At 42.0% G+C, this 57,671-nt stretch carries 52 protein-coding genes, 4 tRNA genes, 2 pseudogenes and 1 other annotated feature (2 of these 59 only partly in view); of the genes and pseudogenes, 14 read left to right on the top strand and 44 right to left on the bottom strand.

Annotated elements, in window-relative coordinates; genetic code table 11:
* On the top strand, window positions 1–282 hold the 3' portion of the coding sequence (locus AC1TO8_RS06440) for a transglycosylase domain-containing protein (protein WP_482054771.1). 2,829 nt of this gene lie to the left of the window's left edge; 282 of the gene's 3,111 nt are visible here — the last part of the coding sequence; its start codon lies off the left edge, out of view; the stop codon is at window positions 280–282.
* A 91-nt stretch (window positions 283–373) separates the two neighbouring features.
* Here the strand turns inward: AC1TO8_RS06440 and AC1TO8_RS06435 are convergent, their stop codons facing one another.
* Both AC1TO8_RS06435 and acsA read right to left on the bottom strand, forming a co-directional pair.
* Window positions 374–1,282, bottom strand: a complete 909-nt coding sequence (locus AC1TO8_RS06435; RefSeq protein WP_482054770.1) for a hypothetical protein — start codon at window positions 1,280–1,282, stop codon at window positions 374–376.
* A gap of 583 nt (window positions 1,283–1,865) precedes the next feature.
* Window positions 1,866–3,590 carry an acetate--CoA ligase gene (gene acsA / locus AC1TO8_RS06430; RefSeq protein WP_482054769.1) on the bottom strand — a complete coding sequence of 575 codons (1,725 nt, stop codon included), beginning with the start codon at window positions 3,588–3,590 and terminating at the stop codon, window positions 1,866–1,868.
* 244 nt (window positions 3,591–3,834) lie between these two features.
* On the opposite strand from acsA, the gene AC1TO8_RS06425 reads away from it, so the two are divergent.
* On the top strand, window positions 3,835–4,467 hold the full coding sequence (locus tag AC1TO8_RS06425) for a GNAT family N-acetyltransferase (RefSeq protein WP_482054768.1): 633 nt from the start codon (window positions 3,835–3,837) through the stop codon (window positions 4,465–4,467).
* A gap of 21 nt (window positions 4,468–4,488) precedes the next feature.
* Here the strand turns inward: AC1TO8_RS06425 and AC1TO8_RS06420 are convergent, their stop codons facing one another.
* From AC1TO8_RS06420 to AC1TO8_RS06410, 3 genes are all read right to left on the bottom strand, one after another.
* Complete coding sequence (locus AC1TO8_RS06420) at window positions 4,489–5,187, bottom strand: 5'-methylthioadenosine/adenosylhomocysteine nucleosidase (RefSeq protein WP_482055237.1); 699 nt, start codon at window positions 5,185–5,187, stop codon at window positions 4,489–4,491.
* A 97-nt stretch (window positions 5,188–5,284) separates the two neighbouring features.
* The gene (gene ccpA, locus AC1TO8_RS06415) at window positions 5,285–6,298 is read right to left on the bottom strand and encodes a catabolite control protein A (protein ID WP_482054767.1); all 1,014 of its coding nucleotides are present in this window, start codon (window positions 6,296–6,298) and stop codon (window positions 5,285–5,287) included.
* A gap of 195 nt (window positions 6,299–6,493) precedes the next feature.
* On the bottom strand, window positions 6,494–6,958 hold the full coding sequence (locus AC1TO8_RS06410; protein ID WP_482054766.1) for a hypothetical protein: 465 nt from the start codon (window positions 6,956–6,958) through the stop codon (window positions 6,494–6,496).
* A gap of 217 nt (window positions 6,959–7,175) precedes the next feature.
* Here AC1TO8_RS06410 and AC1TO8_RS06405 point away from each other — a divergent pair, with 217 nt between their 5' ends.
* A complete protein-coding gene (locus AC1TO8_RS06405) occupies window positions 7,176–7,697 on the top strand; it encodes a type 1 glutamine amidotransferase domain-containing protein (RefSeq protein WP_482054765.1) in 522 nt (173 codons plus the stop codon).
* Window positions 7,698–7,917: 220 nt separating this feature from the next.
* Here AC1TO8_RS06405 and ptsP read toward each other — a convergent pair whose 3' ends face one another.
* From ptsP to AC1TO8_RS06380, 5 genes are all read right to left on the bottom strand, one after another.
* Window positions 7,918–9,666 carry a phosphoenolpyruvate--protein phosphotransferase gene (gene ptsP / locus AC1TO8_RS06400; protein WP_482054764.1) on the bottom strand — a complete coding sequence of 583 codons (1,749 nt, stop codon included), beginning with the start codon at window positions 9,664–9,666 and terminating at the stop codon, window positions 7,918–7,920.
* Window positions 9,663–11,549, bottom strand: coding sequence for a glucose PTS transporter subunit IIA (locus AC1TO8_RS06395; RefSeq protein ID WP_482054763.1), 1,887 nt, complete (start codon window positions 11,547–11,549; stop codon window positions 9,663–9,665). The genes ptsP and AC1TO8_RS06395 overlap by 4 nt, the downstream gene beginning before the upstream one ends.
* A gap of 156 nt (window positions 11,550–11,705) precedes the next feature.
* Complete coding sequence (locus tag AC1TO8_RS06390) at window positions 11,706–12,119, bottom strand: CoA-binding protein (protein WP_482054762.1); 414 nt, start codon at window positions 12,117–12,119, stop codon at window positions 11,706–11,708.
* Between the two features lie 33 nt (window positions 12,120–12,152).
* Window positions 12,153–13,442: a 3-phosphoshikimate 1-carboxyvinyltransferase gene (gene aroA / locus AC1TO8_RS06385; protein WP_482054761.1), complete on the bottom strand. Its 1,290-nt coding sequence runs from the start codon at window positions 13,440–13,442 to the stop codon at window positions 12,153–12,155.
* 57 nt (window positions 13,443–13,499) lie between these two features.
* Window positions 13,500–14,012, bottom strand: a complete 513-nt coding sequence (locus tag AC1TO8_RS06380) for a shikimate kinase (protein WP_482054760.1) — start codon at window positions 14,010–14,012, stop codon at window positions 13,500–13,502.
* Window positions 14,013–14,200: 188 nt separating this feature from the next.
* On the opposite strand from AC1TO8_RS06380, the gene AC1TO8_RS06375 reads away from it, so the two are divergent.
* Window positions 14,201–14,524, top strand: coding sequence for a hypothetical protein (locus tag AC1TO8_RS06375; RefSeq protein ID WP_482054759.1), 324 nt, complete (start codon window positions 14,201–14,203; stop codon window positions 14,522–14,524).
* Here the strand turns inward: AC1TO8_RS06375 and gndA are convergent.
* Together gndA and AC1TO8_RS06365 are read right to left on the bottom strand one after the other, a co-directional pair.
* Window positions 14,505–15,917 (bottom strand): NADP-dependent phosphogluconate dehydrogenase, encoded by a 1,413-nt coding sequence (gene gndA, locus AC1TO8_RS06370; RefSeq protein ID WP_482054758.1) that lies wholly within the window; start codon window positions 15,915–15,917, stop codon window positions 14,505–14,507. The two genes, AC1TO8_RS06375 and gndA, sit on opposite strands and share 20 nt — an antisense overlap.
* A 174-nt stretch (window positions 15,918–16,091) precedes the next feature.
* Window positions 16,092–16,688 carry a hypothetical protein gene (locus tag AC1TO8_RS06365; RefSeq protein ID WP_482054757.1) on the bottom strand — a complete coding sequence of 199 codons (597 nt, stop codon included), beginning with the start codon at window positions 16,686–16,688 and terminating at the stop codon, window positions 16,092–16,094.
* Between the two features lie 228 nt (window positions 16,689–16,916).
* Between AC1TO8_RS06365 and AC1TO8_RS06360 the strand changes: the two genes are divergently transcribed.
* Window positions 16,917–17,540 (top strand): YktB family protein, encoded by a 624-nt coding sequence (locus tag AC1TO8_RS06360; protein WP_482054756.1) that lies wholly within the window; start codon window positions 16,917–16,919, stop codon window positions 17,538–17,540.
* A gap of 29 nt (window positions 17,541–17,569) precedes the next feature.
* Here AC1TO8_RS06360 and AC1TO8_RS06355 read toward each other — a convergent pair whose 3' ends face one another.
* Window positions 17,570–18,868, bottom strand: coding sequence for an MFS transporter (locus AC1TO8_RS06355; protein WP_482054755.1), 1,299 nt, complete (start codon window positions 18,866–18,868; stop codon window positions 17,570–17,572).
* A 129-nt stretch (window positions 18,869–18,997) separates the two neighbouring features.
* Between AC1TO8_RS06355 and AC1TO8_RS06350 the strand changes: the two genes are divergently transcribed.
* Window positions 18,998–20,473, top strand: coding sequence for an aminotransferase class I/II-fold pyridoxal phosphate-dependent enzyme (locus tag AC1TO8_RS06350; RefSeq protein WP_482054754.1), 1,476 nt, complete (start codon window positions 18,998–19,000; stop codon window positions 20,471–20,473).
* 96 nt (window positions 20,474–20,569) lie between these two features.
* Here AC1TO8_RS06350 and AC1TO8_RS06345 read toward each other — a convergent pair whose 3' ends face one another.
* Both AC1TO8_RS06345 and AC1TO8_RS06340 read right to left on the bottom strand, forming a co-directional pair.
* On the bottom strand, window positions 20,570–20,875 hold the full coding sequence (locus AC1TO8_RS06345) for a DUF1292 domain-containing protein (protein WP_482054753.1): 306 nt from the start codon (window positions 20,873–20,875) through the stop codon (window positions 20,570–20,572).
* Window positions 20,876–20,975: 100 nt separating this feature from the next.
* Complete coding sequence (locus AC1TO8_RS06340) at window positions 20,976–21,530, bottom strand: copper amine oxidase (protein ID WP_482054752.1); 555 nt, start codon at window positions 21,528–21,530, stop codon at window positions 20,976–20,978.
* A 521-nt stretch (window positions 21,531–22,051) separates the two neighbouring features.
* Here AC1TO8_RS06340 and AC1TO8_RS06335 point away from each other — a divergent pair.
* A complete protein-coding gene (locus AC1TO8_RS06335) occupies window positions 22,052–22,789 on the top strand; it encodes an MBL fold metallo-hydrolase (protein ID WP_482054751.1) in 738 nt (245 codons plus the stop codon).
* Between the two features lie 62 nt (window positions 22,790–22,851).
* Here the strand turns inward: AC1TO8_RS06335 and AC1TO8_RS06330 are convergent, their stop codons facing one another.
* Both AC1TO8_RS06330 and AC1TO8_RS06325 read right to left on the bottom strand, forming a co-directional pair.
* Window positions 22,852–23,091: a DUF3892 domain-containing protein gene (locus tag AC1TO8_RS06330; RefSeq protein WP_482054750.1), complete on the bottom strand. Its 240-nt coding sequence runs from the start codon at window positions 23,089–23,091 to the stop codon at window positions 22,852–22,854.
* Between the two features lie 89 nt (window positions 23,092–23,180).
* Window positions 23,181–23,624: a GNAT family N-acetyltransferase gene (locus tag AC1TO8_RS06325; RefSeq protein WP_482055236.1), complete on the bottom strand. Its 444-nt coding sequence runs from the start codon at window positions 23,622–23,624 to the stop codon at window positions 23,181–23,183.
* A 385-nt stretch (window positions 23,625–24,009) separates the two neighbouring features.
* Between AC1TO8_RS06325 and AC1TO8_RS06320 the strand changes: the two genes are divergently transcribed.
* Window positions 24,010–24,081 (top strand) — tRNA-Val (locus tag AC1TO8_RS06320).
* A 345-nt stretch (window positions 24,082–24,426) separates the two neighbouring features.
* Here the strand turns inward: AC1TO8_RS06320 and AC1TO8_RS06315 are convergent.
* Window positions 24,427–24,618 (bottom strand): hypothetical protein, encoded by a 192-nt coding sequence (locus AC1TO8_RS06315; protein ID WP_482054749.1) that lies wholly within the window; start codon window positions 24,616–24,618, stop codon window positions 24,427–24,429.
* A gap of 181 nt (window positions 24,619–24,799) precedes the next feature.
* Between AC1TO8_RS06315 and AC1TO8_RS06310 the strand changes: the two genes are divergently transcribed.
* Window positions 24,800–25,327 (top strand): PH domain-containing protein, encoded by a 528-nt coding sequence (locus tag AC1TO8_RS06310; RefSeq protein WP_482054748.1) that lies wholly within the window; start codon window positions 24,800–24,802, stop codon window positions 25,325–25,327.
* An 886-nt stretch (window positions 25,328–26,213) separates the two neighbouring features.
* Here the strand turns inward: AC1TO8_RS06310 and AC1TO8_RS06305 are convergent.
* The gene (locus AC1TO8_RS06305; RefSeq protein ID WP_482054747.1) at window positions 26,214–26,831 is read right to left on the bottom strand and encodes a MerR family transcriptional regulator; all 618 of its coding nucleotides are present in this window, start codon (window positions 26,829–26,831) and stop codon (window positions 26,214–26,216) included.
* A gap of 230 nt (window positions 26,832–27,061) precedes the next feature.
* A pseudogene (locus tag AC1TO8_RS06300) lies at window positions 27,062–27,208 on the bottom strand (IS66 family transposase); the annotation flags it as partial.
* Between the two features lie 101 nt (window positions 27,209–27,309).
* Here AC1TO8_RS06300 and AC1TO8_RS06295 point away from each other — a divergent pair.
* On the top strand, window positions 27,310–27,546 hold the full coding sequence (locus AC1TO8_RS06295; protein WP_482054746.1) for a glycine zipper domain-containing protein: 237 nt from the start codon (window positions 27,310–27,312) through the stop codon (window positions 27,544–27,546).
* A 179-nt stretch (window positions 27,547–27,725) separates the two neighbouring features.
* Window positions 27,726–27,977, top strand: a complete 252-nt coding sequence (locus AC1TO8_RS06290; protein ID WP_482054745.1) for a hypothetical protein — start codon at window positions 27,726–27,728, stop codon at window positions 27,975–27,977.
* A gap of 207 nt (window positions 27,978–28,184) precedes the next feature.
* On the opposite strand, the gene AC1TO8_RS06285 is transcribed toward AC1TO8_RS06290, so the two are convergent.
* The 3 genes from AC1TO8_RS06285 to AC1TO8_RS06275 all read right to left on the bottom strand — a co-directional run bounded on the left by AC1TO8_RS06285 (window position 28,185) and on the right by AC1TO8_RS06275 (window position 35,575).
* A complete protein-coding gene (locus tag AC1TO8_RS06285) occupies window positions 28,185–28,418 on the bottom strand; it encodes a hypothetical protein (RefSeq protein WP_482054744.1) in 234 nt (77 codons plus the stop codon).
* A gap of 238 nt (window positions 28,419–28,656) precedes the next feature.
* A complete protein-coding gene (locus tag AC1TO8_RS06280; protein WP_482054743.1) occupies window positions 28,657–35,046 on the bottom strand; it encodes an S-layer homology domain-containing protein in 6,390 nt (2,129 codons plus the stop codon).
* A 259-nt stretch (window positions 35,047–35,305) separates the two neighbouring features.
* Window positions 35,306–35,575: a hypothetical protein gene (locus AC1TO8_RS06275; protein ID WP_482054742.1), complete on the bottom strand. Its 270-nt coding sequence runs from the start codon at window positions 35,573–35,575 to the stop codon at window positions 35,306–35,308.
* Window positions 35,576–35,623: 48 nt separating this feature from the next.
* On the opposite strand from AC1TO8_RS06275, the gene AC1TO8_RS06270 reads away from it, so the two are divergent.
* Window positions 35,624–36,109 carry a DinB family protein gene (locus tag AC1TO8_RS06270; protein WP_482054741.1) on the top strand — a complete coding sequence of 162 codons (486 nt, stop codon included), beginning with the start codon at window positions 35,624–35,626 and terminating at the stop codon, window positions 36,107–36,109.
* A 108-nt stretch (window positions 36,110–36,217) separates the two neighbouring features.
* Here AC1TO8_RS06270 and AC1TO8_RS06265 read toward each other — a convergent pair whose 3' ends face one another.
* The 4 genes from AC1TO8_RS06265 to AC1TO8_RS06250 form a co-directional block, all read right to left on the bottom strand.
* Window positions 36,218–36,613, bottom strand: coding sequence for a NucA/NucB deoxyribonuclease domain-containing protein (locus AC1TO8_RS06265; protein ID WP_482055235.1), 396 nt, complete (start codon window positions 36,611–36,613; stop codon window positions 36,218–36,220).
* A 271-nt stretch (window positions 36,614–36,884) separates the two neighbouring features.
* Window positions 36,885–37,031 carry a hypothetical protein gene (locus AC1TO8_RS06260; RefSeq protein ID WP_482054740.1) on the bottom strand — a complete coding sequence of 49 codons (147 nt, stop codon included), beginning with the start codon at window positions 37,029–37,031 and terminating at the stop codon, window positions 36,885–36,887.
* A gap of 82 nt (window positions 37,032–37,113) precedes the next feature.
* Complete coding sequence (locus AC1TO8_RS06255; RefSeq protein ID WP_482055234.1) at window positions 37,114–37,782, bottom strand: uracil-DNA glycosylase; 669 nt, start codon at window positions 37,780–37,782, stop codon at window positions 37,114–37,116.
* A gap of 95 nt (window positions 37,783–37,877) precedes the next feature.
* Window positions 37,878–37,963: transfer RNA gene (locus tag AC1TO8_RS06250), tRNA-Leu, on the bottom strand.
* 232 nt (window positions 37,964–38,195) lie between these two features.
* On the opposite strand from AC1TO8_RS06250, the gene AC1TO8_RS06245 reads away from it, so the two are divergent.
* On the top strand, window positions 38,196–38,957 hold the full coding sequence (locus AC1TO8_RS06245) for a VCBS repeat-containing protein (protein ID WP_482054739.1): 762 nt from the start codon (window positions 38,196–38,198) through the stop codon (window positions 38,955–38,957).
* Window positions 38,958–38,973: 16 nt separating this feature from the next.
* On the opposite strand, the pseudogene AC1TO8_RS06240 reads toward AC1TO8_RS06245, so the two are convergent.
* The 13 genes and pseudogenes from AC1TO8_RS06240 to lspA form a co-directional block, all read right to left on the bottom strand.
* Window positions 38,974–39,465 (bottom strand): annotated as a pseudogene (locus AC1TO8_RS06240) (SulP family inorganic anion transporter); the annotation flags it as partial.
* An 85-nt stretch (window positions 39,466–39,550) separates the two neighbouring features.
* Window positions 39,551–39,624: transfer RNA gene (locus tag AC1TO8_RS06235), tRNA-Ile, on the bottom strand.
* Window positions 39,625–39,664: 40 nt separating this feature from the next.
* Window positions 39,665–39,741, bottom strand: a tRNA-Met gene (locus tag AC1TO8_RS06230).
* 72 nt (window positions 39,742–39,813) lie between these two features.
* Window positions 39,814–39,978 carry a hypothetical protein gene (locus AC1TO8_RS06225; RefSeq protein WP_482054738.1) on the bottom strand — a complete coding sequence of 55 codons (165 nt, stop codon included), beginning with the start codon at window positions 39,976–39,978 and terminating at the stop codon, window positions 39,814–39,816.
* Window positions 39,979–40,783: 805 nt separating this feature from the next.
* Window positions 40,784–41,398 carry an orotate phosphoribosyltransferase gene (gene pyrE, locus AC1TO8_RS06220; protein ID WP_482055233.1) on the bottom strand — a complete coding sequence of 205 codons (615 nt, stop codon included), beginning with the start codon at window positions 41,396–41,398 and terminating at the stop codon, window positions 40,784–40,786.
* A 23-nt stretch (window positions 41,399–41,421) separates the two neighbouring features.
* A complete protein-coding gene (gene pyrF / locus AC1TO8_RS06215; protein WP_482054737.1) occupies window positions 41,422–42,159 on the bottom strand; it encodes an orotidine-5'-phosphate decarboxylase in 738 nt (245 codons plus the stop codon).
* A 13-nt stretch (window positions 42,160–42,172) separates the two neighbouring features.
* Entirely contained in the window at window positions 42,173–45,394 is a 3,222-nt protein-coding gene (gene carB / locus AC1TO8_RS06210) for a carbamoyl-phosphate synthase large subunit (RefSeq protein WP_482054736.1), read from the bottom strand.
* A 1-nt stretch (window position 45,395) separates the two neighbouring features.
* Window positions 45,396–46,526, bottom strand: a complete 1,131-nt coding sequence (gene carA / locus AC1TO8_RS06205; protein WP_482054735.1) for a glutamine-hydrolyzing carbamoyl-phosphate synthase small subunit — start codon at window positions 46,524–46,526, stop codon at window positions 45,396–45,398.
* A gap of 91 nt (window positions 46,527–46,617) precedes the next feature.
* Window positions 46,618–47,907, bottom strand: a complete 1,290-nt coding sequence (locus AC1TO8_RS06200) for a dihydroorotase (RefSeq protein WP_482054734.1) — start codon at window positions 47,905–47,907, stop codon at window positions 46,618–46,620.
* Between the two features lie 103 nt (window positions 47,908–48,010).
* Window positions 48,011–48,922 (bottom strand): aspartate carbamoyltransferase catalytic subunit, encoded by a 912-nt coding sequence (locus AC1TO8_RS06195; RefSeq protein ID WP_482054733.1) that lies wholly within the window; start codon window positions 48,920–48,922, stop codon window positions 48,011–48,013.
* Entirely contained in the window at window positions 48,906–49,502 is a 597-nt protein-coding gene (gene pyrR / locus AC1TO8_RS06190) for a bifunctional pyr operon transcriptional regulator/uracil phosphoribosyltransferase PyrR (protein WP_482055232.1), read from the bottom strand. The genes AC1TO8_RS06195 and pyrR overlap by 17 nt, the downstream gene beginning before the upstream one ends.
* 337 nt (window positions 49,503–49,839) lie before the next feature.
* Window positions 49,840–50,799: an RluA family pseudouridine synthase gene (locus AC1TO8_RS06185; RefSeq protein WP_482054732.1), complete on the bottom strand. Its 960-nt coding sequence runs from the start codon at window positions 50,797–50,799 to the stop codon at window positions 49,840–49,842.
* Window positions 50,796–51,287: a signal peptidase II gene (gene lspA, locus AC1TO8_RS06180; protein ID WP_482055231.1), complete on the bottom strand. Its 492-nt coding sequence runs from the start codon at window positions 51,285–51,287 to the stop codon at window positions 50,796–50,798. The genes AC1TO8_RS06185 and lspA overlap by 4 nt, the downstream gene beginning before the upstream one ends.
* A 225-nt stretch (window positions 51,288–51,512) precedes the next feature.
* On the opposite strand from lspA, the gene AC1TO8_RS06175 reads away from it, so the two are divergent.
* Window positions 51,513–52,241, top strand: coding sequence for a TraR/DksA C4-type zinc finger protein (locus tag AC1TO8_RS06175; RefSeq protein WP_482054731.1), 729 nt, complete (start codon window positions 51,513–51,515; stop codon window positions 52,239–52,241).
* Between the two features lie 16 nt (window positions 52,242–52,257).
* Here AC1TO8_RS06175 and AC1TO8_RS06170 read toward each other — a convergent pair whose 3' ends face one another.
* The 4 genes from AC1TO8_RS06170 to AC1TO8_RS06155 form a co-directional block, all read right to left on the bottom strand.
* A complete protein-coding gene (locus tag AC1TO8_RS06170) occupies window positions 52,258–52,581 on the bottom strand; it encodes a DUF5665 domain-containing protein (protein WP_482054730.1) in 324 nt (107 codons plus the stop codon).
* Window positions 52,582–52,721: 140 nt separating this feature from the next.
* Window positions 52,722–55,811 (bottom strand): isoleucine--tRNA ligase, encoded by a 3,090-nt coding sequence (ileS, locus tag AC1TO8_RS06165; protein ID WP_482054729.1) that lies wholly within the window; start codon window positions 55,809–55,811, stop codon window positions 52,722–52,724.
* A gap of 615 nt (window positions 55,812–56,426) precedes the next feature.
* Window positions 56,427–56,695: a binding site (T-box leader), on the bottom strand.
* An 80-nt stretch (window positions 56,696–56,775) separates the two neighbouring features.
* Window positions 56,776–57,261, bottom strand: a complete 486-nt coding sequence (locus AC1TO8_RS06160; RefSeq protein WP_482054728.1) for a DivIVA domain-containing protein — start codon at window positions 57,259–57,261, stop codon at window positions 56,776–56,778.
* A 115-nt stretch (window positions 57,262–57,376) separates the two neighbouring features.
* Window positions 57,377–57,671 carry the end of a YlmH family RNA-binding protein gene (locus AC1TO8_RS06155; protein WP_482054727.1) on the bottom strand. 488 nt of this gene lie beyond the right edge of the window, so only the last 295 of its 783 coding nucleotides appear in the window; its start codon lies beyond the right edge, outside the window; the stop codon is at window positions 57,377–57,379.

The following is a 57,671-nucleotide window of genomic DNA, read 5'->3' as shown; positions in this document are numbered from 1 at the left end:
GCTCTAGAGACCATTCCAACAGCACCTGGTCAGCCGGTCATTAAATCTACTGAGAATGGGATCCAATTAAGTTGGTCTATCAACGGTATGGATACTGTTGACCGCTACAATGTCGATTATAGCAAAGAGCAGAGTGGCGTGTTTGCACAGATCGGTTCAAGCCAAAGACCGACTTTGGATTTGAACTCTACTGCCGCATTAATAGGCTGGTACCGTGTAATCGCAGTTAATAGTGCTGGAGAGTCCGCACCCTCGGTATCAACTTATTATGAGAAACAATAGTTCATATCTAACGTACCAAATTTAAACAGTAAGAAGTGACTACACAAAAAAAGCAGACTAAGGATAAAACTCCTTCAGTCTGCTTTTTACTCTATTGAACTATTGTATCTGCCTCTGTAATAATATGCTCGACAAACTCCATCGCCTTGTCCTTCATATCATCACTAGCCAGAATGCTAGCAATGAAAGAGGGTGCACCGTAAAGAATCGGTAAGTCTGATGCAAAACTTGTATTGGAAATGTCTAACCCTATTACTTCTTCTTGTCCATTCTCTAACGTTGCCCTCTTCAGACGTATATCATCCGTGGAAAGACTACTTGTAGAAATAATCGATTCTAGATTCTGAAGTCCTTCCTGTTGTTTGATCCAGTCAAATGCCGCTTCATCCATAATAAGGATATCAGGTTTGTCGGATGCCAACATCGCTATCGCCCGTTGTAAATAACCCATATCCATTGCGCCTCCCGCACCCCCTGTCGTCGGAAGTTGTACTATACTGGCCTCCACTCGTTTCCACTCAGGATAATCCGCTACAATCATTTCATTAAGATCATTTGTTTTCCCACTTGAATCTTGTGAATCATAATTGCCAAGGAACATAATTTTCGCATCCAACGGTGGTAATGAAGCTAAATACTTTCGTTCTTCCAAATTGTTATACAGCGCATTCCCACCAACAACTAGCAGAATGACTGCGATAACAGATATAATGGTATGCACTTTGTATAGCCGTATGAAATTCTCTGATTTACGTGCAACACCGGAAAATCTACCCCATTTTGCGAGCCTCTGCTCCTCTTTCTCCTGAATTTCCTGGTTATCCAGCGTATCGAGGATGAACTTATATGCCTGAAAGTCCTCTTCATACATTGTATTACCTTCGGTAGAATTAGAGCGCTGCCGTTTCAGAAGTAGTTCGAATCGACTGTCCAATTCTTCGCGTGTAATGTCTGCCGATAAACCCAGCTGTTCATAAGCGTGTTGTAGTTTCTCATTCAATGTTATTGTTCCCCTTTTCGTTTATTATAATAATATTATCATAGAGTCGATCTACTTGTTCAGTGATATTAAGTACTTCACCTTAGACATCACTCGTAATAAACTCGAAACACAATATCCTGCTCGTAATTTCCAAAACCACGGCCGAATAACGTTAATCATCCTAGTCTGCGACTAATATCCTCCGCAGTGAAGCGGAAACAGCAACTACCCCTCTGTTTCCTACATACCTACTATAACAACAATGAGGGGCATACTACCAATTTCCTTGCACGCTCGCTCGATATAGATCTGTTTATTAGTAGCATTTGTCAGCTAGAGTAATCAAATAGGCCTGCAAGCTGTTTGGAACTACACCACGTAAAAACATAATTCGTGAGGAAAAGAGGGTGCCTTTCACCATTCATTATGGCTTAAGAGACACCCCCTGACATCAGATCTAACTATGAGAACAACCATGTCCATCAGCGCAATTGCCGTCATTCGTTTCGCCTACAATCATCAATTCAAGTAAGATGACTTTGGTATAATCTCGAATATTTAATAAGATCACGTTGTAGGTGTTGAACTGTAACACAGTTAGTTAATCCTCGATTGTAGACAGATCTCCCGTTGGTAGTTGAAGCTCCCAAGCCTTGAGTACTCGTCGCATGATTTTACCAGAGCGCGTCTTAGGTAACTTCTCTTTAAATTCTATTTCCCTAGGTGCCGCGTGAGCAGACAATCCTTCTTTAACGAATCGATAAATGTCTTCTTTCAACTCAGGAGTTTCAGCATATCCTTCCCGCAGGGAGATGAACGCTTTAATGATCTCGCCTCGGATCGCATCTGGCTTCCCAATAACTCCTGCTTCTAGCACAGCCGGATGCTCCAACAATTTACTTTCTACTTCAAATGGTCCAATGCGCTCTCCCGACGAATTAATAACATCATCAATTCTACCTTGGAACCAGAAATATCCCTCATCATCCATATAAGCGGAATCACCTGATATATACCATCCAGGCACACGGAAATACTCTTCGTATTTCGTTGGATTATTCCATATCTGACTCATCATAGCAGGCCATGGTGACTTAATAGCTAGATTCCCCATCGTATATGGTGGCACTGTATTACCCTTGTCATCTTTAATAGTCGCTTCAATCCCAGGTAGAGGGCGCCCCATAGATCCCGGCTTAATCGCCATACCAGGATAATTACAAATCATCTGTGCTCCCGTTTCCGTCATCCACCAAGTATCATGAATACGTTGCCCATAAGCTTTATACCCCCAACGAACTACTTCCGGGTTCAATGGTTCTCCAACCGACAGGACATGTCGTAAACTGCTGAGTTCATAATTCGATATGACGTCTTCTCCTGCACCCATAAGCATCCGAAAAGCGGTTGGTGCACTGTACCAGACGGTTACCTTATATTTATCTATCGTCGCGTACCAATCCTGCGGGCTGAATCTTCCACCGCGAACAACATTCGTAACCCCAGAAATCCATGGGGCAAAAATACCATAAGCAGTACCCGTTACCCAACCAGGATCGGCCGTACACCAATAAATATCATCCTCACGTAAATCAAGTACGACTTGTGCTGAATAATACTGCTGGATCATAGCATTCTGAACATGATATACACCTTTCGGTTTCCCAGTAGATCCTGAAGTATAATGCATAATAAGTCCATCTTCGCGGTTCAGCCATTGTAACTCTAACTTTGTAGATGCTGAACCCATCTCTTCTTTATAACTAATGACAGAATCATTCTGATCTGCAACGTCATCCACAATAATAATATGTTGTAATTCCGGAAGTTCCGCTCTTGATACTCTTCCCAGAAGTCCAGAAGTCGTAATCAAAGCCACTGCACCACTATCCTCAAGTCTTTCTTTAATCGCTGTCTCCATAAAAGCCTCAAATAAAGGACCCACCACAGCACCAATCTTAATAATTCCGAGCAAACATATATACAATTCCGGACTACGGGGCATAAATATGAAAACTCGGTCTCCCTTTCCAATTCCATACTTTCGAAGAACATTCCCGAATTGATTCGATCGCTCACTTAGTTGTTTATAAGTATATGATTCTTCTCGCTGTAAATCACTATATAAGAGTGCGACTTTATCGCCACGCCCTTCACTTATATGTCGGTCGATAGCTTCATAGGCCATGTTACATTGCCCTGTTTCATACCATGTGAAATGACGTTCAATTTCTTCCCAATTAAAATCATTCCGCGCTTGCTCATAATCACCCATATTTGACGTTGGGTTCACACTCGGTAATATTTCATTATGATTGATTTCCATTCCGATTTAAGCCCCCCATTCATTTAAATCCACACCCAAAGATAACGCTTACATCAATGACCATTTAATACATTCCAGATATCTTAATCAAGAACTATATGACATAATATAAACAGTAATGTGTATTCCAATTATAAAAAGAATGTGACTAAATTGTGTCAGAAAGATTATAGCATACGTCACTTCACTCTGCCATTTATTTTCGTCCTATGTATATCATTTTATAATAAAGGAAGGTGCAAGCATGGATCATCACAAACGTTACCAATGTCACCTCTTGTCTCACTCTGATATTCCTCTCGTTATCGAGGGTCCTGTCTCTGGTGAATACGTTAAGCAACTGACTCTACATCCTGACCTTGATGCCTTCCGTCAGCCTAAAGAACAGCATCAGGCCCTTATTGAAATTGCCGATCTACCTGAAGGTCGTATCATCATTACCCGTGATGGACCTACTATTGTTGGATATGTTACTTTCCACTTCCCTGACGAGCAAGAACGTTGGTCTCAACAACAAATGATCGATCTAATCGAGCTTGGCGCCATTGAAGTAGCTGATGACTACCGTTCATTAGGACTAGGAAAGAAGATGATTGAGATTGCCTTTGAGGAAGATCAAATGGAGCGGTATATTGTGTTCACCACAGAATATTATTGGCATTGGGACTTAAAGGGAAGCGGTCTAGATGTATGGGGGTATCGGAAAATGATGGAGAAACTAATGAAAGTCGTTCATATGGAGTGGTATGCAACAGATGATCCAGAGATATGTTCACATCCAGCCAATTGTCTTATGGTACGTATGGGAAAAGACGTTCCTCTCTCTTCAAAGGAACAATTCGATCGTATCCGATTTCAATCCCGTTTCATGTATTAAAGATAAATCGATTGATTGTAATCACAACCGGCAAAGCATTTGCTCTATAATCGCATGGGAACGTTGCGAAGCTTCACTTGTAAATTCAGCGTAATTCACATGCGCCGTTCCATCCGCTTTATCTGACATCGAGCGTATAATAACAAATGCTACATTATTCATGAAACATACCTGAGCTACTGCAGCTCCTTCCATCTCAACACATGCCCCATCCATTTCATTACGTAACCAGGCAACAGTATTTCTGTCTGCTATAAATTGGTCTCCAGATAACACTTTACCCAATATGTATTTTCCAACAGATATTTCGCCGCAAGCCTGCTCGGCTAGAGCTATTAATTGTGAATCTGCAGAAAATACGGATACTTTCTGATAAGGAATGACCCCTCTTTTATATCCAAGTGCAGTTACATCCATATCATGCTGAATACATTCTGTGGAGATGACGATATCCCCAATATTCAAATCAGGATGGACGGCCCCAGCAACACCGGTAAACAATACTTTGGATACTCCAAAGTGATCAATTAATATTTGAGTAGTTAGAGCCGCATTCACCTTGCCTACGCCAGACTTACATACAACGACAGACTTCCCATGCAGAATCCCCACGACAAAGAGAACACTAGCTTTGGTTATTTCCTCACTTTGTTCCATTCCAGCTAATAATAATTTGATTTCTTCATCCATGGCTCCGATCAACCCAATAGTGTAATCTATTTCTACTAGCTCCATGCTACACACCTCATTACTAGTTTTTATTGTCATGAAAAAAGCTCCTTAACGGAGCTTTCACTAAACCATTATTTACAATATACTAATCCTCTTTTACAGCTCTAACAGAAAGACGAAGAATGGTCTCATGCGGTAAAATAACCCGCGGATTCTCAACATTCTCTTTCTTCATATATTTCGTTAAGAGTCGCATAGCTACTGCTCCTAAATCATACATCGGTTGAGCTACAGTCGTGAGTAGTGGACGAACCATAGATGCCATGTGAATATTATCCACACTAATAACGGAGAAATCATCCGGCACTTTAAGGCCTGCATCTTGAATACTATGGATAGCACCAATCGCCATCTCATCTGTTGCTGAAAAGATAGCCGTCGGTTTTTTTCTCAGATCAAGAAAATACTTCATAGCCTCTACCCCAGATTCATAGCGATAATTGCCGATACGAACCCAGTCTTCCTGATATTCAATCCCCGCCGCTTCCAATGCTTTCTTATATCCTTGGAAACGAGAATAACCATTTGCTGGATCTTGAAGTGTACCACTAATCATAGCAATCTCACGATGCCCATGCCGAATCAGCGTATTCACTGCATCGAAAGCAGCCGCTTCATGGTCGATGTCAACCGATGGGTAATTATTGTTCACATCACTAGTTGCACAGAGTACAACCGGAACTGAAGAAGTCTGGAAGGCTTGAATATGTTCTTCTGTTACCGTTCCGCCCATGAACAACAATCCATCCACTTGCTTCTCAAGTAATGTGTTAATAACTCGAATTTCCTTTTCTTTCTTCTTGTCAGCATTACATAGAATAATATTGTAATGATACATGTTCGCAATATCCTCTATGCCCCGAGCGATTTCAGCAAAAATTGAATTAGAAATGTCAGGAATCACAACGCCAACCGTTGTAGTCTTCTTACTAGCGAGACCTCTCGCAACAGCATTCGGACGATATCCTAAGCGTTCAATTGCCTCATATACTTTCTTACGTGTCTGTGGCTTGACGTTAGGATTGTTATTTACAACCCGAGATACCGTAGCCATAGATACGCCAGCCTCACGCGCAACATCATAAATGGTTACTGTCAAATTCTTTCTCTCCATTACAAATAAATTTTCATTCGATCAACCCAATAAGCTTAATATTACGACAAATTACTACTTTACGCAATGTTAACGCTTCATAACTAAACTAAATTATATATAACAACACTAGATGTAAACTTCTCTAGACATAGATAATCTTCAATATCGTAACAAAAAATGACGATAAAAGCCAATAAACTATCTTTTCTCGTAAAAATAGTGATTTTCTCGGTCCAATTCTGTTAAAAAGTCCGAAAGTTGTCGTAGTCTTTGTCGAATATGATCTATCCAATCCATGTCCTCTACTCCTTCAGCATACCCAAATAAATCAAGTAATAGATTGATTCGTTCGTTTATCGCTTCTCTTACTTCAAGTTCGAGTTCCTCACAAGAATCACCCTCTCCCTCTTCTTGAGAGAATACTTCGTAGATAACTTCTGATGACTCGTTAATTTGTGTGAAGGAGATCTGTTTCTTGCTTGGTGTGGTCTCACAATTCTTCAGATAGTCCGTCAAATGGGGCTTTACTGATCCCAATAGAAGATACGAGGAACAAGGTTCACAAGCCCTCATAGGTACATGCAGAATTTGCATTTCTCCTGCGACTTGAATCGTCCGCAACTCTAATCGCATCAATTGACCACATTTACATTGCTTCTTCATGATTAACACCTCATCATAACAATATATAACCCTAAACCCTATTCGACTTTGTATGGAGTAATACCTCCTCCATTTATGAGTTTTCTTAAATTACCTTCAACTCTAGATAGGGAGGTTCTAAATTGTGACTAAAGGTAATCTTTTTGTTAGAATGAATTAGTACGTATTAGTACTTGTTAACGATGTACTTCATAATCAGAATAGGAGCGATGCGACAATGAGACTTTCCGGCAAAAAGGTAATTGCCCTTGTGAGTGAAGACTTTGAAGATTTGGAGTTATGGTATCCGATCTACCGATTACGTGAAGAGGGTGCTGTGGTTCACCTTGTAGGAGAAGAAAAAGATGTAACATATATTGGTAAGTATGGCGTTCCAGCTAAAAGTGACTACTCCTTCGAGGAAGTAAATAGTGAAGATTATGATGGTATTCTTGTACCAGGGGGTTGGGCGCCTGACAAACTCCGTCGTTATAGTAAAGTAATAGAGCTTATCCGTGACATGAACAATGATAGCAAACCCATTGGTCAGATCTGCCATGCAGGTTGGGTGCTCGTGTCCGCACGCATTCTGAATGGCGTTACTGTGACTTCAACTCCAGGAATCCGAGACGATATGGAGAATGCAGGTGCCATTTGGAAAGATGAAGCCGTTGTCGTAGACGGGCATATTATCTCTGCTCGTAGACCACCTGATCTTCCACCTTACGGTAAAGCCTTTTGTGACGCTTTAGCCAAGTAGAAACGGCAATGCCGTCCTTTTTCAAAGACGGCACCCGTTTCAGCGGAAATATAAGGAATAGAGTATAAAGTGAAACTTATACTTTCTTATATTTAGACAATTAACCACACTAAAAACACCCGCTTCCTTCAATCCCAATGGATATAAAGGAAACGGGTGTTTTAAATGTATATATAATATGTGATCAAAAGATGAACTTTTGAACTGCCTTATATAATCACTAATCTAGAGCGATGGAAATGCTGCTTCTGTGAGCATCATGGTAGTCATTCAACAATTTTTCAATCTCTGTGCTCGTACGCATCTGTAAACATTGTCTTGCTACTTCCTTATCTTCTTCAGCAGATGTATTCAGAAGGCGATGCTTGATCCTTAGCAATGATTCTGGAGACATACTAAGTTCATGCACTCCCAGTTCCATCCATAAGGGAATAGAACGCTCGTCCCCGGCCATTTCACCACAGACACTAACTGGGATACCTGCATTTCTTGCAGCTTCAACGGTCGATCGAAGCATACGAAGTATTGCTGGATGATACGGATGGTACATATGGGCAATCTGCTCATTCATTCGGTCAACAGCAAGGACATATTGTACAAGATCATTCGTACCAATGCTAAAGAAATCACTTTCTTCTGCAAGTAAATCAGCAATCGCAACAGCCGCTGGCACTTCAATCATGATCCCAACCAGAATATCATGATTATAAGGGATTCCACATTCATCTAGTTCTGACTTTGCTTCACGAAGAATTTCATTCGCTTGTCTCACTTCTTCCACCGATGAAATCATAGGATACATGATCTTTACATTGCCATAATGGCTTGCACGTAATATCGCCCTTAGTTGGGTCTTGAACAACTCCCTGTGATCTAGACTTATTCGAATAGAGCGGTATCCAAGGTATGGATTATCTTCTTCTGGAAGAGTGAAATAATCCAAATGCTTGTCCCCCCCAATATCCAATGTACGAATAACAACGGATCCACTACCCATTGATTCTGCTACATGACGATATACCTCCAATTGCTCCTTCTCACTTGGAAATGTATCTCGATTCATATATATGAATTCTGTTCGAAAAAGTCCTACCCCCACGGCGCCATATTTCAATGCCGTGTCCATTTCTTTAACAGAACTAATATTGGAAGATAGATTCATCTGAACTCCATCTTTAGTCACCGCTTCTACAGAGGCCAAAAGTTGAAGTTGCTCTTTCTTCTGCTTCTGCTTCACTCGTTGACCTGAATAATGGATGATCGTAGATTCATTCGGATGCACGAACACATGACCTTGATCTCCATCTATGATCATCATATCCCCAGTCTGAATAGGTGTCTCTAGAATATTCTCCAATCCCGATACAAACGGAATCCCTAAAGCCCGCGACATTATAACAGAATGAGATGTCTTCCCACCAACTAAGGTAGCTATCCCAAGCACATGGGAAGGATTTAAATGTACTAGTTGGGATGGAGATAGCTCCTTAGCAACCAATATATACGGTTGAGTATCCAGAGGAAGCGTAATCTCAGGTGCACCAAGGAGATGCTTTAACAATCGATTTCCAACATCCTTGATGTCTAATGCCCGTTCTTTCATATATTCATCATCTAGCAGATCGAACATCGTTACAAAATGGTCAATAGCCTCTTTCACAGCAACTTCAGCCGCTTTATATTGACGTTCAATGATCCCTTGGATCTCATTCATAAAGATTGGATCTTCTAGTATCGCAAGATGTGCATCGAAAATATTGGATTCCTCTTCGCCTACCACCTCTTTGAATTCGTCTCTAATGACTTCTATCTCATTCCTTGAGGTGCGAATCCCTTCGTACAATCGTTCGAATTCCTTCGCTAAATCAATCGTATCCATTCTGGATTCAGGTAGATCCCATTCCCAACTAGGAAGAACAAATGCTTTACCAATAGCGACTCCAGAAGCCGCACCAAAACCTTGTATCATGACTCAAACCCTCCAACATTCCTGTCGTATAATACAACAGACATCACGGATGCCTGCCCTTTTTTTACGCCTTTGAAAGGAGCAAAGCTCCATGATTTAACTCGTTCAGGATTGGTAATTACCATCGGAGTCGCCAATGATTTAGCATGCTTACGGATATACGCCAAATCAAACTTAATGAGCAACTGGCCTGGAACTACAGAATCTCCTTCTTTGACGACAGCTTCGAAGTGTCCACCTTTGAGCTGCGATGTATCTATCCCAATATGAAGAAGCACCTCAAGACCTTCCGGTGTCGAAATTCCAATCGCATGCATCGTAGGATACAAGTGAATGATCGTTCCATAGACCGGGGAGACCAGTTCATCTCGCTCGGGCATAAATGCCACGCCATCTCCGACCAACTTGGTAGCAAATATATGATCAGGTACATCTTCAATCGGTAACATACGCCCTTGAAGCGGAGCACTAAACAGTACTTGAGGCAAATCTCTTTGCATCAACTTATTAACTTCCTCACGAATCAATTCTGAATATGTACCGAAAACAACCTGGACATTGCCGCCGCCTAGCTTAATCAATCCTGCTGAACCAAGTAACTTAAGCGAATTACTGTCAATGAGCCTATCGTTCTTAACGGTAAGACGTAGGCGGGTAATACAAGATTCTACCTGCACAATATTCTCCTTACCACCAAGTGCTTCCAATATGAGCGGTGCTTGATATGGTATATTCCCTGCCCAATCTTCTAGTGTCGATCCTTCCTCACGTCCCGGTGTTGGGATCTGAAATCTATGGATAGCCCAGCGGAACAACACATAATAGATGACCCCGTACACCACTCCAATAGGTATGATCATCCAGGCATTGCTCGACAAATGAAGATTGAGTACGTAATCAATAGCCCCAGCCGAGTAAGAGAATCCATGATGAATTCCCAATACATACGTAATCCACATCGCAATTCCAGACAATACAACGTGAACAATATACATATAGGGAGCTACGAATAAGAAGGCAAACTCAATTTGTTCAGAAACCCCTGTAAAAAAACAAACTAATGCAGCTGTTAGAAATGTCTTCTTAATTTTAGGTTTAAGATCCTCACGGGCCTCATGAATAATTGCCAAAGCAATACCCGGCAAAGCAAACATCATGATTGGAAATAAGCCAGCCATGAACGTCCCAGCCGTCGGATCACCTGCGAAATAACGCGGCAAATCACCTTGCACGATATTTCCTTGCGGCGTAGTATAGTTTCCAAGCTGGAACCAGAACACATTGTTTAGTAGGTGATGCAGACCAAAGGCAGTAAGTATCCGATATAGCATCCCATATATGAAGAGCCCAAACCCTCCTAAATGTGTAACCATGAGAGTCAGTTCATCAAGACCTCGCTGTAAAATGGGCGCTATTCCAACCATAAACCACGAGAATATAGCCGAGAATAACCCCATACTCAGAAACACAAATCGTGTTCCACCAAAGAATTGAAAAATTTCTGGAAGCTTCATAAGTTTAAATCGATTATATAATACACCTGCGATCATACCGAAGATAATTCCAATTAATATTGTTGGTTGTATCTTTCCATCGCCCATATGTCTTGTAATCTGGTCATAAATAAACATACCGGATAACGCAGCAAGACCCGCTGCTCCCCCTTGGTTAGCAAGACCCAACGCTACCCCTACCGCGAATAAATAAGGCAAGAAGAAGAAAATCCCTTGGCCTGCCCATGTACTAACTTCAGCAATGGCTGGAAGTCCCCACGCTGCCCAAGGTAAACTACCTACGCTTAACAAAATAGCCGCAGCAGGCAACACCATTGTAGGGAGCATGACCGCTCTTCCGAGCTGTTGTAAAGATCCCAACCAATTCAAGGTGACACTCCCCCTTCTCCACACGATCAAAAACGAATGAAGCTTCATTTATTGTTGATCCTATGTACATTAAATGGTACGCTCTGACGATCATTTTGTCAAAAACAAAAAAAAGACCTAAAGGGTCTCTTTTATTCCTACTTCGTGCGACTACCTCTACATAGCATCCTCAACTTTGATACAGCGATCCATAATAACAGTTAATCCATGGTCTCCCGCAATCACCGCAGCTTCATCGCTAACAATCCCCAGCTGCAGCCAGATCACATTAGCCCCAATGGCTACCGCTTCACGCGCTACCTCTGCACAGTGCTCAGCACGACGAAATACATTCACAATATCGATTGGTTCGGGAATATCTTGTAGCGAAGCATAACATGTTTCCCCTAAAATCTCTTTCCCACTAGCAGTAGGATTAACAGGAATAATACGATAGCCCCTCTGTTGCATAGCATAGGCAACCATATAGGATGTACGATCACTTTTATCGGATAGACCCACTATGGCAATATTGCCAGCTTGCTTCAAGATACCTTTAATTTCTTCACGTGTTGGATTAGTAAATGACATCCTGACACCCCATTTCCTAAAGTATAGGACTGATTAAACCCATTCTACTTGTGCACCGAGTGCTTGTAAGTGATCAAAATAATGCGGATAGGACTTTGCAACATGGTGAGCATCTTTAATGCGGATTGGTCGTTCGGATCTTAATCCAACGATACTTAAGGCCATTATTACACGATGGTCGTAGTGTGCATTAATCTCCACACCACCCTCAACGCCCTCGGGACGTCCATGGACAATAATCTCCGCCTGGCGCTCTTCTACATTTGCTCCTGCTTTACGAAGCTCTGCCAAGTAGTCTGTGATTCGATCACATTCTTTATACCTTAAATTCTCTACATTATAGAACCTCGATGTCCCCTCAGCAAATACCGCTGCCGCAACCATGGCAAGCACTGCATCCGTAGCTGCATCACCATCGAATTCTATCGCTTTCAATTTACCGTTGCCCTTAACATGAACAATATCATTCTCATGGGTAAGAGGAACCCCCATCATTTGTAATACATCAACTATCGCTCGTTCTCCCTGCTTACTTGAGACAGACAATCGTTCTACAACGACATCAGACTGCGTAACAGCAGCCGCGGCCAATATGGCAGCTGAACCTGGATAATCACCTTGAACCGTATAGTTCTTCGCTTCGTAGGATTGTCTTCCCGGAACTTGGAACAACATATAGTCCTCACGAGCATGAATAACAATTCCAGCCTGCTCAAGAACTTCAAGTGTCTGGCCTACGACAACCTTCGATTTCAAATCCCCTAGAACTTCGATCTCACTGTCCTGATCTAACAAAGGTGTTAGAAACAATAGCGCACTCAAATATTGTGAACTGACCTCACCAGACACCTTAATTTTACCACCCGTTGGCTTGCCCCCACGAATGGTTATCGGTAATCTACCGTCATGATGATCAACCTCAACTCCTAATTGACCTAGCGCTTCGATTAGATCATCATGAGGTCTTTTTCCTAAAGAATCAGGATATGTATTCACAAATGTTACTTCTGGGCATAACGCCGCAATCCCCATCAAGAACCGTAAAACAGCACCAGCATTTCCAACATTCAATTCTTTCACATCTTTTGGATGCTTACCAAAACCTGTAATGACAGCCTTCTCATCGTCTTCAATAAGCGTTGCTCCAAGATCCTGAATGCAGCGTCTCATTGCATCGCTATCTTCACTATGTGCTGGGAAATAAATGGTGCTCGTGCCCTCTGCCAATGCAGCAACAAGTAAATAACGCGTTGTATAGTTCTTAGAAGACAAAGCTCCAATATTCCCTTTTAATTGATGTGTCGGATTAACAATAATGTCCATTATCAAATAACTCCTTTGTAGTCATATAGTCAAGATAATCTATCACCGCAAACGTTCTTAAACGCGGTAATTCGCTAAAATCATCGAACCTACTTGTTCCGCAGAGAATAAAGATGTATTCACTGTGTAATCAGCAAACAGGTATGCATTCTTACGTTCTTCAAGAATCGTACGTATTCTCTCTTCTGTATTTCCTGCGAGTAATGGTCTCAGGCCGTCCCCTTGAACACGTGATGCGATATCTTCCGCTTCGGCGGTCAAAGCAACTACCCAGCTACCTTGGCTCATTAGCTCACAATTCTTTGGATTCAGCACAGCTCCACCGCCTGTAGCGATAACCTGATTTCTACCGTTAAGTACCTTCTGTAATATACCAGTCTCAGCCTGACGGAAATAAGCTTCCCCTTGGTTCGTAAATATAGATGCAATGCTACATCCCTCATGAGCTTCCAGAACTGCATCTAAATCAACCAAATTATATTCAAGATGCTGTGCGAGCCATTTACCTACAGTAGATTTGCCCGTACCCATCATTCCTATCAGAATAATATTATGTTGTGTTTGACGCAAACGACCACCCCTTTATTCCACCCTATATCTATCATTACCAAAAGATATTGCGAACTCGTTGTTTCATATCATAACACAGCCCTAAAAGTTTCGACAATCATACTACACGAGGAAGATTCTATTTCTACTAGAGTTACATATACTAGAATGAGCTGTAAATAGACTGCTTTAAGAGGAGAGTTTAATTCATGCACCATTCTCAGAGTCGTTCGTGCGCTAATTCAAGCTTAAGACGCCTTGAAGAAATTTGTGATGTCCGTCATATGTTATGCCGTGACGATATGATATGGGTTCTTCATTATGTACAACAAAAAGTGGCCCAAGGTGATCCAGCATTGCTGGAACTCCCTAAGCCACGTTTACTTCGTAATTTCCAATACTTCGGAGAGCTCAGTATACTACTTCTTAAGCGACCTGGCGCAAGTTATCTTGAACAAGATAACATTCGTTATTGCCTAATGGAAGCCTTGTATGGACTGGTTCCCTTACAGCCTATTGTTCCATCCAGTTAAAGTGGAAGCTTCCTTCTTTGTCCACACGGTTGAACGTGTGTGCACCAAAGTAATCACGTTGCGCCTGAAGTAGATTGGCTGGCAATTTCTCTGAGCGATAACTATCGTAGTAAGCAAGAGCACTTGCGAATCCAGGTACTGGAATACCACGTGTAACTGCTGCTGAAATCGTTTGACGCCAAGCGCCTTGATAATTCTCCAAAATATCTTTAAAGAATGGAGCAAGCAACAAGTTCTTCAAATCGGCATTGTTCTCGTATGCATCCGTAATGTTCTGTAAGAAACGGGAACGGATGATACAGCCACCACGCCAAATTTTTGCAAGTTCACCATATTTCAAGTTCCATTCATACTCATCAGAAGCAGCGCGTAGTTGTGCGAATCCTTGAGCATACGATACGATTTTACTCGTAAACAAAGCCTTACGAACATTTTCGATGAACTCAGCTTTATCGCCTTGGAAAGGTTCAGTTGCAGGTCCATTCAAAATTTTGCTAGCTTCTACACGTTCTTCTTTCATTGCAGACAAGAAGCGTGAGAATACCGATTCAGTAATCATTGACAATGGTACGCCAAGATCAAGGGAGCTTTGGCTTGTCCATTTACCGGTACCTTTTTGTCCTGCTGAGTCAAGAATAACATCCACCATTGGAAGACCTGTCTCGGAATCATACTTCGAGAAAATATCGGCAGTGATTTCGATCAAATAACTGTCCAGTTCCCCTTTATTCCATTCCGTGAAAATTTCATGTAATTCCTTAGCATCCAGACCTAGAACATCCTTCAATAGCTGATATGCTTCACAAATGAGTTGCATATCACCATACTCGATACCGTTATGCACCATTTTGACATAGTGTCCTGCACCGTCAGGTCCAATATATGTACTACAAGCCTCGCCATCTATTTTAGCGGAAATCGCTGTTAAAATTGGCTCAACTAATTGATAAGCGCTCTCTTGACCACCAGGCATGATCGAAGGACCTTTCAACGCTCCTTCTTCTCCACCAGAGACACCCGCTCCTATGAAACGGAAGCCTTTACCTTCAAGGTCTTTACTGCGACGTACAGTATCAGGGAAGTAAGCATTACCCCCGTCGATGATGATATCGCCTTGATCAAGAAATGGCAATAACTGCTCAATCGTTGCATCCGTAGCTTTACCTGCTTGTACCATAATAAGAATTTTACGAGGTACTTCAAGCGAACCTACGAATTCTTCAACGGAAAAAGCACCGCTTAAATTTTTACCTTCAGCTTCTTTCAGAAGATCTTGCGTTTTTTCGGGAGAGCGATTGTATACAGAGACAGAAAAGCCTCTACTCTCAATGTTAAGAGCTAAATTTTTACCCATTACAGCAAGTCCAATGACTCCTATTTGTTGTTTTGCCATTTGGTTTCTCATCCTTTGCTCTGTTTATTATAAAATCTTAACGCTCATCTTATATATTACCGTTTTTAAACCAAGAAGTGAACCCCTCTTACTATTTCCCGATACAGAAAACACCTCACAAGTTTGGGAGGTGTTTCTCTCAGTTGTCCCTCTTATTGTTAACAAAGGACAGGTTCACCATTCAAGGGCCAACAATTCCTGGCATAATTCTCGAAGTCGTTCTTTGCACAGCTCCATCTCCACCGTGTCATTTTCCTTCATTGCTTCATACAACTTCTCTAATTCTTCGTCCACTTCAATCCGTCGTATTTGTAATCGTAGATCTCCTTCTAGTGAATAATACATGTCGTTCATCTCTCGTTCACTGAAATATGTTCCCTTTTGGTACAGCACCCGTTGTTCATAACCGGATACTTCCACCAAGCGAATTACTTCTCCGAACAATATATTCTCAATAAGAACCTGTCTATCCTTAAATCGTTTCACAACCGCGTGTCCTCTTGTGTCTCCAATTAACTTCTCCATCCAATCGGAAAGTTTAGCGTCACGAATAATATAATCTCCCACCATTTTATAACCGCTACGCGTTTTTAAAAAACGCAGTTTAACTAATTTCCGTCCCGTCCTCACTGAAACAATAAATAATGTCTCATTCTCACTCCAATAAAGGGAATAGCCCTCTTGAATCAAATCCTTGATCAAGTCTTGAATATGTCGCCGATTGAATCGGAGCTCCAGATTACAGTACTCAACTTCACAGCTCTTGTTCATGGCACTCCCTCCTAAATTGGCTATTACACAACAGGATCATCTCCATACTATATTTTATACTTTATCTTATGTAATGGTAACTTGGTTTATTGACTATTTTTACCCTAAAAAAATCATCATTAAACATTCTTCTGCAAATAAGAGAAATCGGCCAACCTTAATCCTCGACTTAAAGGTGTGTTATCATATTGTGATACCAATTCAAACAAGCATACAGGAGGCACTACCATGTCGTTCACAGGATTTACGAAACAGGATTTTGACGTTTTTAACGTTCCAGGTCTCGAACATCGTATGCAAGCTCTCATAGCTAATGTTCGTCCAAAGTTAGAATTACTCGGAACAGAGATAGCTCCATTCCTGTCCGCACTCTGCGGAGAAGAGATCTATCCACATGTAGCCAAGCACGCACGCCGTAAAGTCAATCCGCCTAAGGATACTTGGGTCGCTTGGGGAACTAGTAAAAGAGGATATAAAGCATTACCTCATTTTCAAGTGGGTATGTTTCAATCTCATCTCTTTATTATATTCGCCGTCATCTATGAAAGTCCTAATAAATTGCAGTTTGCCAAGCAACTCCAAGCGCAAACCACAACAATTAATAAGTTGGTCCCGCAACAATTCTATTGGTCCATGGATCACATGGATCCCCGTGGAACACTTCACTCAGATGTAAAGAGTGCTGATCTGAAAGCTATGGCTCACAAATTATCTACCGTAAAGAAAGCCGAAATCATGTGTGGATTGCGCATTGATAATGATGATCCCATTCTTCATAGCGGTGAGGAATTACTAGCCCTTATTCATAGCACATTTGAACAACTATTACCGCTGTACAAAATGTCTTTTTAGAGGTTATTCAAAACTCGCACTCTTAATCCTCACACCGTCGTTCCTGTCCGTGGTTTACGCGTTAACAATAAATGGACAACGAACAAGATAGCCATCACTAAACTACTTGCTATAAATGGGGCTTCATGCCCCATAACATCCCATATCTTACCTGATACTAGAGGACCTACTATCATACCAGATCCTTGCAGGGTCAGGAAAAATCCCCAAATCGCTCCGCGTTCCCCCTTAGGCACTAAATGAGACACATAAGTATTCCATCCGGGTAAAATAAAAGCATAGCTCACCCCAATTAGCGCTACTATAGTAAACACAAGCCATACGGAATGTACCATTGAGAATAGGAAGATCGATATTCCCGCAAGAAGAAATCCACCGTGTAGGAATGGAGCCGTTCCGAAACGATCAATTAATTTGCCACAAGGAATCAATGCAATCACTGTTATTCCCCCTCCAGCAATTAACAGTAGACTATACATATTCGGAGAGAACCCCAGTTCACTTTGTACATATAAGGTTATAACAGGCGTTAATATCCCAATGACAAATGACTGCAGGAACAACGCAGGATAGACAAGCCAGCTTACTTGTAATGAATGTTTCACTTCATACATTGTCTTCTTAACACTAATGATCAATTGTTTAGCCTTAGAGACCATTAATATGATGACATTCTTATGTGTGACCTCTTCTAGCACCCTGCGTTGCTGTACACTCTTCACTTTCCCCGGGAGAAGCAAGGCAACTAACACAAGTACGATACCGCAACCAATGAGTACTAAAAAAGAAGTGTGATAATTCGAACTTGTCCGTTGCATTAGAAAATTCATCACAATAGGACCCGCACCTATTCCCAGTAATGAAGCCGTTTCTAGCGCCCCGATCGCAGTACCATTGCTATTGTTAGGTCCCGAAATTTCTGTAGCACCTGTCATTGCACAGGGCCATAGTGGAGATGTACCGATCCCTAGAATTAAACATGCTATAGCGATCCACACCGGGGTAGAGGTGAAGGCAATGATCACCACCGCAATAACGGTCATCAGTAGCGCTCCTGACATCGTCTTTCGGTATCCTAATCGTTCTGCTAACCAACCAAAAGGACTTCTAAAGAGATTATCACCAACATATTGCAAGGAGAACGCTACACCCACAGTCCAAGCCGTTAACCCTAGAGAGTTCTTCATATATATGGGCAAGAGTGTTACAAGTAGGGAGCCCTTTAGAAACTCAACTAGAAATATAATGATCATCAGCTCCACGAAAAAAGGAGACCTCAATTGATTATTTGCAGCTCTCTTTGAAGCTGGCGTAGTAATCTCTGTCATCGTAACTCCCTTCACCCTAAATAGTATCTTCTATACATAATGTTACTCCATTGAACAAAAGCTTGCATTCCCCCCCCGATTTGTTATACTCATCCTTGTATTTTATTTAAGAAAGGGTGTGAAATTTCCATGGATCACAGTAAAACACCGCTTTTTACAGCACTGAAAAACCATGCTGCTACTAACCCCGTACAATTCCATATACCTGGTCACAAAAAGGGTCGAGGATCAGATGAAGAATTTCGTCAATTCATTGGGGATAATGCCCTTTCCATAGACTTAATCAATATTGCTCCGCTCGATGATTTACATCAGCCAACTGGTGTCATTGAAGAAGCGCAAGCATTGGCAGCTGATGCCTTTGGAGCTGATTATACCTATTTTAGTGTACAAGGTACAAGCGGTGCTATTATGACAATGATTCTATCCACCTGTTCGCCAGGTGATAAGATTATCATTCCCAGAAACATTCATAAATCTATCATGTCAGCCATTGTTTTTTCCGGGGCTAAACCAGTATTCGTCTCCCCTGCTCGAGATGAGAATTTAGGGATTGATCATGGAATTACAACATCCTCTGTTAAAAGAGCGCTTGACCGACACCCTGATGCGAAAGCGGTCTTAGTTATCAACCCAACCTATTTCGGATTATGTGCAGACTTAAAGGAGATTGTCGAGCTGGCTCACAGTCGCAATGTTCCTGTGCTAGTCGATGAAGCTCACGGTGTATTGATTCATTTCCATGAAGATCTTCCTACATCAGCTATGGAAGCTGGGGCCGATATGTCTGCCACTAGTGTTCATAAACTAGGTGGTTCTATGACTCAGAGCTCCGTTCTAAATCTGAATGTGAAGAACGGGTTAATAAATCCACAGCGTGCGCAAACCATATTTAGTATGTTGACAACAACTTCAACATCTTATATTCTGCTATCTTCGCTAGATACATCCAGACGTAATTTAGCTCTAAATGGACATGCCATAGCACAGAAAGCCATCGAACTTGCACAATATGCGCGAAATGAAATCAACATGATCGATGGTCTGTATTGCTTCGGCAAAGAGATTCTTGGTGGCGAAGCTACGCATGATCTCGATCCTACCAAACTAACGATTCATGTACGTCATCTTGGAATTACGGGATATGAAACAGAGAATTGGCTACGCGAGCAGTATAATCTTGAGGTTGAATTAAGCGATATGTATAATATCCTTTGTCTCGTTACGCCAGGGGATAAAGAAGATACCATTGAGATCCTCCTATCCGCCTTACGTGAGCTCTCAGACACCTATTACGTGGAGAACCAAGCTTATGAGTTGGTTATCAAAATTCCGGAAATCCCGCTACTCTCCATCAATCCGAGAGAAGCGTTCTATGGAGATACCGAGGTTATTCCATTTAAAGAGTCTGCTGACCGAATTATTGCCGAATTTATATATGTCTACCCACCAGGGATTCCTATTCTACTTCCAGGTGAAGTCATTTCCCAAGATAATATCGATTATATTATAGATCATATCGAAGTAGGCTTGCCTGTTAAAGGACCTGAAGACCGCTATATTCACAATATCAAGGTTATCGTTGAGACGGATGCCATTTTCTAAATTTTAAACATAATCCAAACTTTGAATATCAATAACACAAAAAAAGCTCTGTACCTAGTCGGTACGGAGCTTCTTTATGTAAGGACAGAATGTCATCTATTCTTGCTGTGCAACAAGCACATTATAAACGGCTTCTACAGCGTTCCACTCTTCTTCATCCTCGATGTTATAAAGAACCATTTCCTCGTCCTCTTCTTCCATGCGAAGGATAATGCCGTCTGCTTCAGGGTTCTCACGTTCGAGTAACAGAGCATAGACCTTCTCACCAACGTCGAAAGTCTCTACAAGAACCATCTCCACGTCCGTACCATTCTCATCCGTCAACGTAAGGACCAACTCATCCTCATCATGCTCGTGATCATGATTACAATTTTCGTCGTGTTCATGTTTGTGATCGCTCATTTTAACACCTCACTTCAAGTTAGAATTTTTATACTTTGGTATCGTACCATGGAAGACATTTCAGGTCAATTTCACCTGTCACATATCGCAAGTTTAATTATTAATTTAAGGCTGTAATGACTTTTTGTGAGACCAGTTCATATTCTGAATCTTCAGAGTATTTAAGATAGAATCCGATAGTGTACTTCCCTGCATTCTTGAAATCATATGTAAAATCATCTGTTCGAAACCAAAAGTTATCCTTCTGATCACTATTTAGATCCTGCGATTGAATATCCTTAGTGTTACCAGAGGGGTCCGTTATGGCCACCTTCACTGATTTGATAGTCTCGGTTAAATTATCCACTTGACTAAATACGTTAAACTTCAGTTTACCTTTATTTACGTTGCCGAATACCGTATCTCCTTTAAATAGAAAGATATGCACATTAGGCTTAATCACTTTAAGCTGATTATTATTAAAGTCCCAGCTCACATGGCCGTCAAACGACCGAATAGGCACATACGTCCGCCCCTCTAAAACAAAACCACCATCTTGAACTTCCTGCCCATTTACCCAAAAGCGAATCTTCTCGTTGACTGGATCGGCAAACATCAAGGACCCCCCCATGAGGGACATGACAATTGTACTCACTATTATTTTTTTCCATCTCATAATAAAACGCCCCCTCCAACCTATTCCATTCATGATGCTATACATATATACACAACATTTATGTGCAAGTTGCGGTCAAAAGAGGGTATCGCCTAAATAAAACCTACAGAACTGATTTCTGCAGGTTTTTCGTAGCATTCATGTTCATTACTATTTATTTACTCCATTTGGTTAGAATACAAGGAATACCGTTCCCTAATGCGCCAGGTATCCTCATTCTTTCTCTATACCTTATTCCATCCGCACAAGGTGTCTTACAAACTTCACATACTTGAGATGTAACAAGTTTCATTTCTTTTACTACCTTTTCGCCTTTAGGTTGAACTGGTTTCTTACTTATAGATTTAACCATCATCACACCCCATTCCAGATGTATAACCATACCTTATTGTATGGGAATTCCACCTAATGGGAACGCTGAACTATAACTTTTTGTACATCCTCTATGAAAATTATTGCTGTCGCCACTACCTAATGAATGCTATATTAATGATACCTGACAAGAAAAGGAGGTAATCATCTTGAGTTTACAATTAGAAATGCTCGGAACTGGAAATGCTTTTGCCAAAAGCTATTACAATAACAATGCCTTACTCTATGATGAACAGTTCACTCTTCTCATTGATTGTGGCATAACAGCACCACTTGCACTTCACAACTTGGGCAAAGCTTTTAATGAAATAGATGCGGTACTCATCACCCATATTCACGCAGATCACGTAGGTGGACTCGAAGAATTAGCTTTCCAAATGAAGTACATATACAAGCGCAAGATGATTCTTTATATCTCAGATGATCTCGTTGAACCATTATGGGAGAACACTTTAAAAGGTGGATGTTATCAAGCCGGGGAAATCACCAGATTAGAGGACATCTTTGACGTACGGCCGCTTCAGCCGCTGAAACCTCATTACATAACCGAACATATGATAGTAGAATTAATTCCAACGAAACATATTCCAGGCAAATCAAGTTACTCTATATATATTAATGAAAGCATCTTTTACAGCGCTGACATGACGTTTGACCCTTCACTACTTCGCCGCCTCGTTCAAACACGCGGATGCAAGACGATCCTTCATGAGTGCCAATTGCAAGGTCCTGGAGAGGTTCACACAACCCTTCAAGAGCTTCTAACTCTATCTGAAGATATTCAACAAAGAATCTACCTAATGCATTACAGTGATGAGAAGGATCACTTTCTTAATGAGACAGGTAGCATGACCTTCTTAGAGCAGAATCTGATTTATGAGTTTTAAATAAAAGAAAGCCAGCTGCGGCTCCATTGCGGGAGTCTACAGCTGGCTCTTTCAGTCTTGCATTATTCAAAAATAGGTAACTGATCTAAGTTATTAGATGGATCTCCATCCGCATCTCCACGAATGTACAATCCTCCATCTTTCCCTTTAAATATATTAACGCCAGCAATCGTCCCTGCATTCACTTCCTGCAGCGCTTGTTCATAAGCCAACACACGACCTGATGAAGTCTGAAATGCCGTTAGATCCCCATCCCCGTTCTTCTGCACAGCAACAAATTGTTCACGGCCTGATGTTTCCATAGCGATCGCTCCTTTTAATTGATTTTCTAATGATGTTCAGGGCTATCGTCTAGGCTTCCCAATAGGTGATGGTTTGATGCAGGTTGGAACTATAACTTCTTCTTCATACGAACATGTAAAATTCCGGCATCATCGAAAGGTTCCTTTGAGATTACTTCATATCCCTGCTTAGCATAAAAAGACTCCGCTTGGCATTGAGCATCCAGTACCGCATATTGCAATCCTAGCTCCACCGCCAACTTTTCCATCGCGATCATCAACACGCGACCGAATCCCTTTGAACGATATTCCTTTATAACCGCAATCCGTTGCATTTTCGCTGTATCATCGTCGTAATAAATAATTCGACCCGTGGCCACATATTCTTCATCATCTTGTATTAACAAGTGATGCACATTAGGACTAATCGCATCATATTCATCCATTTCAAGCTCAAGTGGTACCTGCTGCTCTTCCACAAATACCTTTGTTCGAATATCCATTCCGTACTGTAATTGTTCCTCTGTGTTCACATGAATAATTTCAGCAGCCATTTCATTACCTCTCTCTCTGATCGTATATCTCATAATCCTTTTCTAATCGAATTATTATACAAAAAAAATAAATTGTTGTATAGTTTGATTAATTAGCAAGACCTATTCTAACACGAAAGGAGTCGGATATCTTCATGGGTATGGGAGTTACCATTACTGCTGTGGTCGTGATGACCATCGTCCTTATCTACTCTTTCTACTATGTCACCAAGAAGGGCTACTCTCGTAAATGGGATGATGAATGAAACATATACTGAGCAATGGCTCATTACATAAGATGCATCTCTTCAACTTCATACTACGAACCTCTCATAATATGATATTGACACCTACTCCCGCAACTGGTATGATATTCATTGTGTCTGACATAATATAATACCATTTCGATCTGTTAGCTCAGCGGGAGAGCACTATCTTGACAGGGTAGGGGTCACTGGTTCGAATCCAGTACAGATCATCACTGAAAACCCTTGTGTATCAAGGGTTTTTCTGTTTTTATAGGTTGGTTAGATGTTGGTGAACAACCACCAAATTTTAAGAGTGTTCTCGTACGATAGCCCCAAAACAGCTAAAAAAATACCCCTCCGACCAATTAAGGTTAGCGGGGTATTTAATAATGAAAGGATCATTAAGCTTCAGTTAACTTCCTTCTATAATAACCACAATCGGAATCCAGTGTCACATTAATAACTACTCCAGTATTCTGTTTTTCTTGATAGAAGGAAATATTTTATGCATCGAATAAAAATTAGAAAGTTTCCACAATATCTTACGCTCTAGATCCTCAAGCATTTCCCCACCCCTAAGATATTTTAATGTGTTGCCATGTCAGTACATTGTCCGTGCGAAATGCCCGTGGTGATCCAATCCTGAGATCGGTCGCTTTAATCAATTCGTTACGGATTGAGTTTACCTCAATGCGACTTTGTGTAATCTTTCCTGACTGGTACATATAGATAATCTCGACTATTTGACCGATATATTTAGCTGACATGACACCCTCTCCCTATAAGTACATTCGCTTGTATCATATACGAACATTCATTCCTTATTCGAGTGTTTATCAAATATTCTCATAGTTACATGGATATATTTACCTAGTTTTGATAGACTGTATTCAAGTCATATTTTAGTAGCGAATACCTCAACCGATGAGGACTATCAGGAGTGATACTATGCCTAACCTAGAAGAGATATTTAATCAGTTACAAGCAATTGATGGCGGAATCAACTTTCTAAAAAATAAAGAAATCAAAGAACTTCCGAGTATTTTAACTGAAGGCGAACGCATAGAAGCAATAGCGAAAGGAAGATACAGCAAGATATTTGGTCTTATTATAGCGACAGACAAACGGGTAATCCTTATGTTCAAAATTTTATTTAATTCTAAAATAGAGGACTTCCCTTACGACAAGATCACTTCGATTCAGTTCGAAAAGAAGTCATTTCTAAAATTAGGAGAAATCACGATTCTTGGATCTGGAAATACAGCAGTCATAGACAATATGGATAATAAACACGCTCAAGTTATCTCTGACTTTATCAGAAATAAAGTTATCTCAGCCAAGACGCCTGAACCCAATCAAGTGGCTCCAACCAACAACGACGTATTGTCCCAGTTAGAAAGATTAGGGAAACTTAAAGAGCAGAACCTCCTAACCGACGAAGAGTTCCGCGAACAAAAGAAAAAACTATTAGAGTAAATACAATTGAGTCGTTAGGGACCATATTATGAAAATCGGAATGCGGAAACCCAGTCTCAAAAAACGCATAGTAGCTCGTGCAAGTATCAATCGCCAGATAGTGCTTCGTCTAGGATTAAAGATGCCTAGTGGCTATGACTGATTGCGTAGCCCCTAAATGATGTTTAAGTAATGCCCTACGGGTCCCGATCATAACTATTCACTCCTTAGTCGGCGTGCTGCCAAGCGCACTAAAGGCGACTTTTCATTCATCACTTCTGAATGAAAAGTCGCCTTTTTCAATTTACATACACTGTAGCAAGTTAAAATCACAAGTTTTTCAGTGGCCTCGCATAGACTATTCTTCACTGTAATTACCGCCACGCTCGGTCCGCTGGTCGACCAGTTGCCTGCCGCATCTCCCGTCTGTACGGTGAATGTATAACTTGTTCCTGCCGATAAGCCGGTCACATTGTAAGTGTAAACCGAACTAGTCACAGTTGTCAGCAGTGTAGTTCCTTGATAAACCTTATAAGCTGGTTCCTGCAGTCAACCCCGTTAGGTTGTATACACTCTCCGTTACCGTTGCCAACAATTGCGAGTCTACGTATACCTTGTATCCGGTGACTCCCCATTGTCACTTGCCCCGCCCCAGATATTGGTATGCGTATTATCTACACTAGCCGGTTTGGATTCCGCCAAAATTTCCGAATGCTACAGTAAAAATTATAATAACTTTCAGTATTTTTCTTAGAGCTTTCCTTGACCTGCCTAATGGGATTAGGTCCTTCCTAACATACCGTTTCGCCTTCCTATGCATGTGTGTCAATTCCCCTTCAATTTAAATTCATTTATTTACATGAATTTAAATATAAAGGGTGACACAGTGCCAGAGTCAATAAAGCGCTTATAAATATTCCGTTACGGGTATACCCACCAAAATATACTGCATTTCTCTGTCTTCTTCCAACGCGTTGGATATGACAACTCCAATAATATCACCCTCAATTTTTAGGTTATGCTCCTGCATATACCGAATTGGTTCTTTCAGTATATCCAACCACCCATTGGTTTTGTCCGTCTGGAGCGGAAGCTTCGCCACACTAAACAGTGATTTCCGTTTTTCATATCTTTCCGTATATTCATTTTCTTTAATATTATATTTTTTTACATCCTTCATTTTCATAGTCCAGCCGGCATTTAGGACGATATTGTCGTTCTCTATATCCTCTTTCCGGATCAAGTAGATTCGCTGTACTTCCGGTGACAGATATAAATAATTATTTATGGCCGTCACTCTGTTGGGTTCAGTTAAGATTTTGTCACCTCTTTGATAAAGCACATAGGAAAGAGCAACGCAATCTCTTCTGATCTTCATAAATATGGTGATGTCGTCTTCGGTGAAATATCGGTAATTGCTCGTTTCTGACCTCCTCGAAGTGATGTAGCCCATTTTTTCATATCTTCTTATTGTATTAGTGGTCACGTTAAGTAGTGCAGATATTTCACTGATCTTATACTTCATACAAGCCTCCATAGGTACAATCAGTTATTAAATTATGTGTTTAACTATATCATTAAGTTTCGCTGCGTGAACCAGGGGTCATCGCCAATACAGCAACTCGCACACAATTAGCCACGATCATACAAAGGCTCATTGCCGCTATAAAAATAGTAAGAAACCAACAAAAAAATCGTAAGCGTCAAATAGCCCCCACCTGTTCAACAAAATGAGGACTCATCTATGCTGTACTATGATTTAAACACGCTATATATGGTAGCACTAGCTTTTTCACCACGAGGTGTATTCGCGAAAATCCAGTTTTTACGACCGATGGCAAAAGGCTTAATCGCTCGTTCTCTTCGATTATTGTTAATTTTGAGCCTTCCATCTTCGAGGAACAGCCTCACCCGTTAGAATCCTTTCAAACGAGTTAGGGCAGGATATGTTTTGGGACTGCGCTATAAGTAGCAGCGTTCATAAAAAGGAGGAGTGAGATTAGATGACTAAAAACAATGCACGTAATCGAAACAATAGTTCTGATCGCTCTACGAACAATGATGATGGCGTTGGCACTGGAAATACTGTAGGAACCGTGGGTGGTGGTGCTGTGGGCGCTGTCATGGGTTCCGCTTTGGGTCCTATTGGAACCATCGTAGGTGGCATCGCAGGTGCAACGTTAGGCAATAAAGTAGGTAAAGCTGTTGAAGATAACGACGACACACACCGATCAGAATAAACAAGTGCTAGCAAAGATTCAAGTTTAACGTTAAAGAAGGCTCTACCAGCATCTAAACTGGTAGAGCCTTCTAATACTTTCATCCATGTTCATTCTCCTTTCGATAGGTATTTCGTCCTCTTGTGTCGAATAGAGAAAATGTTGAGTTTTTTATTATTCTTGAGAGGAGGTAAAACTTAATGCATTTTTTCTCACATATAGCCTATGAGGATAAGGAAAAAATTTGTCATGATCTATCCTTAGAATTTGCAAAATTTGAATATTCACGAGAATCAGAATTGGGTGGTATTTTATCAGGATTTGAACCTCACGAAAGGTTGCTCTGCTATTATACTCAGTGCTATAAAGATATGATGAACGACTTTGATAGAACGCTTGAATTGTATAAACAAAAGCAGATAGAAGCTCTAAGCCCTTTTTTGAATGGATAATACCTTAGTGTTTGATAAGATGGAGGTTCTGGATCTATCCAGGACATCCATTTGTATACCCTCATACTTAGTACCTTAAATAATCAAGAAAGCCATGCCCCTAATCTATAAATTATGAAGTCAAAAGAAAAAACACCCGCGAGGATGCTCTTCTCTAAATCATTCTTAATATTTTATATTTCTCTCCCTTTCCGATCGCTCGAAATGTTAACTCTTGTTTTCTTCACTTTTAATCCATTCATTAAATTGTGCTACCGCTTTTTCGGTGTGGACACCTTTATATTTCTTGCCATCCTCGTAATAGAATATCGCATCACTATCAAGATCATCTTCAACTTCGGCTTTAATATAAAGTATTTTCTCTGCAACCAACAGTTTGAAATTACCTTCATCATCTTCTACCGGTATTACTTGTTCACTCTGCTCTTCCTCAGTTTCCATTGTACAGCCTCCAAATAATAGTCTTTACTCGATTATCGCATTTCTATACAGACATGAATAGCACCGGTTAAGAGGCTCTATTCAAACAATGCACTTTCTATCATACTATACAACACCTTCATCTACGGTATCCAATAAACCTAGTACAACTACTTGGGACATGACGGTCATCCCCTTAAACTTAAAACACAAAAAAACAGACCGCCATCCAAAGATAGCGGTCTGTTACCTCATTATTTTATTTCTTCATCACACTCAACAGGTTGATGATCATCTGCGCGCTTTCGGCGCGAGTGCCGTTTTGTTTCGGTTCAAACCGTCCTTCCGCACGGCCTTGCATGAGTCCAAGTCCATTAGCCTCGCTAGCAGCCTCTTGAGCCCACTGCGGAGTAGCGTCAATGTCGGTAAATGCTGTAGCCTTCTTACTCACTGTCGATGGACTACTCATTTCGTAGCCATAAGCACGAACAAGCATAGCTGCCATCTCCTGACGTGAAACTTTTGCATCTGGCTCAAATTGTGAAGATGTCTGACCGTTAACAATGCCAGCTTCTCTTGCCAAGCCAACGGCTTCCGCATACCATTTGTCAGATGCTACATCTGTAAACACATTTGCCGATTGACCACTCAGCCCGAGTGTGCGCACCAGCATAGCGGTGAACTCTGCACGCGTAACCGCTCGGTTTGGATCAAACTGATCCGCTGATATGCCTTGCACAAGTTGTTTCGCCGCCAATTGTTGCACGGCACTGTATGCCCAATGAGTCGGCAACAGATCACTAAATGCTTTGTCATATTCTAAAACAATGAATTTACTGAAATGACTGATCGGTGCAAATAGTTTACCATCCAACCATTCGCCCTTCATATATTCTAACTTTCCAGCATCATTAATATAATATATGCCGAGTAAACTTCTATCCGCATTCGAAGCTATATGATAAGAAATCGTAATTGGCTCTGCGAACTGTCTTAACGTGAAATTCTCTCCTTGTTCTGTCGTGATGCTAAGCGACCAATCCCTTAGATCACTGAATGCCTTCAATTTCGCTCCCGTAGCTCTGCTTGCACGATCTATCAGTTCCGATGTCATGTCGCTAGATATTAAATCCAATCGGAGCGAGATCGTACTGTTGGCAGCGGCACCAGCAGGTACCAAACCACTTATTTCAGCCAGCACTTTGGCGGGGATCGTAACGGACAGATCAGTCGTATTAACTCTTAGCGAAGCACCACCAAGTAGTTCAACAACATTCCCCTGCATAATCAGTTCAGTAAGGGCTTCATCAACAGAAACAATAACCTCACCTTGGGCATTCGGTTTTGCGGATAACTGCGCTGCTGTTATCTTCATAACACCCGGTTTAACTATAGCTCCTGGCGAAGGTGACGGCGACGTCATTGGTCCAGGTGTTGGTTCCGGGTTTGGTGTCGGTGTCGGTGTCGGTTCCGACGTGCCATCGGTTACAGTCAATGAATATTTAGTACTTAATCCATTGTAAATCGCATGAATGGTAGTATTTCCTGGACTAAGCGCACTAATCTCACCAGCCCCATTGACCACAGCTATTATATGATCAGAGGTGTCATATACAACACCTTCGAACAAATCCTGCATACTTCCGTCACTGTAGACCGCTTGTGTGACAACTATTCCTTTACTTCCTTGTTCCAACGAGTCTGGTCCATTCATCGCTATATCTATTAGAACAGGAGTCTCGTCATTCGTGACGATAAGATTGTAATCGGCGGAAAGTGCTCTGTAAGTTACGGATATAACTGTTGATCCTTCCATCCGAGCTTGAATTAATCCCTGTCCATTGATCGTAGCAACATCCTCATTCGAACTAGAATAATGAAGCCCATCAACGATGGCAACCCGTTTGCCCGATGCGTATACAGCTTCAGTTACCGTTTGGTCAACTTCATCCGGTTTTAGCTGTCTTGTTCCTTGCAACAAAATGGATTGTAGGAGGTCTACTGTAATCGTACTTTCCGCATACATATTCGGATAACCTTCGATTGTTGCTCTTACTTTAGCAGTACCAGGCTTCACGGCCGTTACCAACCCGTTCTTATCCACGGTAACTGCAACTTCTGCCGCATCACTAAGGACTGACCAATTCACCTTTGTACTATTAGCAATGCTCGAGTCTATCTGAGCTTGTAACTGAATACTTTGACCTGGCTCAAGTTCTACCTCGGTATGATCTAGTGTGATAGAATCCGGTACATATTTACCGATCACCAACCGATCTATTTCCGTGCCATCGAGTGTTCTTGCGATGACCGATAACTCATTTTCTTCAATCTCAACCGCAGTGTAGATTTGCTCATCTTCATCATATATTTTCTCCTGCCATACCCGAGGAGTTAGTGCATAGAACTTAGGACCAGAGGAACCTCCGATCACATATCTCGTCCCTTCTCCTTCAGCTACTTGCTTGCCGCCCTTCATCGGAAAGGTTCGCAAGTAAATATGGTCATGACCGTTCATAACAAGATCAACGTTATACTTATCGAACACTGGCACCCAAGCTGACTGCACTTTCTCATTCGAGTAGATGCTACCATAAGGTCCCTGGTGGAAGAATACGACCTTCCATTTCTTATCAGTAGACGAAAGATCCTGCTCTAGCCACTGTGTCTGATCAGCAAACCGGCTACCAGAATGCTCTGTATTCATGACAACAAAGTGGGTATCATTCATATCAAAGGAATAGTTGCTCCCTTTCACACTTGCAGCACCATTCTGTGGGTTATTGAATTGCGCCAAATAATCACCGTCGCCATTCGTACCCATCACTTCATGGTTCCCTATAATCGGGACAAGCGTTGTGTTCATCAACTGTTTCTTCCCAGCATCGAACCACCAGTTCCACTGTTCTTGCTCGAACCCTTTGTCTACCATATCCCCTGCATGTACGAGCATTTCTGCATCCGGCATATAATCAAAGGCCGCTTGAATCGTTTTTCCCCATAGAGCAAACCCTGCCTTGGAATCTGCCTGAGAATCACCGATGAAAAGAAACTTCGTAGAGTTATTCTGATCCCCACTCGTAACAAACGATCCCTGCTCACTAACGTTCGTCTTCCCATCACCTACACGGTATACATATTCAGTTCCAGGAGTGAGACCGACTGCTTCCACTTTATGGACTCGCATCGTTCCATCATTGTTCGTGTTATAGATCGAACTTCCTCCGGAAATTCTCAGCACATTCGTGTCTTGAAAACTAGTGAATTCTGATTTATTAACGAGTTCAACCATTGTATCTGTCGTTAATGGCTCTGTTTGCCATGTGAACTGACGAGATGTTGCTGCATCCAATCCCATCGTAACATTAGTATTACGAGGTTCGGCAGTACCGTCATAAGGAGCAACCTTGAACGTCATGACAGGACTATAGCTATTGCCCTTCACCGCTTGGATCTTGAATGTTCCTTCTGACGAAGTCGCAGCTCCAGTTGTTAACATTCCGTTCGAACTGGAAGTAGCCCCTGCCTCAATTCCATCAATCAACAACTTCGCATTTTCTATAGCACCCCCACCAAGACTCTCCTTTACAGTAAAGGAAGCTTCTAAGCCCTTGGCTATATCATAATGATTCCAGGAGAGTGCTAACTGTGTTTGTACAATAGATTCCGCAGGAGCCCCTATGAAGCTAATCGGCACTCCAGTCCCTTCTGTTGAAGTTACAGAACCAGATGAGTTCTCAATCACGAACGTCTTAGTTATGTCTCCTGCCGCCTGTTCCAACGTATAAGGACCAACATAATCATTACGGACCGTATATTGAATTTGACCGATCATATCCACGTCATCTAAGTTAGATTTATTGATATCACTCAGGTTCAGGCGAACCGTTCCCACAGCAGAATTAATGACCGATTTCAATTGCTGTTCCGCTATCTTACTGCCACGAGTCACTTTCAGGTCTACCACTGCATCTGGATTAAACGTAAAGGTGATATGTCCTTCCTTCAGCTTGCTTGCCTTCTCCGCAGTAATATCTAATGTATACGTATTACCGACATACAGTACTTCCGGTGTCGTATATACATAGAAAGGTGATCCTAAATTCACTACAAAATACGATTCTTTTATAGTCTGATTACCACTCATGTCCCTAATCGCAACTTTCATCTTATGGCGCCCTTCTGCTAGGGGAACCTTAGGTATATAAGTAATCTGTCCCTTTGGAGGATAAAATCCATGCTCTACTAATTGATCGTCTATATACACGCGTATTTTCGCCGGATCAATTAGAGTGGTACCTGGGTGAACAACCGGATCGTATCCAGCATCTTCTCCGTTAACCGAAATTGTCGGTGTTGCCGTTTTGATAATCTCGTTCGCCGCAGGATAAGCATTCTTCATGACTGGAGGTGTTATATCCTCATCTAATGGACCATATACGGCACGAATATCATCGACGTAGATCGCACCTGCACTTTTATTGAGATTACTCGTCTCCATATACCGAACGGGCATATCCATCGTCAGAGGTGTTGCTTTTCCCTTTGGAACGGATACTTCGACATATTTCCACCCCGTCCAGTCCACACCATCACTGGCATTTGTAAAATCTACAGCCACTGCCGCATTAGTACCATCACGAATCTGTCCACGTAGCCAGTGCTTTTTGCCATCCCCATAAATCCACATACTTATCTTTTCAGGATATCCAGGTATCTGGATACGATTATTTATCGAGCTAGCGGATACATATGCTCCAGATGTACCGGTTTTATTAGTGAAGTCATATTCCAACTTCAAGGATTTATCCCCACTACGAACAAAGTCCTGATCCGTCACTTCCGTAAGCGAGACACTATTAGCAGCTGCGCTTGTCGCTGTATATTTACCAATTCCATTTTCAAAATCCTCCAGAATTACTGGAAGTAAGCCCACATTCACCTCAAAAGAGGTTTCCACATTGCCGTACTTAGCAAAAATCTTGCCCATTTCCCCATTTTCGCTTGTCGCCTGAAAAAAGCCATTATTGTCCACAGTTCCGATCTCACCTTCGACTCGCCACTCAAAACTATCGTTATCAGCCTGAATGACCTGTCCACTTCGAAGTGCCTTCACCGTCAGTTGTGCAGTAGCGCCTGAAGAATACGTTTTGATCTCATCAGGAAACTTAAGTTCTGTCAGTTGTTCCACTACTTCAATTGCACCGCTACCATGAACCGCACCGGCAACAACAGTAACATTTCCTGTCCCTGCAGACGTTCCTGCAGTGAAGACTCCGTTTGTATCCATGCTTCCAAGATTCAGATCCACCTGCCAATCCAATGTTCCAGGATACGAAGCTGGATGACCATTCTCATCTACCCCTGCTGCCTTGAATGTATAGTTTGATCCTTGCAAAATACGTTCCGCATTCGGCTGTACCACTAGCTTAGAAACTACAGACTTCTCTGGCGCTGTGTTGACGAGCAGCAAGCTGTTGCCTGTTTTCCGTTCGTACCCATCCGATCCCTGATTCATCATTTTCACACCTGTTGTTCCTGGCATTTTTGCTACGAAAGTGGAAGACCCACCACCATCGAGGTTCATGGCGTTAACAATGTCCATATCCTTCAGAATATTGCCTAGCTCGTCTGTATCAACACCCTCACTGAAACCAGGTGATCTTCCATCAATTTCGATCAGAACGATGCTACCGTCCGCTTTAGTGCCAATCGCCGTGCGTGGATGTATCCCTAAAGGTCCAACGCCTTGTTGAACCACTCCATCCTTTACAAGTGGTCCCGCTCCGCCAATCGCAACCCGTACATCATTCCATTCCCCATCAAGCGTAAAGGTCGCAGTAACCGTATCCCCGACCGATACCCCCTGCAACACAGCACGTGATGCCCCATTCGCAGAGAGTACGACTTTACCCTTAACAAGCGGCGCATTCCCCTGATTGTTGCGAATCTCGGACACTTTCATTTTGACAGTCTGCCCACTCTTCACTTCACCTTCGAGGATATCCAGTACAACCTCATCGCCCTTATCGGTCGAATTAGTAGACGTACTATAATCTGCCGTGTACAGAACGAGCTCATCCGTATTCCGATAACGGTTGATACTAGTTAAATTGGTAGTCTTTCCGTTAATAGTCACCGTTTTGCTCAGCTTCGGCACACCATAAATCGAACTACCATCGGCTTTTAATCCGAAAGTAAAAGCTGAAATAGAACTGTTCAATATCACTCCATCATCCACAAACAGACCGTTAGGAACCCCCGTAGCAAAGCCCGAGATCTCATAGAAATCACCGTTAATCCCGGCGATAACACGACTTCCAGGCGAGTCTGTATAAGCTGCCATATCCGTTACACTTTTCATACCGTAAACTTTGCCATCCTTCGTACCGGCCCGCAACTCTAGATTTGGATTGTGCGGATCGAACTCAACTGTATGTATTTTCTGTAAACCACGATCATTCTGAAAATCCATCCACGTATACATCGCTCCAGGTGCAAGCTCTGTCTTACGAACATCAATAACGGAACCATAGTCCGTTAAAGGCAGATCAGATATGGATGCATGAACAAATGCTCCAGGTTGGAATAACGAAATAAGAAGAACTACAATAACTGCTACATTCATTTGACGTAAATACTTTTTCACTTTGCTGATATCCCCCTCGTGGCTGTCTCTTAATTATCTGAAATTGGACAACATCATAAGGTTCATTCTAACTATGAAATGTGATGGTAGGATTAAATCTAGCAAAGTGTATTGTTAAATTTGAGATTGAACTATTTACATCCACTTTAAGTAAAACACTTGAATAAATAGAACTCATGTTCTATACTCTTATTATAAATAGAGTTGATTACATTATTCTTGTAATCATCCTGGAGGAATTCTAACTGGCAAAAACACTTCATATTCTCGGACTAATTTCAATCGTTGGAGGTATCATACTTGGGTTCATTTTCGGGATAGATAACGGATTCCGATTTGTAGTAGCTTTATCGTGGTGGATTAGTGGCATTGTCTCGGGTATATTATTTTTAGCATTCGCAATGATGATTGAATTACTAGAAGCTAACAATGCCATGCTCGGAGAACTTATACGCAGAACGCGCACAGATACGCCACCATCCCCACAGAAATCATTAGGTAATAGTAAAGCATCATTAGATTCACTCACAGGATACAAAATGAAATCTTCAGATTAATTTAAAGGAGTGACTAAACGATGTCAATTGAGATGAAAGATTTAATCAAATCATTCGAAGAATGGATTGTATTCACCAGTAATTTGAAGGAATTAAATGAAGAGGTTTGGGATTCAAGTATTGAACAAGGAAAGTGGACTATTCGATCCATTATCAGTCATATCATGTTATGGGATGAGTACTTTTACGAAGAGGCCATTGACAAGATTGCATCTGGTAAACAAGTAACTCTTAAACACTTGAATTATGATGATTTTAACAACAGGGCAATTACATACGGGAGTACGATAACAACAAATGAATTAATTGAACAAGCCATATCTTTTCGCAAGAAGATTATTGGGAAAATTGAATCATTGTCAGAAGAGGAGATCGAACAGGATTATATAGATGGAGATGGCAATATCTTTAACATTCTGCAATATCTTAAAGATTTCATATGGCATGATCAACACCATATGAATCCATTACAACAATATCTAGCCACAATAAAAGCAACATTTTAAAATATATATTTTGCCATTCGACACTCGGTGCCCCTAAGATAGAAGCTATCTAAGGGAACCGACGTCGTGAATACAAGACCATTTTTAACACCTAAATTTCAAAATTACTTAAGGAAATGTGAATTCCACTCGACTTCCATTCGGATAACCCTCAAGTTGGTTGCCTACCCAACTACCCGCACCTCTGTTATCACTCGGAGATATATATTCAATATCAGCACCAGCTCCACCTTCCTTACACATGGCCATAGGCCACTCGTCTCGGTCGAATCCTTTCTTTGTGGGGATTCCCCTTAATGAGTCAGCGCGATTACTCTCTGCTCCCGCTCGGTCAATGGTGCATATAGCTGGATATCCAGATTGTATAGCATCCTTGATATGGGCTCCTGTCTCTGGGTAACGATCTATTGGAAACTCCAAGTAATAGTCTGCATCTGTAGTAACTTCAACAACTATTTTCTTCTCGGATAAATCAATAATATCGAAATAATACAACCCTAACATGACTACTACTGCAAAAATAAGACGAACAATAGATTTTTTTGTTTTCTTCAAGCTATGTACTCCCCTCATGTAAAAAAGCTTCTATGTGACTTCGAAATATACCATATTATTAAAATTGTTGCTATGGGAACACAGCAATTGTCCAAAAAAACCTTCAACCCCACTCATAGAAGCGGAATTGAAGGCTCGAAACCATAACTAGTGCTTGATAAAAACTTGTGTAGGAGGCCGCTACGATGACGGATTGTCCAACCCAATAACGAATTCCAAGCTATTCTTGTCGCTTCTCATAAGCAATTAATGTAACTTCTTTACCTGTGAGATCATATAGAAGCGCTTCTGTTTGTTTAATCGCTTGTAACGTTTGATCGTTCTCATTTAATGGAGCAATGGTGTACTCATCCGTTTGAATATGCATTATTGTCTCACCTCACAATCATTTTCTCCTAAGTTCCCCCCATTTGAGTTCAACTATTCTACCTACGTGCCATGAATACAACTTAAAGATTCGGAATACTCCAGTCAATTGGCCCCGCTCCTACATATTCCAGGAAAGCATTTGTCTGAGAAAAAGGTTTACTACCGAAAAAACCACGATACGCCGCTAACGGACTTGGATGACTACTTTGAATGACCTTATGTTTACTCATATCTATTAACGATGTCTTCTTCTGTGCATGACTTCCCCAAAGAATGAATACCAAAGGATGATCTCGTTCGTTTAATTTCTGTATGATCGTATCCGTAAAATTCTCCCAGCCGATCCCTTGATGAGAAGCAGGTTGTCCCTCCTGTACGGTGAGTACGGTATTCAGCATAAGAACCCCTTCCTTCGCCCAACGTTCAAGCGATCCGTGATTTGGGGTATCCACCGATAGATCGGCTTCTAGTTCTTTGTAAATATTTCTTAGTGAAGGTGGAATTCGTACTCCAGGCATGACAGAGAAACTTAGTCCGTGAGCTTGTCCAACACCATGATAAGGGTCCTGGCCTAAAATAACCGCTTTGGTTGTAGTATATGATGTAAGCTTAAGCGCTTCATATAAATACTCCTTAGGAGGTAGTATCGTTTGATGAGCGTATTCATCCGTTATCTTTTGCTGCAACTCTATAAAATAAGGCTTAAGCATTTCAGCTTGTAATTGATCATCCCAATCATTACCGAACATCCTGATCTCCTCTTTCACTTCATAATTATTACAAAAAATAAGCCGACTCCATAAACGCGGAGCCGACTCATTTCCATCTAAATCTTCAATCATGATGCCGAGAACCGGGATCGAACCGGTACAGTAGTCACCTACCGCAGGATTTTAAGTCCTGTGCGTCTGCCAATTCCGCCACCCCGGCATAATAGGTATGAATTCGCTGATTTATATAACGGTACTGCTTAAATTCAACTTTCTTATTATATGATATATTCCAAACAATTTCAACCTATTTCACAAATAACTTTTTCACAGAGAAAATTAATCATTTGCACATCATAGATAACACATTCGTTTTGGGCAAGCCGATGCTCATCACATCTTTACCCTCCCCATCATAGATTATAGGTAATTACCTATATAGAGGAGCAAATATGATGATGCAACATATGTATGAAGTCCCCCAATATGATGTAAGACAGCCAGATCAGACTACACACAAAGAGATGGTTCTAGATCATGTCACTGTCGATGTAACCGGAGATCATGTCCCCGATCAAATATGGCTCACAGGGGTTAAGCAAGATGCTACAAGTCCATTTATAACCGACATTTCTATTATCATTCAGGATGGTGCCTCCGCAAGACGTTATCGGATCAAGCCCAATCAGAATTCAGGATATAATCCACGTCTCTTTGTGGGAGACTTCACTGGGGATGGAATTGCAGATCTATTACTAACAATCGATAGTGGCGGATCAGGGGCGATAACGTATGACTATTTGTACACCCTAACTCAGGGCAAGACACAACTTATATTCAGCTCCGAAGCGTACAACGACTATTGGAAATACAAAGTAACCTATTTAGATGGTTATCGACTGCAATTGACTAATAGCAATACAGAACTAGTATATACGATAGACATCACATCTCGAGGCAAAGCCTATTTAGATGAAATCTATCATCCGAACGGAACGTTGAAGGCCCCTATTGAGGGGTGGGTAGACCCTCTCAGCGGTTTATATCCAGTTGATTTCGATCGAGATGGGGTCTATGAGTTACTGGCTTTCCAAGGCGTAAGCGGACTGTACCATGCTGATCGATTTGGGTATGTGGAGAATAATTTGAAGTGGCAGAACAACGGGTGGATGTTACAGAATCAGTGGTTTGCGATCTATGGAGCACCTAAATGATTTGATACACAGCAAAAAGAGGGACTATATAAATAATGGCAAGTGTCAGAGCAACCAATGCATACATCACCCAGCTCTGTCCTTTGAATTGCGTCAGTTGGGTTATAAAAATAAGAATAGCTAATGCATTTACGAATCCATTTATGACCGAATGGGGTACAAAGCTGACCAAATGTCCAACTTTCAATTTTCCCATAACATATTGAATGACACCTGTAAGTATCGTTGCTGCAAATAGATACTCAAACCCGTGCTCTTTAACCAGAGTCACCATAAGTAATGCCATAGCTCCCGTAGCTGCCGAGATCATCGCAGGTCTTCCACCTACAAAGGAGATGACAATAGCCATACAGAACGAAGCATACAGACCTACCATCGGGCTCACACCTGCAATAATAGAGAATGCGATTGCTTCTTGAATCAGCGCTAAAGCAACCGTAATACCGGACAATACGTCTTTTCGAGTATTACCAAACCAAGTAGAGTTGTTCAATTGTATAGATGCCAATGTCTAGTTTCCCCTATTTCAATGTTCATTAATAGCTAAAAAGACAAACAAAAAAATCCTTACAAAGCAAGGATTTCTGATAAAATGGGCCTTGAGGGACTCGAACCCCCGACCAATCGGTTATGAGCCGACCGCTCTAACCAACTGAGCTAAAGGCCCTAAATAATATGTAATCCACTATGAATAATGGCAATTTAATTGGTTGCGGGGGCAGGATTTGAACCTGCGACCTTCGGGTTATGAGCCCGACGAGCTACCGTGCTGCTCCACCCCGCGTCATTGAATTATTCAAATAGCGACAAGAATTAATATACAACATTAACACCCTATACGTCAAGCCTTTTTTATTCAAGGAATAAATCGAACGCCAAAACGCCCTCTACGAGAACGAAATATTTCCACAGAATAAGGATCATCATACCCGTAAATCCATCCATCCTGCTCTAATCTTTTGGCAAGACAACTCGCTTGAAATTTACTTGTATAAAGTTTACCGAAATATACCCATTGCATACCTCTTCCCTCCTTCTCATCATGAGTAAAATAAGATGTCGATGGTATTGTTACCTAGTTACTCTCTATACATACAACTCGATTCGCAATATTCAAAATAGCCTTACTGAACTGCAGAACGTACAGTTAGTTGCAAATTTGTCCTCTAAATCCACCACTTTTCCGCGATTACCCCAACTTTAACGGCCATTTAAACACTTATTTCTTGCAAGCCTGCCTATTCTGCTAATTTAGGTGTTGTTTATGCACTTACTCACCGGCAGTGGATTTCTAACGGAAGTCACAGACCTTATTCCACGAAAAAACATCACAATGAAATTTTAACGGAAATACAGGCCTCTATATGCATATTAACATCTCAAATCCGAAGGAAAAGACCAAATAAGATCTCTCATTTCCGTTAGAATTCCAAGAGTGACGATTCAGGCAAAATAGAGTCTGTTATTTCCGTTAGAAAATGTACTTGGTTACTCTACTCTTCATGATGCCACTACATACGATGTCTCCATTGGGTTGTTAATAGGTCTACCTTCGACTACCTGCATGCAGCCAACATCCAGCGGTAGTCATCCACGTTAGTTGCAAATTTGTTCTCTAAATCCACCACTATTCCTCTTTCCCCCACTTTAGATGCCCAAAAGACATTTAATTTCTCAAAAAGCCCAATTTTCCGCAATTCTCGCAGAATACACCTAAAGATCTTCCAAAAAATTATACTTTCTATCACGTCAAAAAAACCGGCCGCACCATCCCCATTGAAGGATGGCACAGCCGGTTCCACAAAAATGATATAAATGAATATTCCTTATACTCCAAAGGATGAGGGATCTGCTCTCCAAGCCTTCAATGCCGCTACATCTCCTGCTTCTATCTTCCCTTGCTCAAGAGCGACATCCATTAATGCTCCGTAGTTAGACAAGCTCTGAAGTGGAATACCTGCCTCTGCAAATGCGTCAACAGCTTTGTCAAGCTGATAGCTGAATATTGCAAGAACTGCCAATGGCTGTGCTCCTGCTTCCTTAACAGCTAAGGCGGCCTTCAATGAACTTCCCCCAGTAGAGATCAAATCCTCGATGACAACCACTTTCTGGTTCGGCTTGATTAATCCTTCGATCTGATTCTCCTTGCCATGACCTTTAGCCTTATCTCGAATATAGGCCATCGGAAGATTTAACTTCTGTGCTACCCAAGCGGCATGTGGGATACCAGCTGTAGCTGTCCCTGCAATAACTTCCGCATCGGGGTACTGCTCACGAATGACCGCTGCGAACGATTCCGCAATATATTCACGAATCTCAGGATATGACATCGTTAAGCGATTATCACAATAGATCGGTGATTTAATGCCTGATGTCCATGTGAAAGGTTGTTTCGGGCTTAAAGCTACTGCTTCAATCTTTAGTAAATACCCTGCGATCATTCCAGGAATTTCAATCAATTTACTCACGACTTCATCATCTCCTCAATAATTAGTTCTGCTGCTACGCGGGGATTGTTAGCGGCCGTGATAGGTCGACCAACAACAATATAGTGGCTCCCCTGCCGTATCGCTTCCCCAGGTGTTAACACTCTGGATTGATCTCCTATGTCACTTCCTGCTGGACGGATACCTGGCGTTACTGTGATAAAGTCTCTACCACATGCTTCACCAATCGAAGGTACCTCCTGAGCAGAGGCCACGACACCACTTAGTCCGGCTGAAGCAGCAAGTTTGGCGTATCTTACAACAGCGTCTTGTATGTTGCCTTCCAAACCAATTTGTTCATTTAACACCAATTGACTAGTACTTGTTAAATGTGTGACCGCAATGATCAATGGCTTCGATAAAGAAGCATCACTTGCTAATGCATTCGTCATGCCTTCATAAGCTGCTTGCATCATCTGAGTACCACCCGCTGCGTGAACATTGAACATGTCCACACCAAGCCGTGTAATGCTCTCAGCACCACCCTTAACGGTGTTAGGGATGTCATGCATTTTCAAATCCAAGAAAACAGAGTAACCTTTAACCTTCAATTCGCGCACAAAGTTCGGGCCTGCAGCATAGAAAAGCTGCATCCCGACCTTCATATAACAAGGTATTCCTTGTAATTGATCCACTAAGGCGGATGCCTGTGTGGCATCTGGATAATCCAGTGCCACGATCAGACGTCCTGCCATATTTCTATATTCTGTATTCATAACCCTCTGCCTCCTATTGCCCAATAAATGATGGCATAGCTTGAGATGAGAAATTAATGGTGTCTAACATGATGAGCAATGCTCTTACTGTATCGAGTGACGTCATACATACGACACCATTCTCTACAGCTTCACGACGAATTCTGAATCCATCACGCTGCGGTAATTTACCTTTAGTGAGTGTATTAAATACATATTGAGCTTCACCTGTGCGGATCAGATCAAGGATATTCGGCGTTCCTTCACTCAATTTATGAACGGTAGTCACATCGAGTCCCGCGTTATTTAGAGCTTCTGCTGTGCCGCCTGTTGCATATATTTTATAACCCAATCTCTTAAATCCAGTCATAAGCTCTACCGCTTCATCTTTATCTTTATCAGCTACAGTTACAATGATAGAGCCTGTAGATGGTATTTTCATACCTGCTCCAATCAAGCCTTTGTATAATGCCTTAGCATATTGAAGATCGCGACCCATCACTTCACCTGTTGATTTCATCTCAGGTCCAAGCGTAGTATCTACTCTACGGAGTTTGGCAAAAGAGAACACAGGTACTTTCACTGATATATATTTGCTCTCAGGCCATAGTCCCTCTTGATAACCTAAGTCTTTCAACTTCGTACCTAGAATCGCCTGCATAGCAAGGTTCGCCATCGGAATCGTCGTAACTTTACTTAAGAATGGAACAGTACGGGATGAACGTGGGTTCACCTCGATAACGTATACTTCATCTTGGTAGATGACGAACTGAATGTTTACCAGACCGATCGTCTTTAGTTCCTTCGCTACTTTGATCGTAATATTCACAATTTTCTCTTGAAGATGAGCTTCCAGATGCTGCGGTGGATAGACAGCAATCGAATCTCCTGAGTGAACACCAGCGCGTTCAATATGCTCCATAATTCCTGGAATGACTACCGTTTCACCATCACAGATGGCATCCACTTCTACTTCCTTACCGAGCATATAGCTATCGATCAGTACAGGATGCTCTGGATTGATCTTCACGGCATGCTCCATGTAACTCAGCAATTCCTCATCAGAGTAGACAATCTCCATTGCACGCCCACCTAAGACATAAGAAGGACGAACTAGCACAGGGTAACCAATTTTCTCAGCTGTTGCAACTGCTTCATCTACAGAAATAACCGTTTTTCCATTCGGTTGAGCCACATTCAAACGAGTTAGCAAAGCTTCAAATTTCTTGCGATCTTCGGCTTCATCAATGCTTTCTAAGCTCGTACCCAATATTTTCACACCTGCTGCACTCAATGGTGCTGCTAAGTTAATAGCCGTCTGACCACCGAATTGAACAATAACTCCGATTGGCTTCTCTTGCTCAATCACGTTCATAACATCTTCGAAGAATAACGGTTCAAAATACAGTCGATCCGATGTATTGAAATCCGTAGATACCGTCTCAGGATTGTTATTAATGATGACAGCCTCATAGCCTGCCTTCTGAATCGCCCACACAGCATGAACTGTCGAGTAGTCGAACTCAATCCCTTGTCCGATTCGAATTGGACCTGAACCTAGAACGAGGATCTTCTCCTTAGATGACTGAATAACTTCATTCTCAGTCTCATAAGTAGAGTAATAGTATGGTGTAGAAGCCTCAAATTCCGCTGCGCATGTATCTACCATTTTGAACACTGGACGAAGATTATGACTCAATCTGAATTCACGAACTTCTGCTTCAGACGTATTACTCTTCGTTGATACGTTCAGCTTACGAATTTCAGCAATGGATTTATCCGTAAATCCAAGTCTTTTAGCTTGATACAACGTATCATAAGAAAGTATTTCTTCTGCTTGGATACGTGCCTCAAACTTGATAATCCCCTCAAGCTTGTCAAGGAACCACCAGTCCACTTGCGTTAGGTCTTGGATTTGTTGCAATGTATAACCGCGACGGAAAGCTTCAGCGATTAGGAAGATACGCTCGTCATCCGGCTTCTCAAGACGTTCGTTAAGAACCTCTTCACTTAATAGTTCTGCCCCTTCGAGATTAAAGCGATGAACACCAATCTCTAGCGAACGAATAGCTTTATGAATAGACTCTTCAAAGGTACGACCAATAGCCATAATTTCGCCAGTCGCCTTCATTTGAGTTCCAAGCTTACGGTTAGCATTAACGAATTTATCAAAAGGCCAGCGTGGAATCTTACTTACGATGTAATCCAATGTTGGTTCAAAACAAGCATACGTTTGTCCTGTTACAGGGTTAATAATTTCATCTAGGGTGTAACCCATAGCAATTTTGGCTGCCATTTTGGCAATAGGATAACCTGTCGCTTTAGATGCAAGTGCTGATGAACGACTCACCCGCGGGTTTACTTCAATAACATAATATTGAAAACTTTGTGGGTCTAGTGCAAATTGCACATTACAACCACCTTCAATATTTAGTGCACGGATAATTTTTACAGAAGCCGTTCTAAGCATTTGATACTCACGGTCTGATAATGTTTGGCTTGGAGCGACTACGATGCTGTCACCTGTATGTACGCCAACAGGATCGAAGTTCTCCATGTTACACACAACAATACAGTTATCGTTCGCATCACGCATAACCTCATACTCAATTTCCTTCATTCCTGCAATACTCTTCTCAACTAGACATTGTCCAATCGGGCTATAACGAATTCCGGAAACAACCGTCTCACGAAGTTCTTCTTCTGTTGCGCAAATCCCTCCACCCGTTCCACCAAGAGTATAAGCTGGACGAACAATCAACGGATATCCAATCTCATTTGCGAAATCAAGAGCTCCTTCTAGCGTAGTAACAATCGCACTTTCAGGCACAGGCTGTTCAAGCTCACGCATTAATTCTCTGAACAAATCGCGATCTTCCGCTTTTTCAATGGAACTAAGTTGTGTCCCAAGTAGCTTCACATTCTCTTGCTCAAGAACACCCGCACGTGCAAGTTCTACTGCCATGTTCAGACCCGTCTGACCACCCAATGTTGGTAGCAAACCATCTGGACGTTCCTGGCGAATAATTTGTGTAACGAACTCCAACGTAATCGGTTCAATATATACTTTATCCGCCATATTCGTGTCTGTCATAATGGTTGCCGGATTGCTGTTAATGAGTATGACCTCAATACCTTCTTCTTTCAAAGCCTGACATGCTTGCGTACCAGCATAGTCAAATTCAGCTGCTTGACCGATAACGATCGGACCTGATCCGATAACGAGTATTTTCTTTAGTTCATTATTTTTAGGCATCTTATTGAGCTCCTCTCGCACTTGCGGATATTTCAGCTTGACGTGATCTAACGGGATGGTTAACTTTATGATCCGCGATCATTTGTAGAAATTCATCGAATAAGTAGTTACTTTCTTGTGGACCAGGTGCCGCCTCCGGATGATATTGAACAGAAAATGCCGGATGTACACGATGCTTCAGACCTTCAACTGTTTTATCATTATTGTTAATATGGGTAACTTCTAATTCCGTACCTTGAATGGAACTTTCCGTTACAGCATATCCATGATTCTGTGATGTGATATAACAACGATTCGTCGCTAGATCCTTCACAGGATGGTTACCTCCACGATGTCCAAACTTTAATTTCTCCGTATCCGCGCCACTAGCTAAAGCGAATAATTGATGCCCAAGACAAATTCCGAAGATCGGATATTCACCAATCAACTCTGACACTGTGCGAATAGCTTCTGGAACATCCTTCGGATCCCCAGGGCCATTAGATAACAGAATTCCATCAGGACGCATATGACGAATTTGCTCTGCAGTGGTGTCATGAGGAACAATAACAACATCACAATTACGTTCATTAAGCTCGCGCAATATTCCATTTTTCGATCCAAAGTCTACAAGTACGATCCGTTCCTTCGATCCTGGGTTCGTATAAATATTATTCGTTGAGGTACGTGCCACCTGATCTCTCAGAATTTCACTACCCGTTAAACGCTCTTGCAACTCTTCTACTGATGCTGCTGATGTCGTTAGAATCCCTTTCATCGTACCATGGCTACGAATCATTCGAGTCAACATACGTGTGTCAATCTCACTAATCCCTACAATGCCATGTTCCTTCAGAAGCTCATCAAGACTATACTCCGCACGCCAGTTACTTGGAACTGGTTCATGACGGCGAACAACAAATCCGTGAATAAACGGTACATAGGACTCGAAATCATCGCGTGTAATCCCGTAGTTACCCATTAATGGTTGAGTCATCGTTACAATCTGACCACAGTAGGACGGATCAGACAATACCTCTTGATATCCTGTAATTCCTGTGTTAAATACAACTTCACCTGTTGATTCACCCTCCGCACCAAATGCCAATCCCGTAAACAATGTCCCGTTCTCTAATAATAATCTTGCCTGCATTTCCTTCCACTCCCTCTGTCATTTACTCTTGTACTCTATATTTAGCCTGCTCTTATCCATTCATGTTGTGTACCAGTTACTTTCGTAAACCTTATTCCGACCAGACTAATCTTCCATCAACCCAAGTTTTAACTGGCCAACCTTTTAGCTTCCAGCCTGTGAATGGCGTATTCCGACCTTTAGATAGAAATTGTTCCGGATCAACACTCTTCTCAGATTCTAGGTCAATCATCGTTAGATCAGCTGGTCTTCCAGCTTCAAGTTGTCCCGAATTCAGACCGAACACTTTAGCTGGGTCAGCAGTCATCCGTTGTACAAGGAAGGACAAATCCCAAAGTCCTGTCTCTACAAATTTAGTGTACAGAAGTGGGAATGCTGTCTCGAACCCGACGATACCAAACGGAGCAAGCTCCATCCCTTTCGCTTTCTCGTCAGCACTATGTGGGGCATGATCTGTAACAATCATATCTAGTGTTCCATCAAGTAAACCTTCGATACAAGCTTCAACATCCCGCTTCGAACGCAGGGGAGGATTCATTTTCCAATTGGCATCAAGTCCCGGAATATCTTCTTCCGATAGAACCAAATGGTGTGGACATACTTCGGCAGTCACATGAATACCAATTGCTTTTGCTTGGCGAATCAATCGAACCGATTGCTCTGTACTCACATGGCAGACATGATAATGCACACCCGTAGCCTCTGCCAACAGAATATCACGCCCTACATGGATAGCTTCCGATTCATTCGGAATACCCTTCAGGCCGTGTTTCTTCGCGAACTCACCTTCTGCAACACACGCTCCAACGACTAGCGAGTTATCTTCACAGTGAGCAATGACAGGCATATGAAGCTCTGCCGCGATGACCATAGCATCCTTCATCATTTGTGCATTCTGCACACCGACTCCATCATCAGTGAAACCAATGGCTCCTGCTTCCTTTAGCGCTGCGAAATCCGTTAGTTCACGTCCGAGTTCATTCTTAGTAATAGCTGCATACGGTAGTACTTTCACGATTCCCGCTTGACTTGCTTTCTCAAGAATCAGGTTAATCACTTCAGGACTATCCGTTATAGGGCGCGTGTTAGGCATGCAGGCAATCGTAGTAAAACCACCTTTAGCTGCCGACCGGCTTCCACTTTCAATTGTTTCTTTATGTTCGAAACCTGGCTCACGTAAATGCACATGCATATCAATAAAACCTGGAGTCACTAATTTTCCTTCTGCATCGACAATTTCCGACGCCTCTTGTTGAATAGTTGAAAGGTCTACCTGAGCATCTACTAAAGACTTAATCTTGCCGTCCTCTAATAGAATATGCCGCTTCTCTAACTTCCCCTGCTTATCAAGAACACTCGCATTTGCAATAATGGTTAACATGACTACCTCCGCTTCTTGATTGCGCACTTTGGCTTCAATCTATTGTATAATAAAAATTCATGTTTGTGTATATTTATTAACTGATGAAATGATATCTTTTAGCCTAATGTCTTAATGCTCGCTCTATAACTGCCATTCTAATCGGAACGCCATTGCTCATTTGAGGGAATATCATCGACTGGGAACTTTCCACAACAGCATCATCAATCTCAACATTACGATTCACTGGTGCTGGATGCATAATAATTGTATTCTCAGATAGCTTCGCTGCTCTTGCTTCCGTCAGTCCATACCGTTCTCTGTATTCTTCCGACGACTTTAACAACCCTGTAGCATGACGCTCCAACTGCACTCTCAACATCATCACTACATCAGAGTCCATCGCTTCGTCCATCGTTACATAAGGTGCATGCTGTTCTAACTCTTGTGCAACCATACTGTCAGGCGCGCAGAAGTTAACCTTCGCTCCAAATTTCTGTAACGCCCATAGATTCGAACGTGCAACACGACTGTGTCGTATATCACCGATTATGGATACTTTCAACCCTTTTAGCTCACCAAATTTCTTGCGCATCGTGTATAAATCAAGCAACGCTTGAGTTGGGTGTTCATTGTTTCCGTCTCCCGCATTGATCAATGGAACTTTAACTGTCTGTGCTAAATTCTGGAGAACACCATCTGGTTTCAAACGAATGACTCCTACGTCGACCCCCATTGATTCGAGCGTCCGTACTGTATCATAGATCGATTCGCCCTTTTCTACACTAGAAGCTGCTGCTGTAAAGTTCAGAACCTGTGCCCCGAGACGTTTCTCAGCCATTTCAAATGAAAACCTTGTTCTTGTACTATTCTCAAAAAACATATTAGCAACAAAGTGTGAGCTTAAGATAGGTACAACCTTCTCTTGTTGTGCTTCCCAGTACGCTGCTCTATCCAATATCGACTCGATTTCATTTCGACTGATATCCTTTAGCCCAAGCAAACTGTGGTCCTTCAGGTTAGTTGCGATCATCATGCTCCGGCTCCTCTCTGTTCTGCAAAATCATAACCTGATCTTTATCGTCAATCTCTGACAATGTCACTTCAATTTCTTCCTTATTAGAAGTGGGAACGTTCTTACCAATATAATCCGGTCGTATAGGTAGTTCGCGATGCCCACGATCTGCCAACACCGCCAATTGGATCATCCGCGGACGCCCGCAATCCATTAAAGCGTCCATCGCTGCACGAATGGTCCGTCCCGTATAAAGGACATCATCGAACAATATAATTGTTTTATCTTGTATGCTTACATTACCCAAGCTCTTCTTCAATAGATTCACAGCAGGATCACCATCTTGCTGAACTGGGGCAAGCTCTTCTAATCGATCATCCCGGTAGGCTGTCACATCCAACTCGCCACAATGGATGGGCGTTCCTTCAATTTCCTGAATTCGGTCAGCGATTCTTTGTGCGATATAAACCCCTCGTGTTCGAATTCCGATAAGAATACAATTCTCAATCCCTTTATTTTTCTCTATAATTTCATGTGCAATTCTCGTTAAGGCCCGCCGTATAGCTGTTTCATCCATAATGACACGAACTTCTTTAACCATCATTTATTGCTCCTCTACAGGAATTTCTTCAACTCTCCCGTGACATACAAAAAACTCCTTGCCCAAAGGCAAGGAGTTTACTTCGTTATTCAATCGACATCCATCGGATTGAATAAGAGGACGCCCATTAACGACTCGTATATAACTATACGAGTGTTATTGCGGTGAACCTCGGTTCACGTAACCTTGCCAGTCTCACGGGACTGAATTAAAGGTGCTATTCATCTAAAAATTATTATGACAGACCTATGGAATGATGTCAACCGCCATCATCTGACATAATAAACTAAATATCGCTTTCTGTGTTATCAAAAGAGAACTTTTTGAACATCCTCAATCAGCGACTGCGCAGACTTGTAATTAGTTCTTGTAGGTCTGGAGGTATTTCGGCATTGAATTCCATATACTCACCGCTTGATGGATGTACAAACCCCAACACAGCTGCATGTAATGCCTGTCCAGCAAATTTGATACCTTTACCACGACCATAGATAGGGTCACCAACTAACGGATGTCCAATAAACTTCATATGAACACGGATTTGATGTGTTCGCCCTGTCTCCAACTTAAGTTCAAGTAATGTGTAATCACCTAGACGTTCCTTCACTGTGAAATGTGTCACGGCATTCTTACTGTTGTTCTCCTTAACCGTATACATCTTGCGATCCATCGGATCACGTCCAATGGGAGCATCCACCGTTCCTTGATCATGAGCAACACTACCATGAACAAGTGCCATATAGCGCCGAGTCACCGTATGCTCCTTCAACTGTCCTGCAAGCGAAGCATGCGACTTATCGTTTTTCGCGGCCATAATCAGTCCTGAAGTATCTTTATCAATACGATGTACGATACCCGGACGTAATTCACCATTAATCCCTGATAAATCTTTACAATGGTACATTAAAGCATTCACTAGCGTTCCTGAGGAATGCCCTGGTGCTGGATGCACCACCATCCCTCTTGGCTTATTCACGACGATAAGATCTTGATCCTCGTAAGCAACTTCCAGAGGAATATCTTGGGCTATAATCTCCACCGTTATTGGTTCAGGAACAATAACCTCTATTCGATCCCCTTGGGAAAGCTTATAGTTGGCTTTTACCGTACTTCCATTCACCTTAACGTCTTCACCCGTTATCCATATTTGGACCTGAGAACGAGAGATCTCTTCTCCCCACATCTCGGTAATATATTTATCAATTCGCTCTTTAGCAGAGCCCTCTTCAACTATAAATTCTCGAATATCTGATTCCGAATTAAACAACTCATCTTCGTATTTCTTGCTGTCATTCACGCTTCTTCATTTCCTTCCATATTCGGATTGGATGGTTGTCTTCTCATATCAAGGAAGGAGTCCAGGATAATCAATCCCACACCAACAACAATACAGGAATCTGCAACATTAAAAATCGGAAAAGTATAGCTTCCGAAGTTGAACTGCAAGAAATCCACCACTTCACCTGCTATGACACGGTCAATAAAATTGCCTAATGCTCCACCTAGTACTAAGCCAAGTGCCAGTGGCAACAATTTATTGCTCGTTTTCATCACTTTTTGTAAATACCAGATGATCGCAATAACCACTACAGTCGTAATGACGATAAAGAACCATCGCTGATCCTCAAGAATCCCAAATGCCGCACCACGATTACGATGCGATGTTATCAGAAAAAAGTTCCCAATGACAGGTATCTGTTCATTCAATTCCATTCGACTTGCAATCAAATATTTCGTTCCTTGATCCACCAGAAAAGCAACCACCGCGATTATGTAATATACCATAGAACAAGTCACTCCAATCTTATGGTTACCACCACTCGCACTAATCATCAGTGTATGGTAATAACTACGAATTACAGACCTGTTCATTGTAGCACAGGCGGTCTAAAGCCGTCCATAAAGGACCAATGGCGAGAACATTTCCCTTACGTAAAATAACACAATTGCGCACACTATATAGCAAGAGAGTAACCTAGCCTTCTCCCAACAGTTTAGAAAGGAGCCACCATGACAAATTCACTTACATCAACAGAACTAAATCATTTACGACAAATGTTAGAACTTGAAAAAGACGATATTACTCATCGCACTAAGGAGAACGAACATTATGGGCTTGAAGATTCCTTGCGTTATCAGACCGGTGAACTGTCCAGTATTGACAACCATCCAGCTGACGTAGCAACAGAACTTTATTACCGCAGTATGGATATCTCCCTTCTGGAACATGATGATTTACAGTTGGAGCGAGTTGAGTCTGCTCTAACTCTGATGAATGAAGGTACGTATGGAGTCTGCAATGTTTGTCATCAAGCTATTCCTTATGATCGTCTCCTTGCTGTTCCAGCAACACAATATTGTAAGGAGCATTCCCCACGGCAACATGTTTCGGATGATCGCCCTATAGAAGAACAGCTCCTTATGCCTCCATTTGGTCGAACAAGCTTAGATGAACGTGACGATCAGAACGGGTTCGATGGAGAAGATGCTTGGCAAATAGTAGAACAATGGGGTACATCCAATTCTCCTGCCATGGCAGAAGACAATCAGATCGAAAGTTATAATGAAATGGCTATTGAAGCAGACGACGAAATAGAAGGCTGCGTTGAGTCCCTAGAAAGCTTTATAGCAGCAGATATTGAAGGTTATCCCATAGGCATTATTCGCAATCGTCATTATCTCAAATATATGGAGACTGGAGAAGGTATTGATTCATTTATCGAACAAGATGATAACTGAAATCATGGAGCACTAATTAATAATTCAATTCTAATTGCCGTTGCACGATGCGTACAATATCTGCAATATAATCCCCAATAATCGGTAAGTTCAAAGCTCCGAGCGCTTGTAGGAAATAAATAATAGTCGCTGCAAAAAAAGTAAAACCAATAGCAATTCCTACACCACGCGCAGTACCTGACAATATATTAAGCCAAATTAAACGCCATGGTCGATGTAATAGTTCCGTGTATTGTGCAATACGTGACTTCTCCAACTGGTTTGCCATCTTCATCATCAAATTATAGGTATCTTCTGAGCGATCTTGCTTCAAAGAAGATTCTTCGTTTTCTTCCACCATTTCTTCGACTCCTTTTGAAAACCCCTCATTGGCAAGAAGAAACGAGCCTTAAGCCCGTTCGGGAATAGTTCTTCCCGACTCTTGGGTCTTAAGGCTCGTTGTTCTTTAATTGCGTCTATTATGTCCCAAAAGACATTGTATTAATCTGCAATATAGATACCAACTGGCTTTCCAGCGAGCTCAACTTGTTCCATCGATTCTTTTGAACCGAACAACAATTCATTTACTAATACATTTTCTCGTAATACATGATCGAATGCTGTAATCGCTTCTTTCAGCTCATCATCGACATCTAGTGTCAAGACAACACGCTTCTCAATCGGTAGATCAAGCTTCTTGCGGTAATCTTGAACTGCTCGAATCACCTCGCGAACCCAACCTTCTTGTACTAACTCAGGAGTAATTTCCGTATTCAAAGCAACTGTAATCCCATACCCTGAAGCGGAAGAAAAACCAGATTTAGCCTGTTTATCAATCAACAATTCATCTAGAGTAATTTGAAACTCTTCACCTTCAGGTGAAGTAACATGAAGAATGCCACTTTCTACAACTTTACGCGTCTCTTCTGAAGACATTCCTTTGAAGTGGTTTTGCAAGAACCCTACGTTTTTACCGTATTTTTTACCGCCAATTTTCAAATTAAGCTTAAATGTGAGATCAACAAATCCACTATCATCGGTCTCTGTAATGATTGCTTTCACATTAATCTCTTCTTTGATAATATCCTCGTATCCCGGAAGATCAAACCCACGATCAATTGATACAATTAATTCGGACAACGGCTGACGTGTCTTAAGACCCGTCTCATTACGTACGTTACGCGCAAGTTCCACAATACGACGTGCTGTCTCCATATCGCGTTCTAGTGCCTCATCAATTAGAGCTTCGTTCGCTTGTGGATAATCATCAAGATGGACACTCTCTCCACCGCTAAGGTTAAGGTATATGTCTTCAGCTAGCATAGGTGTGAACGGTGCAATCAGCTTTGCCGTCGTGATCATGACTTTTGTCAATGTACGGTAAGCATCCAACTTGTCTTCGGTCAGCCCACTTCCCCAGAACCGATCACGTGAACGACGGATATACCAGTTACTAAGCTCATCAACGAACGCCTCAATAGCTTTTGACGCATTCAAGAAATCATTCACAGCTAATCCTTTGTCCACTGTCTTGATCAGACTATTCAAACGCGACAATATCCAACGGTCAAGCTTGTGATTGGATGGTTGGAACGGATGTTCAGACGGTTTATAACCATCAATGCTCGCATATAAGGTTAAGAACGCATGCGTATTGACGAGTGTATCCACCAACTTGGACTTCGCTTCCCCAACAATTCCTTTAGAGAACCGTTTGCTGTTCCAAGGTGCACTATCAGATAGTAGCGCCCAACGGAATGCATCCGTACCATACTCTTCAATGATTTCCCATGGATCAATAACATTCCCTTTGGACTTAGACATCTTCTGTCCTTGTTCATCCAGCACATGTCCTGTCGCCATAACCGCTTTGTACGGAGCTTTCCCTGTCAGAAGCGTAGATACAGCCAGAAGACTATAGAACCATCCACGTGTCTGATCAATCCCTTCACAGATCATATCTGCAGGATACTGTTGCTCGAACGTTTCTTGATTCTCAAAAGGATAATGTTGCTGTGCAAACGGCATGGAGCCACTATCAAACCACACATCGATCACTTCTGGTGTACGACTCATGATGTATTTACCACATGAACTGCGAACTTTCACTTCATCCACATACGGCTTGTGTAACTCTAAATCTTCGGGAACATCTCCAATAGCTCGAGCTCTGAGGTCCGCAATACTATGAGGTGCGAACAGTTCGCCCGTTTCATCACAGATCCAGATGTTCAGCGGCGTACCCCAATAACGATCACGGCTAATATTCCAATCCACCAGATCCTCTAGAAATTTACCGAAACGCCCTTCACGTACATGACCTGGATACCAGTCAACCTCATTGTTGTTAGCAATCAATTGATCCTTAATCGCCGTTGTCTTAATGAACCAACTATCCATTGCATAGTAAAGTAACGGAGTATCGCAGCGCCAGCAGAACGGATAACTATGCTCATACTTCTCTTTACTGTACAGCAAGCCCCGTTCAGAGAGCATTTTAATAATATCCACATCACAGTCTTTCACAAATCGTCCTGCCAAATCCGTCACTTCATCCACATAACAACCTTGCAGATTCACAACATTCACAAAACTAATGTCATTCTCTTTACATACTCTATAGTCATCTTCACCGTGAGCTGGCGCTAAATGAACGATACCTGTACCGCTAGCATCTGTTACAAACTTCGCACCCAAGATGACATTCGCTTTCTCTAATTGAGTATACTTAAATGGTGGATCATACGTCTTGCCAACTAACTCCGAACCTTTCAGAGTGCCGATCACCTCGTGATCACCATGCATGACATCCTCCACTAATTTCTTAGCAACGATATAAATGCCATCTTCCTGCTTCACACGTGCATATTCCATATCCGGATTCACAGCAAGAGCTACGTGTGCAGGTAATGTCCAAGGTGTAGTCGTCCAAGCTAGAACATATTCACCACTATCATGTAGCTTGAACTTAGCCGTAGCACTCAGATCTTTAATATCCTTATATCCTTGCGCAACCTCATGCGAACTGAGTGACGTCTGGCAATCCGGACAATACGGGCTGACCCGATGACCGCGATATAATAAGCCTTTGTCATGCACAGTCGCTAATATATTCCATACACTCTCGATATATTTGTTGTCCAACGTAATATATGGATCATCGAGATCTGTCCAGTAGCCAATCGCTTCTGTCAGTTCACGCCATTGTTCCTCATAGACAAACACACTTTCCTTACACTTCTTAATAAAAGCTTCTACGCCATACTCTTCGATCTCGTGCTTATGCGTAATTCCAAGTTGCTTCTGCACGCCTAACTCTACTGGCAGACCATGCGTATCCCAACCTGCCTTACGTACGACACGATACCCTTTCATCGTCTGGTAACGACCGACGAAATCCTTAATAACCCGCCCTAGAACATGCCCAATATGCGGCTTCCCGTTCGCTGTCGGTGGCCCCTCATAAAATACAAAATTCGGTTTACCTTCACGGCGATCTATAGACTTACGAAACGTTCCTTCATCATTCCATTTCTGCAAAATACGTTGTTCTCTAGCGCGTGCCTTTTCTTTGACATCGACTCTTTCCATGAATGCTCATTCCTTTCAATAATAGTGTTCGCGGATGCCATCCCCCTAAGTCCCCCTTTGTAAGGGGGATTCCAAGGGCTAGCCCTCTGGACACCCAAAATTTCGTCGTGATTCCTACATCGTCTGTTGACCTACACCATAACAACTTCTCCGCTGTAGTGAAAGGACCCCGTAGACGTTCCCGAAGAGGAGTCGAGGTCGGGACTTTCACCACCCTCAACTAACTTAGAAACGCTCGCCGCCCCTCATTCGTCTGTTGACCTGCACCATAGCAACCGTCTCCGCTGTAGTGAAAGGACCCCGTAGACGTTCCCGAAGGGAAGTCGAGGTCGGGACTTTCACCACCCTCAACTAACTCAGTAGCGCTCGCCGTCTCTCATTCGACAGTGAGTGCATGATACGCGAAGCGGCCAGGCACCCTTCGTATGGAAGGTGGCCGAAGATGATCCCGGAGGGGAGTCGAGGAAGAACCGTTCCCACCTCTACCGTAACTTCCCTCCGCCTACTAACTCCCTCCACCAAACTTTCGGGTGTCCAGAGGGCAGAGCCCTTGGAATCCCCCTTATTAAGGGGGACTTAGGGGGATCATCAACACGACAAAAAAAGCCCCATCCCCAAAGGGACGAGACTTCAGCTCGCGTTACCACCCTAATTTCGCTCATCAAAAAAACTCTCGATAAGCGACACCTCAAGTCCTTGCTGAACTTAACAGCATGGAGCCGATATAACGTTCGGCAGTCCGATTCAGCTTACACATGTCAGAGACATTTCAGCTTCACTTCTCCGGGAGGATCTTCCACATAAGGTCTGAACATTGGCTTTCAGCGCTCGCCAACTCTCTGCTGAACAGTTCCTCAAGGTACTTATCCCATCATCAAATCTTTATAAACGAATTCGATTAATTAAATTAGATCATGACTCTATTTATAGCTTTTTTCAAGAAAAAAGTCAAACCGATAAGAGCCTATAACGCTTCCCTAATTTCATCACGACTCTCTAATGTATCCCAACCATCCATACTTAGCAGCTCCAGCTGAGCTTCAACAAGTGTCCGGAAGCGAGTGCGGTAAATGGAAGCCTGCTTCTTCAACTCTTCAATCTCCATCGCAATTTTACGTGATTTAGATAATGCCTCATTTATGATTCGATCCGCATTCTTCTCTGCTTCCTTAAGAATCAATTGAGATTCCTTCTTCGCATTGCTCTTCACATCATCTGCAGCTTCTTGTGCAACAATGATTGTCTTAGAAAGAGAATCTTCAATATTAACGAAATGATCTAATCTCTCCTGTAGTGTGAACATTTGATTGTGTAGTTCCTTATTCTCCCGAATAACACTCTCGTAATCCTTAATCACTTGATCCAGAAATTCATTAACTTCATCTTCATCATAACCGCGGATACGGCGGCCAAATTCTTTGTTATGTATATCCAATGGTGTTAACGACATGGATGTGCACCTCCTGAAAATTTCGGCATTCAAATTAGAGTGAAATATACTATTCTCTTAAATATTGTCTTGGATAACTCAATTCGACAAGAAGTTCCTACTTCCTGCAAAGTATTCACACAAACTTTCCGATTCTCACTCGATACCGTCCCTTTTTCGTCAATCCGCCAGCCTCTAGCACCTTGAACCGTCCAAAACCTTGCAAAGAAACTACATCGCCCTCTTTCAATGCAAAGGATGGGTCTTCCACTACCTTCCAGCTCACGCGACATCTTCCGGCTTTGATCGGGACTAGAATTTTGCTGCGACTTAATCGGTATACATCTGAAGCGATCCCATCGAGACGCAAGGAAGCCACCGTAAGGTCCAGGGTATCAAGCGAGACCTGGCTTGTCCGCAGTGCCTCTAGC

It is taken from the genome of Paenibacillus sp. Y859 (assembly GCF_056786405.1).
This window is presented reverse-complemented; position numbering and strand designations above follow the sequence as displayed.

Bases quoted from the DNA above. Each gene is read 5' to 3' on its own strand.
- acsA (WP_482054769.1), bottom strand. From the start codon at position 3,590: ATGGAAATCAATCATAATGAAATATTACCGAGTGTGAACCCAACGTCA.
- AC1TO8_RS06425 (WP_482054768.1), top strand. From the start codon at position 3,835: ATGGATCATCACAAACGTTACCAATGTCACCTCTTGTCTCACTCTGAT.
- AC1TO8_RS06410 (WP_482054766.1), bottom strand. From the start codon at position 6,958: ATGAAGAAGCAATGTAAATGTGGTCAATTGATGCGATTAGAGTTGCGG.
- AC1TO8_RS06405 (WP_482054765.1), top strand. From the start codon at position 7,176: ATGAGACTTTCCGGCAAAAAGGTAATTGCCCTTGTGAGTGAAGACTTT.
- ptsP (WP_482054764.1), bottom strand. From the start codon at position 9,666: ATGATACAAGGTTTTGGTGCGGCTTCTGGAGTCGCTATTGGTAAAGCA.
- AC1TO8_RS06390 (WP_482054762.1), bottom strand. From the start codon at position 12,119: ATGTCATTTACTAATCCAACACGTGAAGAAATTAAAGGTATCTTGAAG.
- aroA (WP_482054761.1), bottom strand. From the start codon at position 13,442: ATGGACATTATTGTTAATCCGACACATCAATTAAAAGGGAATATTGGA.
- AC1TO8_RS06375 (WP_482054759.1), top strand. From the start codon at position 14,201: ATGCACCATTCTCAGAGTCGTTCGTGCGCTAATTCAAGCTTAAGACGC.
- gndA (WP_482054758.1), bottom strand. From the start codon at position 15,917: ATGGCAAAACAACAAATAGGAGTCATTGGACTTGCTGTAATGGGTAAA.
- AC1TO8_RS06365 (WP_482054757.1), bottom strand. From the start codon at position 16,688: ATGAACAAGAGCTGTGAAGTTGAGTACTGTAATCTGGAGCTCCGATTC.
- AC1TO8_RS06360 (WP_482054756.1), top strand. From the start codon at position 16,917: ATGTCGTTCACAGGATTTACGAAACAGGATTTTGACGTTTTTAACGTT.
- AC1TO8_RS06355 (WP_482054755.1), bottom strand. From the start codon at position 18,868: ATGACAGAGATTACTACGCCAGCTTCAAAGAGAGCTGCAAATAATCAA.
- AC1TO8_RS06350 (WP_482054754.1), top strand. From the start codon at position 18,998: ATGGATCACAGTAAAACACCGCTTTTTACAGCACTGAAAAACCATGCT.
- AC1TO8_RS06345 (WP_482054753.1), bottom strand. From the start codon at position 20,875: ATGAGCGATCACAAACATGAACACGACGAAAATTGTAATCATGATCAC.
- AC1TO8_RS06340 (WP_482054752.1), bottom strand. From the start codon at position 21,530: ATGAGATGGAAAAAAATAATAGTGAGTACAATTGTCATGTCCCTCATG.
- AC1TO8_RS06330 (WP_482054750.1), bottom strand. From the start codon at position 23,091: ATGGAAACATCAGGCCGTGAACAATTTGTTGCTGTGCAGAAGAACGGG.
- AC1TO8_RS06325 (WP_482055236.1), bottom strand. From the start codon at position 23,624: ATGGCTGCTGAAATTATTCATGTGAACACAGAGGAACAATTACAGTAC.
- AC1TO8_RS06315 (WP_482054749.1), bottom strand. From the start codon at position 24,618: ATGTCAGCTAAATATATCGGTCAAATAGTCGAGATTATCTATATGTAC.
- AC1TO8_RS06310 (WP_482054748.1), top strand. From the start codon at position 24,800: ATGCCTAACCTAGAAGAGATATTTAATCAGTTACAAGCAATTGATGGC.
- AC1TO8_RS06305 (WP_482054747.1), bottom strand. From the start codon at position 26,831: ATGAAGTATAAGATCAGTGAAATATCTGCACTACTTAACGTGACCACT.
- AC1TO8_RS06295 (WP_482054746.1), top strand. From the start codon at position 27,310: ATGACTAAAAACAATGCACGTAATCGAAACAATAGTTCTGATCGCTCT.
- AC1TO8_RS06290 (WP_482054745.1), top strand. From the start codon at position 27,726: ATGCATTTTTTCTCACATATAGCCTATGAGGATAAGGAAAAAATTTGT.
- AC1TO8_RS06285 (WP_482054744.1), bottom strand. From the start codon at position 28,418: ATGGAAACTGAGGAAGAGCAGAGTGAACAAGTAATACCGGTAGAAGAT.
- AC1TO8_RS06270 (WP_482054741.1), top strand. From the start codon at position 35,624: ATGTCAATTGAGATGAAAGATTTAATCAAATCATTCGAAGAATGGATT.
- AC1TO8_RS06265 (WP_482055235.1), bottom strand. From the start codon at position 36,613: ATGTTAGGGTTGTATTATTTCGATATTATTGATTTATCCGAGAAGAAA.
- AC1TO8_RS06260 (WP_482054740.1), bottom strand. From the start codon at position 37,031: ATGCATATTCAAACGGATGAGTACACCATTGCTCCATTAAATGAGAAC.
- AC1TO8_RS06255 (WP_482055234.1), bottom strand. From the start codon at position 37,782: ATGTTCGGTAATGATTGGGATGATCAATTACAAGCTGAAATGCTTAAG.
- AC1TO8_RS06245 (WP_482054739.1), top strand. From the start codon at position 38,196: ATGATGATGCAACATATGTATGAAGTCCCCCAATATGATGTAAGACAG.
- AC1TO8_RS06225 (WP_482054738.1), bottom strand. From the start codon at position 39,978: ATGCAATGGGTATATTTCGGTAAACTTTATACAAGTAAATTTCAAGCG.
- pyrE (WP_482055233.1), bottom strand. From the start codon at position 41,398: ATGATCGCAGGGTATTTACTAAAGATTGAAGCAGTAGCTTTAAGCCCG.
- pyrF (WP_482054737.1), bottom strand. From the start codon at position 42,159: ATGAATACAGAATATAGAAATATGGCAGGACGTCTGATCGTGGCACTG.
- carB (WP_482054736.1), bottom strand. From the start codon at position 45,394: ATGCCTAAAAATAATGAACTAAAGAAAATACTCGTTATCGGATCAGGT.
- carA (WP_482054735.1), bottom strand. From the start codon at position 46,526: ATGCAGGCAAGATTATTATTAGAGAACGGGACATTGTTTACGGGATTG.
- AC1TO8_RS06200 (WP_482054734.1), bottom strand. From the start codon at position 47,907: ATGTTAACCATTATTGCAAATGCGAGTGTTCTTGATAAGCAGGGGAAG.
- AC1TO8_RS06195 (WP_482054733.1), bottom strand. From the start codon at position 48,922: ATGATGATCGCAACTAACCTGAAGGACCACAGTTTGCTTGGGCTAAAG.
- pyrR (WP_482055232.1), bottom strand. From the start codon at position 49,502: ATGGTTAAAGAAGTTCGTGTCATTATGGATGAAACAGCTATACGGCGG.
- lspA (WP_482055231.1), bottom strand. From the start codon at position 51,287: ATGGTATATTACATAATCGCGGTGGTTGCTTTTCTGGTGGATCAAGGA.
- AC1TO8_RS06175 (WP_482054731.1), top strand. From the start codon at position 51,513: ATGACAAATTCACTTACATCAACAGAACTAAATCATTTACGACAAATG.
- AC1TO8_RS06170 (WP_482054730.1), bottom strand. From the start codon at position 52,581: ATGGTGGAAGAAAACGAAGAATCTTCTTTGAAGCAAGATCGCTCAGAA.
- ileS (WP_482054729.1), bottom strand. From the start codon at position 55,811: ATGGAAAGAGTCGATGTCAAAGAAAAGGCACGCGCTAGAGAACAACGT.
- AC1TO8_RS06160 (WP_482054728.1), bottom strand. From the start codon at position 57,261: ATGTCGTTAACACCATTGGATATACATAACAAAGAATTTGGCCGCCGT.